The sequence below is a fragment of the Donghicola tyrosinivorans genome (genome assembly GCF_003003355.1).
GTDB classification, from domain to species: Bacteria; Pseudomonadota; Alphaproteobacteria; order Rhodobacterales; family Rhodobacteraceae; genus Donghicola; species Donghicola tyrosinivorans.
Genome location: NZ_PVTQ01000022.1, coordinates 1 through 48,168, shown reverse-complemented (window position 1 = coordinate 48,168; position 48,168 = coordinate 1). Strand labels below are relative to the sequence as shown.

Annotated in this window: 31 protein-coding genes, 2 pseudogenes and 1 CRISPR repeat array; of the genes and pseudogenes, 7 read left to right on the top strand and 26 right to left on the bottom strand. The window is 57.6% G+C overall.

Going from position 1 to position 48,168, the window contains the following annotated elements; genetic code table 11:
- The 4 genes from CLV74_RS22925 to CLV74_RS19865 all read left to right on the top strand — a co-directional run.
- Positions 1-398, top strand: a 398-nt coding sequence (locus tag CLV74_RS22925; protein ID WP_170108119.1) for a hypothetical protein, incomplete at its 5' end; no start/stop codon positions are given.
- A gap of 82 nt (positions 399-480) precedes the next feature.
- Positions 481-867: a plasmid mobilization protein gene (locus CLV74_RS19875; RefSeq protein ID WP_106268315.1), complete on the top strand. Its 387-nt coding sequence runs from the start codon at positions 481-483 to the stop codon at positions 865-867.
- Positions 864-3,518 (top strand): relaxase/mobilization nuclease domain-containing protein, encoded by a 2,655-nt coding sequence (locus CLV74_RS19870; RefSeq protein WP_106268313.1) that lies wholly within the window; start codon positions 864-866, stop codon positions 3,516-3,518. Before CLV74_RS19875 ends, CLV74_RS19870 begins: the two co-directional genes overlap by 4 nt.
- Positions 3,519-3,923: 405 nt before the next feature.
- The gene (locus tag CLV74_RS19865) at positions 3,924-5,621 is read left to right on the top strand and encodes a DUF927 domain-containing protein (protein WP_106268311.1); all 1,698 of its coding nucleotides are present in this window, start codon (positions 3,924-3,926) and stop codon (positions 5,619-5,621) included.
- 726 nt (positions 5,622-6,347) lie between these two features.
- Here CLV74_RS19865 and istB read toward each other — a convergent pair.
- The 12 genes from istB to cas3 form a co-directional block, all read right to left on the bottom strand.
- Positions 6,348-7,076 (bottom strand): IS21-like element ISPkr1 family helper ATPase IstB, encoded by a 729-nt coding sequence (istB, locus tag CLV74_RS19860; RefSeq protein WP_106268309.1) that lies wholly within the window; start codon positions 7,074-7,076, stop codon positions 6,348-6,350.
- On the bottom strand, positions 7,006-8,574 hold the full coding sequence (istA, locus tag CLV74_RS19855; RefSeq protein ID WP_106268307.1) for an IS21 family transposase: 1,569 nt from the start codon (positions 8,572-8,574) through the stop codon (positions 7,006-7,008). Before istA ends, istB begins: the two co-directional genes overlap by 71 nt.
- A 328-nt stretch (positions 8,575-8,902) precedes the next feature.
- A complete protein-coding gene (locus CLV74_RS19850) occupies positions 8,903-16,336 on the bottom strand; it encodes a LamG-like jellyroll fold domain-containing protein (RefSeq protein WP_106268305.1) in 7,434 nt (2,477 codons plus the stop codon).
- Between the two features lie 648 nt (positions 16,337-16,984).
- Positions 16,985-18,136 carry an IS30 family transposase gene (locus CLV74_RS19845; RefSeq protein ID WP_106268303.1) on the bottom strand — a complete coding sequence of 384 codons (1,152 nt, stop codon included), beginning with the start codon at positions 18,134-18,136 and terminating at the stop codon, positions 16,985-16,987.
- 78 nt (positions 18,137-18,214) lie between these two features.
- Positions 18,215-21,415: a CRISPR direct-repeat array (repeat unit 29 nt; unit sequence CGGTTCATCCCCGCGCATGCGGGGAACAG).
- A gap of 114 nt (positions 21,416-21,529) precedes the next feature.
- Positions 21,530-21,808 carry a type I-E CRISPR-associated endoribonuclease Cas2e gene (cas2e, locus tag CLV74_RS19840; RefSeq protein WP_106268301.1) on the bottom strand — a complete coding sequence of 93 codons (279 nt, stop codon included), beginning with the start codon at positions 21,806-21,808 and terminating at the stop codon, positions 21,530-21,532.
- On the bottom strand, positions 21,805-22,743 hold the full coding sequence (gene cas1e / locus CLV74_RS19835; protein WP_106268298.1) for a type I-E CRISPR-associated endonuclease Cas1e: 939 nt from the start codon (positions 22,741-22,743) through the stop codon (positions 21,805-21,807). Before cas1e ends, cas2e begins: the two co-directional genes overlap by 4 nt.
- Positions 22,740-23,402 (bottom strand): type I-E CRISPR-associated protein Cas6/Cse3/CasE, encoded by a 663-nt coding sequence (gene cas6e / locus CLV74_RS19830; protein WP_106268296.1) that lies wholly within the window; start codon positions 23,400-23,402, stop codon positions 22,740-22,742. The genes cas1e and cas6e overlap by 4 nt, the downstream gene beginning before the upstream one ends.
- A complete protein-coding gene (cas5e, locus tag CLV74_RS19825; RefSeq protein WP_106268294.1) occupies positions 23,402-24,100 on the bottom strand; it encodes a type I-E CRISPR-associated protein Cas5/CasD in 699 nt (232 codons plus the stop codon). Before cas5e ends, cas6e begins: the two co-directional genes overlap by 1 nt.
- A complete protein-coding gene (gene cas7e / locus CLV74_RS19820) occupies positions 24,097-25,164 on the bottom strand; it encodes a type I-E CRISPR-associated protein Cas7/Cse4/CasC (RefSeq protein WP_106268292.1) in 1,068 nt (355 codons plus the stop codon). The genes cas5e and cas7e overlap by 4 nt, the downstream gene beginning before the upstream one ends.
- Positions 25,161-25,637, bottom strand: coding sequence for a type I-E CRISPR-associated protein Cse2/CasB (gene casB / locus CLV74_RS19815; RefSeq protein WP_106268290.1), 477 nt, complete (start codon positions 25,635-25,637; stop codon positions 25,161-25,163). Before casB ends, cas7e begins: the two co-directional genes overlap by 4 nt.
- Positions 25,634-27,121: a type I-E CRISPR-associated protein Cse1/CasA gene (gene casA, locus CLV74_RS19810; RefSeq protein WP_106268288.1), complete on the bottom strand. Its 1,488-nt coding sequence runs from the start codon at positions 27,119-27,121 to the stop codon at positions 25,634-25,636. The genes casB and casA overlap by 4 nt, the downstream gene beginning before the upstream one ends.
- A 114-nt stretch (positions 27,122-27,235) precedes the next feature.
- Entirely contained in the window at positions 27,236-29,701 is a 2,466-nt protein-coding gene (cas3, locus tag CLV74_RS19805; protein WP_245888622.1) for a CRISPR-associated helicase Cas3', read from the bottom strand.
- Positions 29,702-30,128: 427 nt separating this feature from the next.
- Between cas3 and CLV74_RS19800 the strand changes: the two genes are divergently transcribed.
- Positions 30,129-30,359: a hypothetical protein gene (locus CLV74_RS19800; protein ID WP_106268284.1), complete on the top strand. Its 231-nt coding sequence runs from the start codon at positions 30,129-30,131 to the stop codon at positions 30,357-30,359.
- 290 nt (positions 30,360-30,649) lie between these two features.
- Here CLV74_RS19800 and CLV74_RS19795 read toward each other — a convergent pair whose 3' ends face one another.
- Both CLV74_RS19795 and CLV74_RS19790 read right to left on the bottom strand, forming a co-directional pair.
- Positions 30,650-31,633, bottom strand: a complete 984-nt coding sequence (locus tag CLV74_RS19795) for a DarT ssDNA thymidine ADP-ribosyltransferase family protein (protein WP_106268282.1) — start codon at positions 31,631-31,633, stop codon at positions 30,650-30,652.
- The gene (locus CLV74_RS19790; protein ID WP_146134992.1) at positions 31,624-32,523 is read right to left on the bottom strand and encodes a macro domain-containing protein; all 900 of its coding nucleotides are present in this window, start codon (positions 32,521-32,523) and stop codon (positions 31,624-31,626) included. The genes CLV74_RS19795 and CLV74_RS19790 overlap by 10 nt, the downstream gene beginning before the upstream one ends.
- Positions 32,524-32,890: 367 nt before the next feature.
- On the opposite strand from CLV74_RS19790, the pseudogene CLV74_RS19785 reads away from it, so the two are divergent.
- Positions 32,891-33,601: pseudogene (locus CLV74_RS19785) on the top strand (IS6 family transposase).
- Here the strand turns inward: CLV74_RS19785 and CLV74_RS19780 are convergent.
- The 7 genes from CLV74_RS19780 to CLV74_RS19750 form a co-directional block, all read right to left on the bottom strand.
- On the bottom strand, positions 33,561-34,145 hold the full coding sequence (locus tag CLV74_RS19780) for a TniB family NTP-binding protein (RefSeq protein WP_281260672.1): 585 nt from the start codon (positions 34,143-34,145) through the stop codon (positions 33,561-33,563). The pseudogene CLV74_RS19785 and the gene CLV74_RS19780 sit on opposite strands and share 41 nt — an antisense overlap.
- A gap of 16 nt (positions 34,146-34,161) precedes the next feature.
- Complete coding sequence (locus tag CLV74_RS19775; protein ID WP_146134991.1) at positions 34,162-35,508, bottom strand: hypothetical protein; 1,347 nt, start codon at positions 35,506-35,508, stop codon at positions 34,162-34,164.
- A gap of 594 nt (positions 35,509-36,102) precedes the next feature.
- A complete protein-coding gene (gene scpB / locus CLV74_RS19770; protein ID WP_106268274.1) occupies positions 36,103-36,705 on the bottom strand; it encodes an SMC-Scp complex subunit ScpB in 603 nt (200 codons plus the stop codon).
- A gap of 1 nt (position 36,706) precedes the next feature.
- Positions 36,707-37,591 carry a DUF1403 family protein gene (locus tag CLV74_RS19765; protein WP_106268324.1) on the bottom strand — a complete coding sequence of 295 codons (885 nt, stop codon included), beginning with the start codon at positions 37,589-37,591 and terminating at the stop codon, positions 36,707-36,709.
- A 145-nt stretch (positions 37,592-37,736) separates the two neighbouring features.
- A complete protein-coding gene (locus tag CLV74_RS19760) occupies positions 37,737-38,729 on the bottom strand; it encodes a TniQ family protein (RefSeq protein WP_245888623.1) in 993 nt (330 codons plus the stop codon).
- Positions 38,730-38,791: 62 nt separating this feature from the next.
- Positions 38,792-39,730 carry a TniB family NTP-binding protein gene (locus CLV74_RS19755; protein WP_106268272.1) on the bottom strand — a complete coding sequence of 313 codons (939 nt, stop codon included), beginning with the start codon at positions 39,728-39,730 and terminating at the stop codon, positions 38,792-38,794.
- On the bottom strand, positions 39,721-41,367 hold the full coding sequence (locus CLV74_RS19750; RefSeq protein WP_106268270.1) for a Mu transposase C-terminal domain-containing protein: 1,647 nt from the start codon (positions 41,365-41,367) through the stop codon (positions 39,721-39,723). Before CLV74_RS19750 ends, CLV74_RS19755 begins: the two co-directional genes overlap by 10 nt.
- A 149-nt stretch (positions 41,368-41,516) precedes the next feature.
- On the opposite strand from CLV74_RS19750, the gene CLV74_RS19745 reads away from it, so the two are divergent.
- The gene (locus CLV74_RS19745; protein ID WP_106268268.1) at positions 41,517-42,632 is read left to right on the top strand and encodes a tyrosine-type recombinase/integrase; all 1,116 of its coding nucleotides are present in this window, start codon (positions 41,517-41,519) and stop codon (positions 42,630-42,632) included.
- Positions 42,633-42,644: 12 nt separating this feature from the next.
- Here CLV74_RS19745 and repC read toward each other — a convergent pair whose 3' ends face one another.
- The 5 genes and pseudogenes from repC to CLV74_RS19715 all read right to left on the bottom strand — a co-directional run bounded on the left by repC (position 42,645) and on the right by CLV74_RS19715 (position 47,948).
- Positions 42,645-43,937, bottom strand: a complete 1,293-nt coding sequence (gene repC / locus CLV74_RS19740; RefSeq protein ID WP_106268319.1) for a plasmid replication protein RepC — start codon at positions 43,935-43,937, stop codon at positions 42,645-42,647.
- Between the two features lie 241 nt (positions 43,938-44,178).
- Positions 44,179-45,150 (bottom strand): plasmid partitioning protein RepB, encoded by a 972-nt coding sequence (repB, locus tag CLV74_RS19735; protein WP_106268266.1) that lies wholly within the window; start codon positions 45,148-45,150, stop codon positions 44,179-44,181.
- Positions 45,150-46,334, bottom strand: a complete 1,185-nt coding sequence (gene repA, locus CLV74_RS19730) for a plasmid partitioning protein RepA (protein WP_106268264.1) — start codon at positions 46,332-46,334, stop codon at positions 45,150-45,152. The genes repB and repA overlap by 1 nt, the downstream gene beginning before the upstream one ends.
- Before the next feature lie 199 nt (positions 46,335-46,533).
- Positions 46,534-46,872: a DUF736 family protein gene (locus CLV74_RS19725; RefSeq protein WP_106268261.1), complete on the bottom strand. Its 339-nt coding sequence runs from the start codon at positions 46,870-46,872 to the stop codon at positions 46,534-46,536.
- 366 nt (positions 46,873-47,238) lie between these two features.
- Positions 47,239-47,948 (bottom strand): annotated as a pseudogene (locus CLV74_RS19715) (IS6 family transposase).
- Positions 47,949-48,168 lie beyond the last annotated feature (220 nt).

Below are 48,168 nucleotides of genomic sequence, written 5' to 3'. Positions count from 1 at the left end.
TCGACAAATACTCCCAGACTTTCGAGTACGCAGGCGACTACGTTGTCAAAGAGGTTAGCAGCGAATTCAGTAAGTTCGAGCAGACCTTGAGGAAAGCATCGGCACTTGCTGACACGCAGGCCCGCAGGGCTGTGGCTGAGGCCATCTCTGAAAGCGCCGAGAAAATCGCTGCGATCTCCGAAGCCGCAATCCAGAGCCGGGCGGATGCGATCAGTAAACGCGCCATGCGGCGCGCGGCCTTTATGGGTGGGGCGCTGATGGTCTGCCTGATCGGTCTTACCGTAGCCGTGACCTACAGCGTTATGGCCCTGAACGGAATTTGCGAAAAACCCCCAATCAATAGCGCTCTAAGTGGCGCGCCTCTTTGCGAGGCGAAGCGCTTGCCCTTCTCGGCCTGATGGCCTCGGCGGGCGGCGGAGATGGGCCATAGGGGAGAAGAAGACAGAAGGGAGCGGCCCGAGAAAGGCGGATCCTCCGGACATGAAGGAAGCAGAGAAGATGGCAAAAGCAGGGGATAAAAAGCCCAGATCAGAACGGCGGCGCGCCGCCAAAATCGTTCAGAAACGTGTCACCGAGGCACAGCACGCGGCCTTTGCGCAACGTGCTGCGGCGGCAGGTTATGAAACACCGAAGGACTATCTGGAGGCCTTCGTCTTGGGCAACGTCGCCATCAGGCGCCGCGAACGGCGGGATCAACTCAAGCTCTTTGCCGAGTTGTCAAAGCAAGGGTCCAACCTCAACCAGATCGCCCGTGCCATCAACACAGGGCGTGTTGCGCAGCTCTCGCAACCGGACATGGAGGTTTTTGAAACCACCCAAGCGCTCCATGGGGCGCTGATCAAGCGGCTGGGAAAAGCGCTGTCATGATTGTCGAGATCATCAGAAAACCCGGTGAAAAGGGGTCAGGTGGCACGGCAGAGGCGTTTCTGCCCGGGGTCCGTTATATCTGGCAAAAGGCTGCCCATGTGGAGACCCGCAACCTCGCCGCCACCGAATGGCGCGGGGCCGCCACAGAAATGCGGCTTGTCTCGGAACTGAACAGCCGCGTGCAAAAGCCCTATTACCATTTGGCCGCCAGCTGGCACGCACAAGAGCAGCCGACAGACGCACACCAAATGGCAGCGGCCGCGCATCTAATTAAGGCCCTAGGACTTGAGGACCATCAGGCCGTCATTGCCCTTCATCGGGACAAGGCGCAGGCGCATTTCCATATTGTTGTGAACACGGTTCATCCCGTCACAGGGAAGGTCTGGTCCAAATCCAACGACCATATGCGGGTCGAGAAGGCCTGCCGCGAGATTGAGGTCCTGCAAGGGTGGAGCCATGATCGCGGCCAGTTCGACTTTGACATCACCCCCGACGGCTCGGTGCGCCTGAAACCATCCCCTGATGCCTATGAGCGGAAGAAAGCGGCACGGGCAAAGGGAAGACGCCCCAAAACCAGCGGTGATCGCAAGTTTGAGAAATCCACCGGCTTTGAGACCTTCGAGCATTCCCTGACAGATGCCCTGCGAGATCGCTTTGCCGCGGCTGTGGCGACAAGTCCGGATTGGCCGAGCCTGCACAATGCGCTTTTGGCAATGGGTCTGCGCTATGACAAGCACGGCTCGGGCGCGCGGGTCTTACTTTTGGGCAGCGGAGAGCATCTGAAAGCCTCGGCCTTCGGGGCAAAGTTCTCGATCTCGAAGCTGCAAAAGCGCTTTGGCCCTTATGAGGCGCCGCCCCCAGTGCAGGAGGCCCCGTTGCCCACGCCCCCTGCCCCCATCGCGGGCATGTCCGGCCTCATTGCGGAGAAGGATCGCAAATACACCTCTGCCTCCTCGTTCAAGCTAACGCTCCTGCGCCGCATCTACTGCGGGATCCATGTTGATCCCCTTGTTGCAGAGGCGATCAAGTTCGTCGGCTTTGCCGAAGTGCCCCCTCGGATCACTCTGCGGGACACGACAACCATTCTGGATCATGGGGAGAAGGTCACGACCTCTGGCGATACCAAAGAGGCGCGGGCCATCATGATTGCGATGGCAAAGGCCAAGGGCTGGTCTTCTGTACGGTTCAGAGGTCCACCGGATTTTGTCCGTGCCGCATCGCTTGAAGCGGCGCAGGCCGGACTGCCTGTCTTTGGCGTCCCCGAAGACCTTCAAGCCAAGTGTGATGCCATCCTTGCGCGTCTGAGGGCGCAGGAAACCAGCATCGAGGACATCGCCGAAGGGGTTCAACTCGCGGCGCTAGAGGCAGTCGCAGACCATGATGCAGCGCGCGCTAAGAGCGCTCAGGCACGGGCTGCGCGAGACGCTGAGAAGGCCACAAACCTCAAAGAGGTAGAAGACGTTCTCCACGCCCTGAAGCCCGACAAAGACCCTGTCTCACGGGCCATAAAGCGCGTTGCGCGAGATGAGAAGCGCAGTATCACCGCGGCCTTTCGCAATGAACGTGACCGCACACGCGCCCTTCCTCCGAGAGACACTGAAAAACTGGCAGGCTCTGCCAAGGGACGACGGATCGTGCGGACATTCCTTGATCATGACGAGACCGAATTGGCCCGCATGAAGGAAGTATCCATCGATGCGATCGCCAGCCTTTGCGGCTGGACCTTCACGCCGCGCCACAAAGACGGGCACAATGACCCCAGCGGGCACAAGCTGCGCACCTATACGCGGGGGGCCGAGACCATCAAGGCAACCCGCAAAGGCCCCTACTGGGTCTGGACGAACAACAAGACGGGGAAGAGCGGCTCGGTGATCGATCTGTGGCAGGCAGATAACCCCGGCAGTACACTGGGTGATGCCCGCAAGGCATTCCGCCAGATCATGGGGACTGAAGTGCCCGCGCCCCTGCCAGCCCGCGACGGGTCCTATGAGGCGCCACGGGATCACACCCAAGCCCGCAGACGCTGGGAAGAGGCCCCCTATATCGAGGATCGCCGCACCTACGCAGAAGACCGGGGCATTGCAAAGGCAACCCTGCAGCGGTTCCGCAAAAGCGTCCGTGCGGGCGTTTACGGCGGCATCTACTTTGCGCATAGGCATCCCGAGACCGGCGATATCTTGGGGTTTGAGCAGGCGTGGGAAAAACATGGCACCCGCAACACCGCGCGCTTTGCCAAAGACGGGGTGAAGACCGTCTCGGTTCTTGGCGACCCCAAGACCGCCACGCGGATGGTGGTGTTTGAAGGCGGGCTCGACGCCTTGGCCCTTGCAGAGCTAGAGGCGCGGTTTGATACGATCTACGTCAGCACCGGCGGCGGCTTCGGTCAGAGGACAGAGCTGGCCCTGAAAACCTTGGCGATAGGTCGTCAGGTATGCTCGGGCTTTGACAACGACCGCGCTGGAGAGGCTCTGCACGCGCAGCTGAAGCAATTACTTCCCATCGTTGAACGCCACGCGCCGCACAAACGCATCGAAGGGGCCACCCGCCCCTGCAAGGACTGGCTCGATGTCCTCAATGCCATGGCAGAGCGAGGTAAGGTGAAACCAGCCTGCGATGTGGATGCGCCACCAGAGGAATGGGCCACTCCGTGAAAGGGGGGCTGGTGGGGATCGGAGCTTGTCGCACAGGAGGAATGGCATGCCGCCGTCCTGCGTGCATTGGAACATACAGCAGAGATCCTCTCGGCGCTCCTCAACGGCAAAAGCCACTGGCGTGTCGCGACACTTCCAAGAACCGCGATGTTCAGGACCGCGTGCACTCCGAACTCAATCCGCGTTGGGGCAACGCGGTTCTCTGGCCATCAGCGTGACCGAAACCTCCGCCAAAAATTCAGAAGTTCTGTCTGGACCTGACTTAAATTGCAAATTACCAGTCCGCAAAATTCCAGCGCTGTATCCTATGAGCTCATGCCAATATTCCGGAGAGCACCCTGGCAGCGAAATGTGCATTGATCGTTTCAATATTTTTCAATCAACTCCACTTATGATGCGACAATCATGGCCCATATCGATTCATTTCTCAAAGAAATCGAAAGCGAGTTAAAAGAAATAAACTCGAAAAATCGGACCAAATACGAGCTAAAAGAGCAATGTATTCTTGCATTTGGAGTCAAGCTTTGCACCCCGTTTCGCGTGAAGGCGCGCGCCTACGATCGTAATCGTGCGAACATGTCGTTCCTCATCGAGGTTCTGACGACTGATGGTCACATCGTCGAGGTTCTGGTCCGCAACGATCTGTTGATCAGCGCTCCCCCGAAAGCGCTCGGAGTGATGGGCAATAGGGGGTGGATAGTCTTCGGAGAGAAAAAAGTTGTTGCCGAGTTAATCTCCCTCTGGCCGGTAAAAGAGCATCACAAGATTGCCACGACCCTGGGTTGGAACAATGAAGACTATTTTGCCCTCACCAATGGGCAGGTTCTGAAAGCGCCGGGATTTACCTCAGAGGTCGTCATAGAACCTCAAACGACCAACAAAACAAAAGGAACCTTGGAAGGCTGGCGCAGGAAAATAGGACAGAAAGCGCGGGGAAATCCCTATCTCATGTTCGCCTGCTCGGCCGCCCTGACGGGGCCCCTCTTGCCGTTTGCCCCGACTGTGAAAAGCTTCGCTGTCCATTTTTACCACCACACCAGTACCGGCAAATCAACGCTTCTGCGCGTCGCCGAAGGCCTCTGGCCCCGCCCTGAAAACCCCAATCTTAAAACGTGGCGTGCCACGGGGAATGCACTGGAGGGATGGCTGGTCAAAGCCAACAACACTGTTCTGTGCGTTGACGAGTTGCCGAAAGAGCAAGCCAAACGGGCCTTTGCGGACGACATTTACATGTTCGGGAATGAAAAAGGAAAGGGCCGCGCGGATAAGGACGGGACGACAAAGACAACCAACAACTGGCAAGTCATCTTGCTTTCCGCAGGCGAACTCAGCGGCGCGCAAATGCTCAAAGCCAGCGGTGAGAAGAACAGTGGCGGTCAGGAAGTGCGCTGGCTCGATATTCCCGTCAGCGCCCCCCACGGGGTGTTCCACGTCTTGCATGGGGCGGACCATGGACGCAGTTTTGTGGATGCTCTATCGCAGCAGTCAAACGAAGAGTTCGGCAAGGTTGGGCCAGCATTTGTAGAACGCCTTATGAATGACCCTTTTCTTCGGGCAGGATTCGAGGCCGAACTTGACGGCTATTTCCTGAAGTTGAACCAAGCCCTGAATATCAGTGAGGCCCTCCAGGGAGAGATCCCCCGGATCATCCGCCAATTTGCCCTTATCGTTCTTGCGGGCGAGCACGCCTCTTCCATGGGGATCACCGGGTGGCAGTCAGGAGACGCCCTCGAAGCCGTGAAGCATGTCGCGCGACAATGGTACGACGCCCAGGATCGGTCGATCTCCGCAACACTGCGCATCCACCTTGACGAGATCTCGAAATATCTCAGCCGACTTTCCCCTGAACAGAAATGTTCACACAAAGCTGGCAAGGACCACCTCAAACCCGAAGTGGTGAAGGTCTGGTACACAGATAAAGTATATGACTTCACGAAAGACGCTTTAAATGAAGTGAGTAACGGCAGCGCCGTCGAGTGGGCAAAATTCCTGGATAGCCAAAACATCTTGATCCGGGCGAAAAGCGGCAGCCTCCAAAACCGGCTGAGTTTCGGTCCCCGTAATTGGGTCTATCGCATGTCTCGGAGTGCCATAGATCGATAGGCTGCGCAGAGATGCGTTACCAACCGACATGAAACCGCTCATCACATTTAAAAGCGGCACCAACCGCATGTTGCCGTCCCGTGGCAAGCCGGTCCTTGGACAAATATCGCAGAATGTCCGATCTCGTCCAAGGTCTGTCCAACTTATGTCCGATTTGTTTCCAAGGATAAAGATAGATAATATCTATATAAATCAATAATTTAATAGATAATGTCCAAAATATCTTTATTTCTAGGAGAAAATATTCGTGCGCACACGCACTTACACACATATTTCCGGGAAAACCTGTACCGCTGTACCGCTTGCATTTTTTCCATTCCTGACAATAGGTTACGCGGTACAAGAAGCGGTACGCGTCTGTACCACCTTGTACCGCTTTTGCCTGATGGACTACAATCGTGAGCCGGGGCGCGGTCCTTTCAAAGCGTCCTTGTTTGTCAGTTCACCTCGGTGCATGCAGGGCGCAGACAGAAAAGCGGGTCCGCGCTCCGCACGGTCAGCGGTTGTCCCCGCGCATGCGAGGAACAGGCGCGCCGCGCCCGGAACGCACCATATCCGCCCGGTTCATCCCCGCGCATGCGGGGAACAGACCACCTGTGTCAATCGGCATCGAATTTTAACCCCCCAATCGGCATTCAAAAGTGACCCCCTGATGCTCGACGGCAGCTGGCCCGATGCGGTGTAGCCTCCATATAGCGTAGCCGCGTCGGGCCAGCTGCGTTTTGACTATTCGCGGGTCTTGAAGCGCCAGCTCTCGTTTCCGGTTTCTACGATGTCACAGTGGTGCGTGAGACGGTCCAGAAGTGCTGTGGTCATCTTTGCATCGCCGAAGACGGAGGGCCACTCACCAAAGTCGAGGTTGGTTGTGACGATGATCGAAGTCCGTTCGTAAAGACGGCTGATGAGATGGAACAGAAGCTGGCCGCCAGTTTGCGCGAACGGCAGATAGGCTAGTTCGTCGAGGATCAGGAAGTCGAGGCGGCATAACAGATCGGCGGTACGGCCTTGGCGGTCAGCGCGGGCTTCGGCATCAAGCTTGTTCACGAGGTCAACCACGTTGAAGAACCGACCCCGCTTACCCCGTCTGATGCAGGATCGTGCGATACTTACCGCGAGATGCGACTTGCCAGTTCCGGTACCGCCGATCAGCACGACATTGCGCTGCTGGTCGAGGAAGTCGCCGAGTGCCAGATCGCGGACCAGCGTCTCGTTCACCGGCGTGTCCTCGAAGGTAAACTCGTCGACCTCCTTGGCCAGCGGAAGGCGGGCGATGGTCAGTTGATACTTGATTGAACGCGCCTGCTTCTCGCTTATCTCGGCGTTCAAAAGGTCACCAACAATCTGCTGTGGTTCGTGCTGCCGCTTCACAGCTGTGGCGATGATCTCATCGTATGCGGCCTTCATTCCGTAGAGCTTTAGCTGGCCCATCGCGTCCAGCACCTGTGATCTTTCCATGATCGGGTCTCCTCAGGGTGTCATAGCGTTTGCAATCGGCCACTGGCTCGCAGGTCAGTCGCAAGGCATCGGGTGTGGCAATCGTGAGTGGCGGTGGAGGTTCGCGGTGTCGGGCTAGAATGTTCAGAACGACGGCCGCTGCAGGTGCGCCTTCTTTCAATGCCTCGGCACACGCAGCTTCCACGGCATCCAGTCCGTCTGTCGGGATCATGCTCAGGATCTGAACCATCTGGCGGTCGCCGTTCGGCACCTTCCCCAACTTGCGCTGCACGCGTTTGATGGCAACCGGCAACTCCCAGTCCTTGAAGGGGGCACCATTACGCAGGGCGCCAGGTTTACGAGCCAGAACAGGGATATAGTGCAGCGGGTCATAGATCTCCCTGTTGCGCCCGAAAGCGCGATCGTGCTGCCCCACGACCTTACCGTCCTGCCAAAACTCGATGCGCGCGGCATAGGCACGGATCTCGACCGGGCGCCCGACGGCGCGGGCATCTACCGAATACCGGTTGTTGTCGAACCGCACGAGGCACGTCTTAGACACAGAAGCAGGCACCGCATGGAAGCCGTCAAAAGATCCGACATACGGAACAAGGCTCTCGCGCTCCGCTTGGAACACGTCCCAAGTCGTTCGATCCTTGCGTTCTGGATGGGGATTGGCCTTGGCCCACGCCACGCAGCGGTCCTCGAGCCACGCATTGAGTTCGGCGTAACTTTTGAATCTGGGCCGCGGCACAAAGAACCTCCGCCGCACGACGCCGACCTGGTTCTCGACCTGCCCCTTCTCCCAGCCCGAAGCGGGCGTACAGGCGACCGGATCTACAAGATAGTGCCCGCACATCTGCTGGAAGCGCCGATTGTAGGCTCGGTCACGTCCGACGAAGATCGTGTCCACCGCCGTCTTCATATTGTCGTAGATACCCCGCGTGCAGGTGCCGCCAAAAAAGGCGAAAGCCTTGTCGTGCGCGTCGAAGACCATCTCTTGTGTCTCGCGAGGGTAGGCGCGGACGAACAGCATCCGGCTGTGACAGAGGCGAACGTGAGCTACCTTCACGGTCGTCGTGACCCCGTCAATGAGAACGATCTCATGGCTCCAATCGAACTGGTAGGCCTCACCTGGATCGAAGGTCAACGGGACGTACGCCGCGACTGAAGCAGATCGTTCTTCCTTGCTCCATGATGCCGCATATCGCCGGACGGCGTCATACCCACCGCTATAGCCGCGGACACGCAACTCTTCGAAAATCCTGATCAGGGTCAACCGCTCTCGCTTCCCCTTTCGGGCGTTCGCCGCGAGCATCTCGTCTAGTTCATCGGTCCAAGGCCCGATCTTCGGCAACGGCTGGACAGTGCGCTCGTAGGTAAGTTCGGTGGCCCCGGACCTAATCACCTTACGCACAGTGTTCCGCGAGACCCGGAACTCGCGACAGATCTCTTTGATCTTCTTCTTATCCTGAAAATATGCCCGCCGGATCTTCGCAATCGTCTCCACAACCAACATCCCACACTGTGCTCCCCGATAACCTCGGGGGCATGATGAACATCAGCGTAAGGGGGGTCATATTTGGATGCCGATCACCCCGCTACAGGGTCAAAATTGCATGCTGGTTCACATGAACCCACCATATCTGAATTTCATCTGACCAAAGACCTCCGCTAGAATAAACGCCCCACCCTATCAGAACAAAATAAGAACATCCAGAAAAACAAAACCGCCCGGCAATCCCTCGCCGAGCGGCCCTGATTTCATCTTGGCAAAAATACCTAAAACACAACGCCTGCCACGTAGACGGCCCCTTCCGCAAACAGAACAGAAAGAGCCAAGAGCCTTAGACCAGATCAGGCAGTTCAGTGAACAGGAAAGTGTCGTCCAGAACCCCGTTGTCCATCTCGACCTTCAGCACCTGCGCGCCGCCATTCTCGAAGTAATCGATGTCGATGGCGTAATAGCCGGTCTCGGCGAACATTACCTCGGCACGGGTGGTCGCCGTTCCGCGCAGACCTGCGAATTCGGACACGACCACACCGCCAATGCTTAACGAGAAACCGTCGTCGCTCTCGATGTCAAAGGTGTGACTGCCCGCCTCGGCAAAGATGAACCCGTCAAGGCTCAGACCAAAGGTATCGGCTTTCGCGCTGCCATCGCCGATGTAGCTGGCGGCGCCGCTGGCAACAAAGGCCTCTTGCGTGCCAGAGCTGGCCGATTTGAACTGCAGCACATCCGTGGTGAAGGTCATGTCCGCCGCAACGCCATCGGTTTGCGCCCGATAGGACCCGATCGAGCCTATAGTGCCGTCCACATCAAACAGCGCACCATTCAGACCATCGCCCACGCCTGCGGTCTCTGCCGCCAGCGCCACAGCGCCCGCCTGCACCCGCAGATCCAGCCCGCCAGAGTTGTCCAGTGCCGCGATCTGCCCGTTTTCCAGCGCAGTGTCATAGACCGCGACCGAGGCGATCTGCCCGTCAAACACATGCCACGGATAGACCTGACCGGCCGAGCCCATGCTGAACGAGCCCCCAAGCATCAGTTCCGCATCCATCGCGGCAAAGTCGACACCGGGGTTCAAGAAGGCCAGCACTTTGGTGCCGTTCAGATAGACGCTGACGGTGTCATCATCAAAGGTCATCGCGACAGAGTACTCGGTCCCTGCCTCCAGTTCCGGCGCATCGCCCTTGGCGTAATAGGACGCAGACCCTTGCCGCAGGTCCAGCCGCAGATCACCATTGACCACATAGACGCGGAAATACCCTTCGGCATCCCCATTGGCCGCCCGTTCAAACAGGGTATAGCGCGTGTTGGTGTTCATGGTGTCAAGCGTGAAAGTGGTCAGGATCGACCCTTCAGCCGTCGCATCCACATAGCGCAGTTCTGCCGTGCTGTTCCCGTCAACGGTCAGACCGGTGCGGGTCATGACCGGCGTTTCCTCGACCGAGGGCAACACGCCAACCAAAGAACCGTCTGCCAGTTCTGCCTCAAGCAGATCAGACAGCCACAGGGCCGCCTCATGCAACTTGACGTCATAGCCACCGGTCTCGGTCATGACGTAATCGTATTTGTAGCCAAAGCCCAGATTGTAGAAGGCATCCATCACACCGCTCACGGCCCGTTCGCCATAAAGCGCTGTTCGGGCATCCATCGCCAACGAGAAGCCACTGCTGCTGTCACCGTTCAGGGCCGCCCATTCCTCGGCGTAGTTCTGACCAAGCCAGACCGAGATGTCCTTGAGGTCCGACGCTGTGAAAGCGCCATCGCGGGCCACATCGGTGGCCGTGATCGCCTCAAGCAGCAGGGTGTTCAGGGCATCGGCGGCGCTGGCGGCCTCGGCGATCTGGGTGACGGTCAGCGTGTCATGCAGGCGCTGATCATCGACGATCAGATCCACCAACGCATCAAGACCGGTGCCGGTGGTCCCTGTTACATAGGGATTGCTTGATGCCTCAGTCACCAATGCGCCGCTGGTCAATTCCACCGCAAGGGCAGCCTCTAGCCAGTAGGCCACATCCACTAGCGTCTGGTTCTGGGCCCCATCCTCATTGATCAGACGGCCACGGCTGTTGTAGCCAAAGCCCAGATGATAGACCCCGTCCAGAACGGCGTTGACCAGATTTTCCCCGTACATGCGGGCGCTGGCACCGTCATTCTGGACCAGATGGAAACCGGTTTCTTCGTTGTTTTCATCATCGCCATGGGCAATCGCAAAGGCCGAGGTCGCGTCACCGCCATAGTAATTCGCCGCGATATAGTCCGACAGGGTGCGAATATCGGCGGCACTAAAGCTGCCATTGCGGGCGATACCCGTGGCGATCACCCCGTCCACGATCATGGTGTTGATCTGATCGGCGTAATAGGCCCCTTGGGTAATATCGGTGATCGAGACGTTCTGGTTCAGGCCAATGTCTTCCATGATCAGCGTCACCCACTGATCCAGCCCTGTTCCGGTGGTGCCCGTAAAGGTTTGCACATCACTGTTCACCAGCGAGGCCATGTCATCGGCCAGCAAGGTGTTCAGCCAATCGGCGATATCCGTGATGGTCTGGTTGTTGTTGCCGTCCTCGTTGATCAGACGGTTGCCGCGATAGCCAAAGCCCAGATGGTAGATGCCATCAGCCACGGTGTTCACAAGATTTTCGTTGAAAATCCGAGAGGTCGCGCCGTCGTTCTGAACCAGATGGAAGCCGGTCTCTTCATCGTTTTCATCATCCCCGTGATAAACCAGCCACGGGCTGTCCGCGCCAACGGCGTAGTTTGCGGCGATGTATTCGGCCAGTCCGCGCACCTCGCTTTCGGCAAGGGTGCCGTCATTGGCATAGCCAAGGGTCTGGATCGACTGCACGATGATGTGGTTCATCTGGTCGGCAGCCTCAGCGCCCGTGGCAATCTCTGCCATCGAGATACGGGCCTGCAATCCGCTATCGGCCCAAATTCGATCCACCAGCAGATCAAGACCGGTGCCCGTAGTGCCCTGCACCACCTCTGCATCAGGGTTGACCAGATCGGCCAGATCATTGGCCAGCAGTTGGGTCAGGTTATCGGCCACAGTGCTAAGCGCGGCGTTCTGGTTGCCGTCCTCATTCAGCAGGCGACCGCCGGTGTAGCCGAAGGGCATATGATACAGCCCGTCAGCCACGGTGTTGATGGTGTTGGCATCGAACATGACAGCATCGGCCACCGTGCCTTGCACAATGTGGAAACCGGTCCGCACGCCGCCTTCCTCATCGCCATGGGCCTCGATGAATGTCGCAAGACGCGCGGCATCCGCCTGCACCCAATCGGACAGCCCCGCGATCTCTGCGGCAGAGATGACACCGTCGTTGGCATAGCCAAGGGTGTGGATACCCTCAAGGATCAGGCTGTTCATCACGTTCATGGCCTGCGCCGCCTGAACAAGGCGGGATTCCGAGTTGAAAAGGTTCAGATCCTGATCGGTCGCCAGAACCTGCGTCAAGTGATCCAGCCCCGTGCCAGTCGTGGCCGTGACCGCCACGTCATTCCCCGAGGTCAAAGAGCCTGCGGCCAGATCATCGGCAAGGATGTGGTTCAGCCAATCGGCCACCTCTTCGACACGCACGTTCTGGGCGCCGTCTTCATTGATCAGGCGGCGGTTGCCGTTATAGCCAAAGCCTAGGTGATAGAGGCCGTCAGCCACCGTGTTGATGGCATTCTCGCCATAGATGATGGTGGTTGCACCGTCGTTCTGGGCCAGATGGAAACCGGTCTCTTCGCCGTTTTCATCATCCCCGTGATACAGCACCCAATCGTCATAGCGGTTCTGGTTGATCCAGTCGGCCAAGTCATAGACCTCGGCCACGCTGAGGGTGCCGTCATCGGCGGCGCCGATGGCTTTGATCGCCTCAACGATGATCTGGTTCATGCCTTTTGCGGCCTCGATCGCCTCGGCCTGATCGGTGGCAAGGGTGCGCAACTCCAACCCGCCATCGCTGGCGATCCAGTCTACGATCTGATCCAGTCCGGTGCCGGTCAGAGCAATCGTATCCATGGCCGGATCATAGGCCACGGCCTCCTGATAGGACTGAATGCTGGTATAAAGCTGCGAAGGCTTCAGCGCCGCGCCATCCAGTGTCAATTCCAGTGCCTGCGAGCCGCCGTTCTCATAGTAGTAAACGTCAATCTGATAGAGACCCGCCGCGAAATCCGCGCTGGCAGAGGTCGCCGCCTGCGGGCGCGGGGTGGAATAGCGCATCATCTCTGCCTCGCCCACGAACAGGGCAAACCCGTCGTCCGAGCGGACGGTAAAGCTATGCGCCCCCGCATCCAGCCAGATATAGCCGGTGAAATGCATGCCCATGGTGGTCATCGCGACCGAGCCGTCGCCGTCGGTCACAGCCCCCGCATCGCCAAGGAAATCCGACAGGCTTTGGGTGCCGTGGCCTTGGAAGGCAAGGGTATCAACAGAGGCCGCGTGGGTCGCGGTCAAGCTACCGTCAGCCACACCGTTGATCAGTTGATCAATGGTTACAAAGCTGCCTGCGACATCAAAGATCGCCGCCGAAAGCTCCGCACCCACGGTCTGCACACTGCCCGAAGGCAGGGCAACGGCCTGCGGCGTGGCCTGTTCCGGCTGGGTGTCCAGCGTAAGAACCTCTTGGGCGGTCAGGTTGCGGTTATAGATCCGCACGACGCTGATCTCACCGTCAAAGAGACCGTAATTGGTCAGACTGTCATTGCGGGCCCACTGGCGGCTTTCACCAATTGCGATAGGGCTGTCGTTCAGCGCCCAAGTGATTGCGGCGTCAGCGTTTTCCGCCACCAAAGCACCATCCACATACATCTGCGCCCCGTCCGTGCCGAAGTTCAGCACCAGATCGGTCGCCGCCCCCGTCACCAGAACATCCTTGGGTGAGGAAAGCGTATAGGTAGTGTCACCGGACTGCATCGTCGCCTCGATCCGGCCCCCGCGGACAGTGATGGTCAGATGACCGCCATCCCCGTAAGAGCGGTAGTCCTTGGACAGCAGCGTACGCCGGTCCCAGCCCTCGGTCGTGTCGGAGGTAAAGGTGATGGCAATCGCGCCTTGGTCCACCTCTTGGGCGGCGTCATGGGCGATCTGCACCGCCTGCTGCCCATCCCCCAGCACCAGCGGTGTGGTCATTTCGGCGATCAGCGCATCGTCAAAGCTGCCTTCGGCGGCGGCCACGATATCGCTGTTCACCAGCGCGCCGCTGTCCAGATCATCGGCCAGCAACTGGTTCAGATAGGTGGCCGCGTCCTCGACCCGTCCCACATAGCGGTTGGTTTGATCGTACAGCGCCACATCGTAGCGGATGTCATGCCCAAGCCCGTAAAGGGTCCGCGCCATGCGGTCGATCAGGTTGTCCCCGTCGAACGAAGAGGTCGCCCCTTCATATTGCACCTTGCCGAAACCGTCGCTGTCTGTGCTGTCGGCACCCCACAGCGCATCCCACTGATCCAGCGCGTTGTCTGCAATCCAGGCGCTGATCAGGCGCACGTCGTTTTCATCAAAAACGCCGTCATTGGCAGCGCCGGTCTGGTGGATGGCCTGCAACAGAATATCGTTCAACCCATCCGCCGCCGTCGCCGCTTGCGCCAGTTCCGAGGTGGTGAACTTGCGGGTCAGAACATCGTCCGAGAACAGCGCCTGCGTGATCACATCCAGACCGGTGCCGGTGGTCGCCACGTCATAGGGGTCTACCGCCCCAACCAGCGAGCCATCGGCCAGATCATCGGCCAGCAGATCGTTCAACCAGTAAGACACATCGGTCAATGTGACGTTGGCGTTGCCATCCTCATTGATCAGACGATTGCGATCATAACCGAAGCCCAGATGATAGATGCCATCGGCCACCGTATTCACGGCATTATCCCCATAAAGACGGGTATTTGCCCCATCGTTCTGGACCAGATGGAAGCCGGTCTCTTCGCCCGCCTCATCGTCTCCATGCAGGCGCAGCCAGTCCTCATAGCGGTTAGCGTTGATCCAGTCGGAAATCTCGCGCACATCCGCGACCGAGATTTCGCCGTTCGCCGCCACGCCTGTGGCCTTGATCGCCTCGATGATGATGTCGTTCATGCCTTGGGCGGTGGCCATGCCGTCAAGCACTTCGGTCAGGGGGATGCGTTGAGCCAAGATCGGGTCCGCACCGATGATTGCCACCAGTCGATCAAGGCCGGTTCCCAGCACGGTTTCGCCATTGCCCGCCGCCGCACGCCAATCGCTAAGATCCTCGGCCAGCAGGGCGTTCAGCCAGTAGGACACCTGCCCGATCGAGACATTCAGGTTGCCGTCCTCATTCACAAGGCGGCCGCGGCTGTAGCCGAAGACAAGGTGATAGATGCCATCGGCCACCGTATTCACCGCGTTCTGGTTGAAGATGCGGCCAGTGGACCCGTCGTTCTGCACCAGATGAAAACCGGTCTCTTCCGCCCCTTCGTCATCCCCGTGGGCGGCGACAAAGGCTTCATAACGGTTTGCGGCGATCCAGTCCGACAAAGACATCACGTCCCCACGCGACAAGGTACCGTCATCGCCTAGGCCCAAAGCCTCGATCCCTTCGATGATGATGGCGTTCATGGTGTTGGCGGCCTCGGCCCCGTCACGGATATCCGCGTCCGAGGCGCGGGTGCGCAGTCCTTCGTCATGAGCGATCAGCGAGATCAGGCGATCAAGACCGGTGGATGTGGTGCCCTCGACATACTCGGCCACATCCCCGTTGGCCAAAGCGGCCATATCATCGGCCAGCAGACGGTTTAGCCAGTCGGCCACATCCTCGGTGTTGGCGTTGCGGTTGCCGTCCTCGTTGATCAGATTGGTGCCGGTATAGCCAAAGACCAGATGGTAGATGCCATCGGCCACGGTATTAACGCCATTCTCACCGAAAAGCCGCGTGTTGGCCCCGTCGTTTTGCACCAGATGGAAACCGGTCTCTTCGCTGCCCTCATCATCCCCGTGGGCCGCGACAAAGGCGTCAAAGTGGTTCGCGCGGATCCAGTCGGCCAAAGCCGTCACATTCGCCGGATCAAAGGTGCCATCATTGGCCAGACCCAGCGCCTTGATGCCCTCTATGATGATGGTGTTCATGGTGTTGGCCGCTTCGGCACCGGCGCGCAGCTCTTCCAGCGGCAGGCGCTGGTTCAAGCCCTCATCGGTCAGGACCATAGCAACCAGCGCGTCCAGCCCCGTGCCAGTAGTGGCAATCGGCGCGGGCGCGGTGTCCCCTGCAAAAACCCCCGCCGCGATATCCCGCGCCAGAAGGGCGTTCAGCCAGAACGCCGCATCATCCACCTGCACATTTCGGTTACCGTCTTCATTGATCAGATGGTTTCCAGTGTAGCCAAACCCCAGATGATAGAGGCCATCAATCACCGTATTGATCGCATTGCTTCCGAAAAGCTGGGTGTTGGCCCCGTCATTCTGCACCAGATGAAAGCCGGTCTCCTCGCCTGCCTCATCATCCCCGTGGGCCAGCGCCCACGCGTCCGCATAGTTGGCGGTGATATGGGTAGACAGCTGGAACAGATCAGGGGTCGATATCTCTCCGTCCGCCGCAATCCCCGTCTCATGGATCGCTTGCACAATGATGGCATTAAGTTCGGCCATTGCGGATAGGGCAGTCTGGATATCGAAAGGGGTGACAAAAAGGTTCAGCGCCTGATCCTGCGCCACCAGCGACAAAAGCCCGTCCAGACCGGTGCCGGTCCGCGACACGCCCGCCGGTACATTCGTTGTATCAGCTATCGTATCAAGATTTCGGGAAAAGTCGGTATGCGTGGCGAGCGTCATAGCTGGCTAAGTCCTATAATTGATTTTTGCGTGGCAATTGCCAATGGATTGCAACAATTAGCCCCCTCTCAAGACGTATTCGCAATAGAACATGTACGGAAATTAAATGGTGACGATTTGAAAAATATTAACCAAAATTGAAGGTTGCAAATATGCGCCAAATCCAAATGGATAGATTGGCTTAAAATTCATGGGCAGCTCTCCGAAATACGCCATGGATTCGCGTAACTTACTAGATTTCTTGGGAAAGTTGTGTAATTTCAGATGCGATATGCCGCGCCACCTTAAGGCAGAACGGATGGCGCGCTCGGGTTAGTGCGAACTGAAAAAATCTTCTCGCGCCCGAAGTCCGCCAGATCTCCCATGCAATCAAGAATTGAAACGCAAATGATTTAAGCCATTCTTAATTGAAGAAAGATTCCCGCGACGGATCCAATTCCTTTTCCCGTATCAATGATGCTCAAGCAGTCGGGCCCATATCCGGACGCGGACCGTGCAACCAATCCGCAATCAGAACCGGCATGAATTGATAGCTGAAGCAACGATTTGACAGTACCCCTACCGCAATAAGCCAAAAGAAAGACCCACTTCCTGCGAAATCCGGCAACGCCCCTTGCCCCTTGGTCGCATAAGGAAGACGGGGTGGGTTCAACCGGTCAGCGCAACGTTTCGCTTCATGGTATCCTCAGGAGTTTGGTAGCCAAGGCTTTTGCGTGGCCTCGTGTTCAAGCGGTGCGCCACTTCATCTAAGTCTCGCTGTGAATATGCAGACAGATCAGTCCCTTTCGGGAAATACTGGCGCAGCAACCCATTGGTGTTTTCGTTACTCCCACGCTGCCAAGGGCTTTGAGGATCACAGAAATAGACGTTAACCGAAGTCGCTGCCGTGAATTTGGCATGATACGCGAGTTCGGTGCCGCGATCCCACGTCAAAGATGCCATCATGCCTTTGGGCAGGCGACGCACGCGCGCCTTCAGGGCGCGGATGACGCTGTTGCTGTCTTTTCCCCTCAACTTGACGAGCATCACAAAACGGGAACTACGTTCGACCAGTGTCGCGATATGACTGTTTTTCGAGCCGTTTAACAGATCCCCTTCCCAGTGCCTGGGCTGTGTCCGATCCTCGATCTCGGCAGGTCTATCGTGGATCGAGACCGCGTCGATAATCTGGCCACGCGTTTGGCCTGCAGTTGTCGCGGTACGCCCTCTACGCATGATCCTGCGGCTGCGCAAATGTGATAGAACTGCCTTATCCAGCACGCCACGTGATTGAATGAAAAGGCTTTTGTAGATTGTCTCATGGGATATGGTCGCAGCGTGACCTTCCGCTTTCAACCATCCCGCAATCTGCTGCGGGGACCATTGCTCAGACAGTTTGGCAGCAACCAAGGCGCAGAGTTCGGGGTTGCGCGCCAATGCGCATGGCTTGGGTCTACGGGCGCGCGCCCACGCCTGATCGTCGGCCCGAGATGCTCGATATACTAAACGTCCCCCGTTTCGCGAAACCTCACGGCTAATCGTGGAGGGGGCTCGTCCAAGATCACGACCGATTTGCCGCACAGACCGCCCCGAACTCAGGGAGCGCGAAATTTCCTCTCGCTCTGCAAAGGTAAGCGCTCCCACCTTACGCCTGCGCGCCACAGGCGCGAAGCCACCACGCGCAACGAGGATAGCAAAGACAGAGGCCGCGTGTTTACCCAGGGCGCGACCAATCTCGCTCAGTGTGTCGCCATTCTTCCAGCGTTGCCAGAGTTCCGCCTTCTGTTCTTGCGAAAATCCAATACGTGCAGATTGCGCCATGCTCAGTCCTTTCACACTATCTCATATCAAAGATGTTGCGTTGACCGGTTGAACCCACCGCACGCAGTTGCAGCGACACGGTTCATCCCCGCGCATGCGGGGAACAGTAAGCCTCGGCCACTAGATACCCGTCTGCGGTCGGTTCATCCCCGCGCATGCGGGGAACAGGTGACCGGAAGCTATGGCGCGGCGCGTCTGGCCGGTTCATCCCCGCGCATGCGGGGAACAGCGCTGCATCTGGTCCATGTACTCGGTCAACTGCGGTTCATCCCCGCGCATGCGGGGAACAGGCCGCATTTGCCGAAGTCCTCCGCCGCCGTGGCGGTTCATCCCCGCGCATGCGGGGAACAGTGCGTCTGACGGGCTGAGGGGAAACCTTCGGCCGGTTCATCCCCGCGCATGCGGGGAACAGTCTGATTTGTATGTGTGTGTCATTGGTTTCTCCGGTTCATCCCCGCGCATGCGGGGAACAGCAGGGTATGGCAAGACGGCGGTGCAGAACCTGCGGTTCATCCCCGCGCATGCGGGGAACAGTCAATTTCGAGCGTTCTATCGTCTCGAAAAAACGGTTCATCCCCGCGCATGCGGGGAACAGTGCAGGGGTCACGTCGTAAACCTGATCGACCTCGGTTCATCCCCGCGCATGCGGGGAACAGGTGGCGGTATCTGTAGCCCGGTCTGCTAGCGCCGGTTCATCCCCGCGCATGCGGGGAACAGGAAACCAGTTCAAGCTGGATATCCGACTGCGGCGGTTCATCCCCGCGCATGCGGGGAACAGAACGTCAATTAGGGCCTTCTCTAACCGATCAACGGTTCATCCCCGCGCATGCGGGGAACAGACTTTCAGCAATACGGAGCAGCAGGATCTGCACGGTTCATCCCCGCGCATGCGGGGAACAGCTCGTGTTGCCGCTAACGTTAATCGACAGTTCCGGTTCATCCCCGCGCATGCGGGGAACAGACAGCCTGCGCCTTGACGAACGCCCACGCATCCGGTTCATCCCCGCGCATGCGGGGAACAGACGGCACTCTCAACGTACATGTACATTTTAGGCGGTTCATCCCCGCGCATGCGGGGAACAGGTTCTGATCGCGGGAATGCCAGCGTGACGCTACGGTTCATCCCCGCGCATGCGGGGAACAGTCAGGGGCCAGCATGGTTGCGGCGTAACTTGTCGGTTCATCCCCGCGCATGCGGGGAACAGTAGTTTAAAGATGGACTGTCACCGTCTACGCCCGGTTCATCCCCGCGCATGCGGGGAACAGCGCGCAGCCGCGAAGTCCGCGTTCAGGCGGTCCGGTTCATCCCCGCGCATGCGGGGAACAGACGTTTTTTAGCGTCCGACCTACCCTGTCCATCGGTTCATCCCCGCGCATGCGGGGAACAGGTTAGTGATGTCATGATGTCATGGGCCTCTGTCGGTTCATCCCCGCGCATGCGGGGAACAGTGCGCCTTGGCATTCTCGAACTGGTCTTTATTCGGTTCATCCCCGCGCATGCGGGGAACAGTGTTCCATAAACATGGCTCGGTCGTGGTCGAACGGTTCATCCCCGCGCATGCGGGGAACAGTGTATTAGCCTCAGAAAATGATATACGGTCCGCGGTTCATCCCCGCGCATGCGGGGAACAGGGGTGATTAGGCTGTTCTCGTCCATCGGGCACCGGTTCATCCCCGCGCATGCGGGGAACAGTATTCAAGGTGACACCAGACCAAAAGGCCGACCGGTTCATCCCCGCGCATGCGGGGAACAGACGGTGGTAACGGGCGGGGTGTATTCCTCGATCGGTTCATCCCCGCGCATGCGGGGAACAGTTAATTTGGAACTCAGGGTCTGCATCGCGTTTCGGTTCATCCCCGCGCATGCGGGGAACAGCGCCGCCCAGTCGTCAAGTTCAGCTAGGCGATCGGTTCATCCCCGCGCATGCGGGGAACAGAAAGGCTCGGAGCGTCCCCTTACCCTGTACCGCGGTTCATCCCCGCGCATGCGGGGAACAGACGTGCTTGGGGTCCAGCTTGCCGGAAAGGCTCGGTTCATCCCCGCGCATGCGGGGAACAGGAATATCGACCGTTCAAACCAGCTTTCTGTAACGGTTCATCCCCGCGCATGCGGGGAACAGGGTCTGGATACCCGACCAAACGCCGGATGCAACGGTTCATCCCCGCGCATGCGGGGAACAGTCCATGGTTCTCAAGGCCCCAACCAGCGCGCGCGGTTCATCCCCGCGCATGCGGGGAACAGTCCATGGTTCTCAGGGTCCCAACCAGCGTGCGCGGTTCATCCCCGCGCATGCGGGGAACAGTGGCGTCCGACTTCCTGAATATGATTGCGGACCGGTTCATCCCCGCGCATGCGGGGAACAGGCCCCGATCATCAAATCATGGCGGGAAATGGGCGGTTCATCCCCGCGCATGCGGGGAACAGGTCGGGTTACACGTCCATCCTCCCTGCTCAGGCGGTTCATCCCCGCGCATGCGGGGAACAGCAAGCAACTTCGGTTGCTGATTTTCCTGCGTTCGGTTCATCCCCGCGCATGCGGGGAACAGCCGAACGAACGGGCGGACGGAGCACTACTACCCGGTTCATCCCCGCGCATGCGGGGAACAGTCGAGCTCGGCACCGAGCCCGATCACATCCGCCGGTTCATCCCCGCGCATGCGGGGAACAGGCACCAATGCGCGGTTCTACCCATGCGTAGAACGGTTCATCCCCGCGCATGCGGGGAACAGGTACGCGCGGCGTAGGGCCTGAGTTTGACCGGCGGTTCATCCCCGCGCATGCGGGGAACAGTATCCGCTGATATTGTAGCCAAGCCGCGCCACCGGTTCATCCCCGCGCATGCGGGGAACAGGGCAACCTGCGCCGCGAGCTCCTCGATCAGGGCGGTTCATCCCCGCGCATGCGGGGAACAGTGCGTCAATATGTGCTTGGTAGGCGTCCCGCGCGGTTCATCCCCGCGCATGCGGGGAACAGCAGAGACAATCGCACGTCAACAGATTGCACCGCGGTTCATCCCCGCGCATGCGGGGAACAGTGTATTCAGCTATTTCATTCGGGCTTAGCATGCGGTTCATCCCCGCGCATGCGGGGAACAGATTGCCCAGTTACGCCGTACGACCTGCCAATACGGTTCATCCCCGCGCATGCGGGGAACAGGAGCGGGAATGTGTTAATACCAGAAGAAGCGCCGGTTCATCCCCGCGCATGCGGGGAACAGTCAACCATTTCGTCAAATGTCAACCCGCTATCCGGTTCATCCCCGCGCATGCGGGGAACAGACTTCCTGTAGATGACTGATCTACAATAATTTTTCAATTGTCAAAGAACGTACCGAACAATCCGGCAATTAGGAGTACGCAAAAACCCAGAAAATCTGCGGGCCTGAGCTGACCTTATTTGGGAAAGAAGCTCACCAATTTCAGGCCGTCAAAATCCACCGGCATGCGCCGGTTTCGACCAACAGTCAGGAATTCATAGCCTTGATCAGTTGGAGCCTTCCAAATCATGACACCATCTCCATCCTCGATGCCGATCTCGATTTGCTCCCAGATCATTTGCCGCGTTCTGGCGCTGTAGTTCCCGACGAACACACCCGCCCTGACCTCAACGAGCCAAGCGGCCAACCGACCCCGCAGCCTTGGTGGCGCGCTGGAGACAACAACGACCATCATCTGTGCCCGTCATCTCCACTTTGCGCCGGATCATCAAATGCTGGCCCCAAAGCCTCGGGTGCCGCATCAGGTTTTGGCAAATCACCTGCCGACAGAACTTCCTCAATCCGAGGAATGATGTCTGAAAGCAGACCCGTCTTGCGAAACATGTCGCGACACGCCAATCGCACGGCACGGTCTGGTGACATCTCCAACTTGCCCTTCGCAGCTTGCCCGGCAATGCGGAAAGCCTCGGGAACAACGGTGGTCAGTTTATAAAGATCAGCAACGTCGTAGACAAAGGACAGCGGCTTTCCCGTGTGCAAGAAGCCAATCGCAGGTGCATACCCAGCGGCGAGTACAGCGGCCTCGGCCAACCCATGCAAACATGCCGTTGCCGCAGAAAGACATCTGTTGGGAATATCTCCTGCGTCCCAATCACTGACATCGTAATTCCTGCGCTTCCAATTCACCCCATATTGCTGTGCCAATAGCGCATAGGTTTCTCGGACACGGACGCCTTCAATGCCACGTAACTGGTTGATCGACCGGCGCGATGGAGCATCCTCGCCAAACCGCAGGGCATACATTTTCCTGACAACACGAAGCCGTGCCGCATCATCGAGCGCAATCGACGCCTGCCAAAGCAACTTATCTGATCGCGCGCCGCCTGGTTGCCCTGCTGAATAGAGCCTCACACCACCCTCGCCGACCCACGTGACAAGCGTACCCACCCGCGCCGCTAATGAGATCGCGGCGTGAGAAATTCGGGCGCCTGGCTCCAACATTAGACCGGCCAAGCCGCCGACTGGGATCTGGGTTCTTGTACCGTCCGCATTTACAGCAACGAACGCGCCATCAGAAACATCCAGTTGTGCACGTTCGACGAAGACGAGTTGCGCCCGATCCTTTAGCGGGATCGGACGCGGAGGTGCCATTCCCGGCAGATTGCTCATGACGCCCGTCGAAGCAGCATCAAGCCGCAGCCAAAGGCCTTGGCTCGGCCAAACCCCTTGCCAACTGCCGAGACAAATGCGGCTGGATCTGTGATCTGAAGTTCTCCCTCAAGATCTAGGATGCCGAACTGAGGCTGCTTGTCACGAGGACCGCGATATGCCGGCAAGGCATGCACGGAATAGTCGCTGGCGACACAAGCAAGGACGCTGAACCCATGCTGTGCACCCTGCCGCTGCATCCACGCGTAACCTTCACTTGTCGCGACATCCATGCGCCGCTCCGCTCGCTCTGCTGCCGGTAGGGCATAGAGAGCGTCCATAACAACATCGACGCGTTTCTTATCCTTGGAGCGCGTCGCATTCGCCCGAAGTGCAAAACGCAGCCTATCTCCCTGCCCCAGATCCGGGTCAAAGGGCTTACTGTCCACACTGGCAAACAGTTCCGACGGGGCCGGAGGACGTTCAGACAAAATCAGAAAGGACCCTTTGCCCTCTTCCCGCCACAGGAAATCCCGCGCCCGGTCTTCCCGATCCGCAAATAATGTCCATAGCAGACGGTGATGGGCGTCGGTGCGGTTTCCTGCCTCAGACGGCATTAGGAGTTTATCCAACGCCTTGACGGATGGCGCCCGCGACAAAGAGGCTTTGGTTAAGTACATCACTCACCTCCTGCCCTGATTTCGACCGTACGAAATGCCACGCTTCGAGACCCAAAGTGCCACAGATTGCGATCCAAAGGACGATCATGTCTGGTCTCAATATGGGCATCCCCGTCCTCGGCATCAGCAATCAATCTGCGAGCCGTACATTTGCCCCGCCAATACGGGATCTGGACCATGGCCAATGCCTCTTCCGGTGTTTGCGCAACGACGATGCGCGGGCAAACAGGAGCAGACAGAGGGCAAGACTTACGACCAAAATAAAGCGTAAACACCGGAGTAAGGAGAGCCTTCTCAAGCTTTTCTAGATCACTCCCCCAGACCGCCACACCGAACAATGGCCCGGTCCGATAATCGCGCAGAGTGATTGTGGTGTTTGTCTCCCGCCCGGCAGTGCGCAATGCCTCCGGGCGGGAGTTGGGCTTTTTAGCCTTGGCAGACGGGACTGTCTCCACGGTGTGATAGTCCCGAAAATCAGCTTCATGATTTTCCGTATCAGAAGCAAATGCCGTAACAGCCATACCGAGGCGATCTAGCCCAGAAAAATCGCCATCGCGGCGAACTCCCAGTGCCGCCCCAAGAAGCCCTGTCACTGCTGATCGTCCGGGCCAAAGCTGCGTTCCCCGCCGCTCGTGACCGGCCAGATCACCCATCGCACCGATGGTGGCCGAAAGAGTAAAGACCAGATAGTCCGTCATTCTGCCGCTGCCGCCCCGGCAAACGCGGCGATCCCGTCAAGAGTGCCCTCCCCCGCAGGAACATTCATGATCTGCTCAGCCGCGTATGCAGCACCATAGGCACGATCGATTTTCTCGACGGCGTTTTCCAACGCCTTGACTGAGGTTTCTTCCCACGGCTGCGCCTTTACTGGGGCAAAGAACGCTCCGGTCAGATCACGGGGCTGCTGGCTACCCTTCTCCGCGCGGATGTAATAGGCCCGCGGGCGATGTGCGAAGCTATTCTGTTTGCCGGTAGGTGTTGCGGTTGCCGCCGCACGAACTAGTGCTTCGATACCCTTTGCGGCCAGCTCCCGATCTCCTTTGAGGTTCTCAATCAGTAGATCGACGTTGACGCAGATATACTGGTAGTAAATGCCCGACCCGAAACCACTTTCGCCCAAGTGACCTGCGCCGCTATCCTCGGCTTTGTTCAGATCGTCGACTGCGGAATACCAGTCATCTTCGGTGACGGCTTGGTGCGTAGTGATGGCGTGCGCAACCTGAACTGCGGCATCGCGATTGAAATCGGCATCGTCGGCCAACATGCGCCCGAACATTGCAATATCGATGGCCCCGTCCGCCTTGCGAAGAACCAGTTTCTTCAGATCTTTGTCTTTGGGCAGATCCTCGCCGTTCAGAACTTTCGACGCAAGATCCTCGGCCAATGCCCACTCTTCAGGGGAGATGAAAGCCAAGGTTGTGCCACGTTTTACCTCAGGGACCTTTTTATCCGGCGTTTCGATTTTTCCGAAAATCTTGGCGACTTCTTCCGCCGCTTGAACGGCCGCTTTCAACTCTGCCCCGTTCTCGACAAGCTTGTCCCGGAGGTTTTCAAACAGACGTTTGGTCCGTGTGCCTTGATGGTCCTTCAGGTCTAATGCGAAAAATGCACTCTCCCGAATAGCGCGCTTGATTGACTGAGACGACAGACGCAGACGCGGTGCACCGCCCACATTCGCCTGCTTGGGGCGCCCCTGATCATCACGGTTGGGGTTCGAGGGACCGTATTTGGTCAGCAGGTGCAGTTGTACAAAGGTTGTCATTCTATGGTCTCCTCGGAAATCGAGCGGGGTGCCTCGGCACCGAAATAATCAAAGCACCAACGGGTGCGGGTTTTCTCGCCCCAGAACAGCAAGTCCTGTCCAAGAGCAGCAACGTTGCAGCGATAGCCAACCAAGGGCAGCGCTCTGCGCAGGCCTGTGGCGATCTCGTCGTTGGAGGCGCGCATCAGCTTCTGAAACCGCAGATGCGACAGCGCGGGGTCATTGCCCCCGAGCGCCTTTGCCAAGGCCACACTGTCGTCGTTACGGACCTCGGCCAAAACCTGAACGAGGCGCACCAGCCGTTCGGCATCGCGGATCTCTAGCTCTTGGGCCAGCGCATGCACTTCGGGTTCACACAGAACCGAAACCCCATCGCCACGGCGTAGCTTTGCAGCCAATGCCCGCCCTCTGGCTGTTTCCCGATCCAGAGACCGTCTCCACCAGGCGCGGATTTTCTGTCCATGATCACTCATGCGGCTTTTCCTTGTTTCTTGGAACTGGCAGGCGGTGCCATACCCAAAGCGGTGAAAACATCTGCCCCCATTTTCCCATAGCCAGCGAGCGTCAGCCCCAGCTGTTTTCGCGCCCCGACGATGGCTTGAATGTCCTGAGCATTACGCTGATCCATTCCAGGCAAGGCATGCTGGTCGAATTGGCCTAATGCCTGCGCGCGCAAGACCTTCATCCATTCAGGCCCGACCTCCGCATCCGCGCCATCGGTCATTTTCTGAACCAGTTCCAGAAATGCAGGCTCGGTTTCGCGGAAGAACACTTCTCGTTCTGCCTCCCGAGCCTCGCCTTCCGACAATAAGGTCGCCAAAGAACTTCTAAGCGCCACCGCGACCTTATCCGCAGCCTCCACCATGCCAGAGAGGATAAGCGCCCCATTTTCTGACAACTTCAAGAAAGGGTGCACCGAGTGAATGAAATCCCGGGGCTTCATATTGTCCATGGACCAACCAGCAACAATCACGTCTGCCTTTTTGCCCTGACTGAATCCGCGCTCTTCCCAGTCAGCGACACATGCAGCCAACATCGCGAGTTCCGAGTCTTTCGATTGCGCTACAATTCCTAAAAACTGCCGATAACCAAAAGACCCAGCGCGGGGGTGGACCGGCAAAGCTTGCTCACCAGCTTTCACCCGATAATATGGACTTAGGGGATGCATCCAGATCCCATAGTTGTTGCCATTCTTCTTCTGAACGACACCGGTGATCATGCCAGCTTCACACACCAACCGCAGACGACGCGGCATCCCGAAGAAGGCCTCTACATCGAACTTGGCACCCTGCGGCGGCTCTACCGTTTTGCTTGGGTGATCAGAAACACGAGTGGGCTTCATCCAAGGCAGATCATTTAGCTTGCCAAGCTCTCCGCAGGGCACGTTCGCCCAAACCAGCGACCACAATCCGTCTTTAGGATCAATAAGTGTCACCATAGGGCCGCCACCGCGCATCGAGGTTCGGTTCCCCGCCCCTCCGGCAGGAGCATGCGCTTGGAAAGTGAATAGAGCCATCGCAGCGAGCGAAAGGTCCAATCCATGATACCGATCCCTGTGGACCATCAGATCGGCATTGTTCTTCGCCGTATTTCCGCCGGAACTATCAATAAACAGCATATCGGGCGATTTCGCGTCGCTGCCCAGATCTTCAAAATCCTGGAGGAACAGAGGTCCATCCCCAATCAGATTAAACGCAGGGGCAAAACTCTGAAGCTGACCGCGCAGACGCTCCGGATCAGGCTCTTGCCGATCTTCCCAATCATCAATGTCTTCCGGCGGATCGGCCAGAAACATCAAACCAATCAGAAATTCAAGACAAGCGATATTTAGATCAGCCCGAGGCCAATCGGGGCGCAAAATATTTCTGTCAGCCATTTGCCACGGCGCAATAATGCGACGGGTTCCGTCGAAATCGACGATAGGAATCCATTCATCTTCAATGAGGTTTAAAGGCACGTCGAAATATTCTCAAATTTTATTTATGATCGTGAGAACAACCCAATTTTAATTTGCCCGCAAGGACTTTACGCAAACCTGCGGAAAACCGTACCCACCCCAAACTAAGACTTGTTAATAGAACATCAATCCAGAAGAAGCTTCATATCCCAGCCCATCAGCGACCTTACCTTCGGAAAGTGGACATAAAATATGGCTGCTTTGCTTCCATTGAGGCCAATCACTGAGTCCCGCTGCTTCCAAAGTTTCAGGATTATTTGTAAGTTCAATTTTCTCAACACGAGAGCGCGAAACGCTCACCTCTGACATGGCCCAACCATCTGGGCCATCAAATAGCGGCACCAGTCTATTGCCCTGAGCCTTACACAATACCAGCGTCACCTGCTCGGGACCTAATCGAGTCGGGTAAGACGCATCGTCATTCGCTTGCCCGCCAGATCGATAGCCTGCTTTCAAGTCCACAACATTTTGCCAAGCCAAGGAGGCATGACTAGCGCTTTTACCAAGCCGCTCTAGCTCAAATTTTTCTAACACCGCAGGAACCGCAATCGCTTCGTCCTCGCTCGCTTCGATCAGCGCCCGAATACCTGATGGAGCAACGATCTGCCCAACTTGGAACAAATGCCGTGCCGTGCGCCACATGATGTCAGCGGAATAGACCCAAGCCCCTCGATCAAGCACATCATGCAACCAACGGTCTGATCGCACCTCATCAGGATCAGGGGAAACCACATAGAGAACCGGTTCAGCAACAGGTCGCCCTGCGGCAGGCCGCAAGTCCATGTGACGCCACAGGCGCCCCACTCTCTGAACAAGCCCCGCCATCGGCGCGAGATCCGATACCATCACATCGAAATCGAGATCCAACGAGGATTCCAGTACCTGCGTGCCAACCAACACCCCGCCGGCACGGCCTTCTCCGGTCTTGCCAAATCGTTTGCGAATGTCTGCCTCGATCCGCTTGCGATCCCCAAGAGCGTAACGCGCGTGAAGCAGGTCTGCACTTACCCCCCGAGCACGCAACGCCTCCACAGCGGCGATAGCATCATCAACAGCGTTTCGCACCCAGACACAGGCCGCACCGTCCTGTGCAGACTTTGCGATCAAATCGAGTGCAGCCTCCGCTGTTGCCAAACGTTCCACACGCACTGGCCCTTTGGAGCTCGTATCCTGCGGAAAGGCACGACACTCAGCGCCCGCAGCTATTGTCAGCGCAGGATAGGCCGGATTGCCGTCGTCCACTCCATTGTACGTAGCCAGCAATTTGCGACGCAGGTGTAATGGCAACGTTGCGGTCAACAGAATGGCAGAACCGCCTGCCGCCCGATGGGCTGTCAACAATTGCACAAGCGTCTCAGCAACATATGCCTCACCCATCTCGTGGACCTCATCCACAATCAGGATTTTCGAAGACAAACCATAGTGACGCAATGTCTGGAATTTAACGGGAAGAACAGACAGCAGCGCCTGATCAATTGTTCCAACCCCCACAGTCGCCAGGAGCGCCCTGCGCCGACTGTCGTTGAGCCACTCTGTACACCCGACATCTTCCGGCGCATTTGGAGCCCCAAGCACAATATCACGATAGTCAGCCGACAACGATGCGCGGCCATGAGCCAAAGTTATCGTGGGCTCTGAGCTGAAAATGCGACCGATTGAATTCGACACCCTAGTGAACATCGCATCCGCAGTCGCCATGGTCGGCAATGCAAAAAAGAGCCCCGCCCCCTTCTGAGCTTCGAGCATGCGCTGCGCGAGCATAAGGGCTGCCTCTGTTTTGCCTGCCCCAGTTTCATCCTCAATCAATGCGAGAACGGGCCCCTCCTGCAGAGCAACCGACTGACAAGCGGCCTGCATCGGTCGCAACTCCGGCCAATCAAAGACCGAAACACCCGAGAGTGCGGGTACCATTAAGCCCGCCTCCTTCACCGCGCGTTGAGCCTTTTCGCGTGCAATCTGCATATAGTCAGAAACTGAGGGCCCTGCAGTCATAGGTTCGAACCAATGGGTATTCGACCCGATCCAATCCGCAGTCGTAACAAGACCAGAAAGCCACCAGGAAAGGCGCTTGAGATCGCGATCTTTCAGATGAACGAGAGACGCATCTGGCCAAAGTTCGGCAAAGGCCTCTATCACCAAACGCGCATCATCTTTTGCCTGCGGACCCATTAAGGTCCCTGCACGCGCACGCTGGTCACTTGTTAATTTCGACGGACGCCCATGATGCCCCGCCGAGGCCCCAAAGAGGGGAAGCAACCGACCGGGGCGATAAGGTTTCAAAATCTCATTCAAAGAACCTTCGTTCGCATCCAAATGGATCTCAGTTAACTCCCAGTGCCGGTATGCCTGTCTTTGCCCATCTCTCAGCATATCCCGAAAACTGTCAGATAATTTTCCCAAATCATGAACGGCCGTTAGAAAGACCAGCGCTTGCTTTTCGGCAGGAAGCAAGTCCACATCGCTCAATAAGCGCTCCGCAACTGCCGCGACATCGAGCATGTGATAAATTGCGGGATGCTCCGGCCCCACATCATTGGCACTTTTCCCAGGCCAGCGCGCGATAATCTCTGTGTTTAACACATTGCTCTCTTTGAAATGAAATATGGAGGCACTCTAGCGACAAAGAAACAAAAGGCTCAAGCTTGCTTGCACCCCATTCGCACACGTGGAAACACTCTACGCGGTAAAACTGCCGAATTAACTGCGCCTGAGCGATAACTTAAACTCTCTTTTCTCCTTCACACAGAGAATTCGCATCGTCATTCCACAAACTCGAAGCGCCAGATCTGTCTCAAAAGTCTTCATGGCAGCAAATGTCCGCAGCCAAATGAAAAATGATAACGCCAGACACCAAACTTCAGTGAGATGAATTTTCCCGTCAACTCACTCAGGCGCGGTATTTCATCAAGCAAATTGGCAAGATCTTGGCAGAAGTAACAGCGACGAGATTGACACTCACGCTATGGTGAAACAAAGTGAAACTCCTTTGTCAAAACAAAGGATTTCAATGTATATTATTGCGACCTTTGTCGGCATCGGAGCCTTTATCGGGTTCATATCTCTCGTAGGCTCCCCTTCTGAAGTTGAGACGATCATCGGCCTAATCATTGGTGCAATTGCATTTCTAGGCACGCTAATCGCTGTCTGGAGATTTCGATTGAATTCCCACGAAAACGCTCAGAGTGAAAAGATTGCGGCATTGGAGCGCGAGATCGAAGCGCTCAAAGCCCAGAAGTAACACTACGCCACGCACATTGCGTGTGAACTAAAGCGTTCAAACACACGACAGGATCGTTGCCTTTAAGAACTACCTTTCACAGCATCGGTGCTTTCGGCCCAGAGTCGACCTCCATGCTAGACGCAGCAGATGATCGTCCCTGCCCAATATGGACGTTCATCTCAAAAAGACACCTCACCCTTCCTGTGTCGAGCCGAAGGCGAGATGGATCTCCTTAGGGCAGAGGGCCAAGCGTTCCAATTTTTACGCTTCACGTAAAAATCGCAACCCGCAGTTCGGGAGGATGGTACCTAGAATAAGCTATCATCCAAGCGCATCGTTGCTTCGTAAGCTTCGTGGTTCTCGAGTTGAACTTTCACCAAGTATGTGCCCGGCTCCAATTTAGATTTATATATCCATCGCCCTTGCGAATTATTGAAAGTCGCATGCGCATTATTTCTAAAGTCTACGCATATCGTATTTTGAGAATCGATGATCTGGATGGCTACAGCGACTACCCCTAAATCATGCCGATGATTGAGACGAAAAATGACACCTTCCGTAGATAGAGCTATATCCGCGACGAAAGTAAAGCGCTTATCAAAAACCTTAAGTTCTTCAGACACTGAGCAAAAATCACGCCACTGGCTAGCTTCTGGTCCGAGTTTGTAAAGAAATGTGTCTCGTTCGGGTTCGGATCGAAACCAAATTCCCGACAGTACATCTTGCAAGGGAAGCGGTGAGATAGGTAGAACCTCAGCACATCGGTGCTCGATAATTGAATAGTCACCGCCTATGCCGCCTTCGTGAAAAACTGACGCGAACGGTATGCTTTCAAAAAAAGCTTCATCGTTTCCAGATTGCGCATTATGCCTCTGCATATTCCGGTCTGAAAAGGCAACATCATGTTGGGTAAGAACACGTTTGGCGTCTAGTACGAACATTACCAAGATCGGCGCATGAACATTGGGCCCATATTGGCAATCAGCATCTTTCCTGATGCCTTCGATGTGGAATTGCGTCGGGTTGCGCGGCCGAAAGTAGAGCCGCACACGCTCATGCGCGTCCTGACGATTGTCAATCACGCCGCCAGCAGCCACGTCCCGCAATTGTTGGCGTTGAGGGTCGTTTCTAGACCTCAAGTGCCCATCGGCAATGATGGCCAATGCGGTTTCGAGAGGTGCGTGATGAAAAAGCCTCGCTGGCCAATGCTTGCGATAAGAGTAGTAGCTAGAACCGAGTTTCTCACTCCAATGAGTAATGTGCCGATCCACAAATCCTTCATTCAATGCCATGGGAGTTCAGCCTGGGCACTTGAACTTTTTGTCTCGTAGGAAGCTTCCGCTTCTGGTCGCAGCTCAACTGCCACTTCCGGTTCTGGCCGGCCGTGCCGATGGATTTGTACCGCTCGTACATTAGGCAAGAACTGCATCATCACCAATATGGGTTCAGCCGCATCCCTTGCAGTCCATCCGGCTTTCTCCTTGGTCACAAGGCCATTCAAGAGGCTAAGCCATATACCTCTTAGATCATCCTCTTCAAATACCCAGTCATGGCTTCTCGATTGTATTTCAAGCACGCCATCGTTGAATTTTAGTTCAAACTCTTTAGTTTCGTCGATGCGTAACGTTGGAGCCACTTCCGTTATTTTTTCCAATGCAGTCATGAAGTTTGGAAACGACAAGTTCTCTATCGAAGTTCGGACTTGACTTGCCAAGTGCTCGAGATGTTCAGGAAGCCCAACATCCACTGTGAAATCGTGAATAAATACCGGTATCGGCAATTCCGAAAGGTAGTACTCCATAAGTGGCTTCACATTTGACCACTCCAAGTTGCCATTTCCACAACCAAGTTTTGGAAAGGAGATATCAGTCACCCCTTGGTCTTTATAAGTCGATACAAATTTTTGCAGCCCGGATTCGATCCAATCTATCCGCGACGGACTGCGCCAGTGATTTTTTGTGGGAAAATTTAGTATCCACTGCTCAGAACCGCGCCAGAGCCAAAGCTTTCCTGGCTCCAGCAATTTTCGATCACATATATCTTTGTATGCTGTGAACATGCTCGGTTCACGTTGCTTGAAAGCTTTCGCTATGCCTTTTCCCATGACCCCGACGCAGTTTACGGTATTAACCAAAGTCTGCGTATTGGCTTCGAAAAGGCTGGTTCTCTTGTACGTCAGCATTTCGTCCACCCCTAATCTTTAGCTCACGAAGGACATATTTACGTCTCCTATGCAATGGAACATAGTGTGAACCGAAATGAAAATCACGTTTTTTGTAGACTTCCGCCTTCGCTCGGCGTGGCTGTGCGCCCGGATGGCTCCTTGCTGCTTCTGCTCGGTCTCCAAGCTGAACAGGATATCAGGAGGTAGCTAACACGACACACGGTCCACGAAGTGCTCCGATAACCCGCTTGTAAGCTAAAAGATTCCGTCTGCAGACTCAGCATGCCACATGACCGCTTCGTTGCAAACAACCGCGTTTATGTAGGGTGCGGCGAAGGGGCTGTGTCAGGTTGCAGACAGCCCGATCGCCGGATGGCGAAGGGCCATGCTGAATCTATCCGACCTGTCCTGTATCAAGGGCTTACGATTTCCGCGCTCCGTGATCGGCTACGCCGTCTGGGCCTATCATCGGTTTGCTCTCAGCCTCCGGGACGTCGAAGATCTGCTTGCCTCACGTGGGATCCGGGTTTCCTACGAGATCGTGCGGGACTAGGTCGCGCGCTTTGGCGGGCAGATCGCTGCTCGGATCCGTCGCGAGCGCCCCGCTCCGGCGGACAAATGGCATCTCAACGAAATCGTCATCTAGTTCAAGGGCAAGAAGCACTGGCTCCGGAGGGCGGTCGACGCCAATGGCGATGTGCTGGATATCCTGGTTCAGTCGCGTCGGCACACGAGCGCAGCCAAACGCTTCTTTCGAAAGCTGTTCAGGTGCTGGGGCCAGCCGCGCGGGCTGGTCACGGACAAGCTCGGCTCCTACGCGGCGGCCAAAGCCGAGATCGCTCCCGGGATCGAACATCGCCAGCACAAGGGGTTGAACAATCGAGCGAAGCTTCGCATCGGCACACCCGTTGACGAGAGAAGATCATGGGACGCTTCAAGTCCCCGGGGTCAGGTGCAGCGAATCCTCTCAGCCCACAACCAGATCGCCACTTTGTTCCGCCCGAAACGCCATCGCCTCTCCGCCCGGTCATACCGCCATGCGAGGTCCGACGCGTTCAGCCTTTGGGCCGACTACGCCGCAGATCTGGTCGCCTGAAAACCGTGTTGGCAGATCGTAGCACCCAAGGCCAGGCAAACTGACAAAGCCGTTCGAGCGCCATCGCGGCAATCAGTGTCTGGATTAGCCGGGAGAACTCCACATCATCCTCCCAAAGCGGAAGATAGTGTTCGTCCAGACGTCGGGCCAAATGGTCATCTCCTCGAACCGCATCTAGGGCTTCGTTCACACCAAAGACGACGAGTGAGACACAGAGATCGTTGGCGAGGAACCGGAGCATGATCAGAAAGCGGCGTTGCTCCCGATAGCTGCCAGCAAGCAGATTGTGCACCTCGTCGATCATCAACATCCTAAGGTCCATGTCCCGAAGATGACTGAGCGCGCGCACCTCGAGTTCGGATACGGCATGACGGCCCCACATCAGCGCCCCGATCGTTGCCAAGATGTGCTGATAGAACCGGCTTTCATCCGGAGCGGGCGGAGCCTGAACCGGCAGTATGGGTGTCTTCGTGGCACCCAGTTCAGCATTGTACTGTGCCGGATATTTGCTCGCCATGCGCTTGGCGATCATTGTCTTGCCTATACCGGAAGCGCGCCATCTATCTCAACTCCGCCCTCACAAGCCCGGCAAATCCGCCCTCCTTGAAATTACCAGTTCTAGCCAGACTTGGAAAATCTGGCAGCCGTTCCAGTTCAACCGAGGGCAGGAATACTGTCGCGGAACAGGCTGCCAACTTCGCGCATCTCGCCTCAAAGTACATTTTGGATAGTGCGCGTGCCACGGCATAGGCACCTGCCAAGTCGATTTTGGAAACACGGGTTCGGTTAATCGGCATCAAACTACCCTTTTGAACAGTAGGTCCGACTTCGAAATAGATCAGTTGGCCAACCACCCCGAGACGGATAACGTTGCACCTGTTCCCTCGTGAAATCGAGACCATCGGTACGAGATCACGCAGCCAAACCTTGTTCTGATCGCACCACTCCAGGGCTCGTTTCAGCATCAGTACACCGCCAATCTGCTCCTTCCAGATTGGGCAAAGGTGCTGAAACCCCGCGAACCGAACACATGGATCGTCTCTCGCATCGTTCGGAACTAGGTCACCTTCGTCTGTCACCCAAGGAGACCACAAAGCCTCTTCGAGCCGAGGGGCATCCTCCATGCCGATGTGGAGGCCTTCCACAGAGACCTTCGTCATAGGGGCCATCTCCCGATAGCGCGCTTTCATGAGGCTAACCGGCGGAAGCTCTCGTGTGGTCTGCTCGAAGAGAGATGGCGCGTTGGGCCTGAAGGTGGTCTCAGCAACGTCGCGCGCTGCGTCCATGTCGATATCGTGATCAACCAGCCAGCGGAACGGAATCCCAAGCTCCATAGGATCATCACGCATCAGCGATAGGTACGGCAAACCTTTCTTGAGCACGGCCCGGATCTCGCGAGTGTCCTGCAGCTCAGCCCCCATGACCAGTCCCATCACCGTCTGGCGATCATGGTCGCTTTGGCGTGTCCGTAACCCAGCTTCTATGCGCTCACGTTCTTCCACTGGCAATTGGCGTCGGTGAAAGTTGATGGAAACATCGACATCACCGTAGTCGTCCCGCTCCTCCAAGGCGCTGCCAAATAACTTCAAGGTGATACGTTGCAGACGATCAGGGTCCGAATTGATGATCTTCGCACGCCTAATCAGCTCTAAGACAGTAGCATTGACCTTTTCAGGATCGATACGTTTTCGCTTCTTTTCCAAGGCCAGCCGATTGCCATTTGGCGTAAGTGTCCAGGATAGGAGCTGTCCTCGGACATCCGATGGTTCGATGTAGCCAGCCACGGCCAACGCCCGTAGAATCTCATCAGCATGAAGCGCGTCGCAGTCGAACGTGCGAATGACTTCTTCCAGACCAATTCCACCACCAGGCGTCGCGGACCGAAGAACCGAGCGAGCGTCGTCCAAAGAGACACCTTCGATCGGATCATGCTTTGGATTTTCCGCGGCCTCAACTCTCAAAACAAACTACCTTCCAGACCCAAAAGATATACCCGAACCATTGTAGGTTAAAAGGACCGTCACGTCATTGCCCACCCAACAAATCCGCAATGAAATCCTCCTGCTGTTCGAGCGCTGCGTCCCATTCCTTCGGCACGGCTGCTTCCCGCTTGAGCGCCTCGAGCTTAAACTGTCCGCGCGCGGCCTCGACCGTTCCCTAATCAATCAGACTCTGCGGATTTATCGCGTTTAAGGACAATTTTACACCCTTAATTACAGTATTTCCAAATACTGCTTCGCTGGCGGTCACTCAACATTACACGCCTCGAATAAAGGCAAACTTCATAGAAGAGCGACAAATGTGGAGCGTCTTGCCCACAGGTTCGACCTGTCTGGCAACTAAGGGTGCAATACTACAATTAAAGGCACAATGCGAAAACTTAGCACAGCTTTGTTGTCTTGGCCGAGCCTTCACTTGGTCACAAGCACGTGGCAGTGCTTGCCCACGGCATAGTACATTTTCAGGATCTCAAGGTTTCGGCAGCCCTCACTATTCGCCCGCTATCCCAATGCCCCGCCATCAAAACCAGCATCCATCAGCTGCTCCCGATCGGGCAAATCTTGCAATGTCTCCAAATCGAACACCGCGAGGAACTTCTCCGTGGTTACATAGGTGTATGGCGCACCGCGACGCGGGGACCGTGGCCCCGTCCCGATCAGGTTCTGCGCGTGCAGCCGGCCAATCAGGTCCCGGCTGATTTCCTTGCCGAAGATATCTTTGAGCCCGTCACGGGTGATTGGTTGATGGTAGGCGATCGCCCCGAGAACCGCGACTTCGAATTCACTCAGATCCAAAACCTGCACGCCAACATCCGCTGCAGCGCGAATGGCAGGCGCATAGACCGGCCGCGTCCGAAACATCCAACCGCCGGCGACCTGCGCAACTTCAAACGCCCGCCCCTCCAGATCGGCCCTGAGGTCCTCGACCAGCAGGTCGACTGAAGCCCCCTGCCCCACAATCCGGGCAAGATCCTCGCGCGGCACTGGCGAAGCAGAGGCAAAGAGCACCGCCTCAATTCGGCGCATCCATTCCCGCCAGCGCAAATCGGGCGGCAGTTCAGAAAGCTCGCGATCCAACGGCTCCTCAGGTTTGCTCTTCGTCATGTTACACCCCGTAGAGTCGGAAGGTCTCACGGCCGGTGAGTTCCCGAATAGCACCAAGATCGACCAACCGGTCACACAGCCGCCGCGCGGCGCGATCCGGCATCGGCAAATTGGCCGGTGCCACCGCATCGCGGGTCAGAAACATCTCAACCGCCTCCCCCGCTGCTTTAGCCCTGAGTTTCGGGGCAACGGATTTTAGGTGCGTGGCCCGTCGCATGACCTCCCCAGCCAGCCAGACGGCCTCTATGGTCGACGCCACCACCGCGCGATGACAGGCCAGGCGCAGGTCCTCACCTTGCTTCCTCAGATCGGCGCGTTTCAGGCCGGAAGCAAGCAGGGGCACGAGATGACCCCAGCCAAGGGCCTGCGACAGGGCCGCATCGGCGAGGATCAGCGCTGGCACCTCAGCCCGCGGCGCGTCTGTTAGTACGGCCTCCAGCACCATCGCAGCCCGTGTCACCGGTGCGCCCTGTCCCGCATCCAGCCACGGGGCGATCTGGTCTGGGTCTGTTGCTGTCAAAGCCCGTTTCAAGGCTTTGACCGATACGGGCCGCTCCACCGCGCGGCGCCAGGCAAGGTAGGTTTCACCCGCGGGTCCTGGCAAATCTCCTGGCCGTATAAGATGGATCGCATCGCGCAAATCTCCTGCCCGCTCCGGACGTCCGGAAAAGACCACACAGGCCTCCGCCGCGCGCAAAGCCAGACGATCCCCCAAGAGAGCTTGGGGCACGTCAGCGCGTCCCAGCGCACGCTGTAAGTGACTCAACGCGGCGCCGGAAAGAAATGCCGCATCTTCAAGGGTTTCCGCACGCGCAGAGATCACCCAGGTCGGCAGTCTGGGGAGCAAATCTGGGTCACTGAGAAGATCAGAGCGAGGGTAAGGCATAGATAAACCGTAACTCATGGCGGCGCTTTATACTAGAAATATAGACGATAAGCGCCCCTTCTTGCAAAGATCGTTTATGTCCAATAAGTTTGCATTATCGGACATAATGGGGTCTGATGCCGGAGGGGGCAGTGTCGTTTTAGTTTCATGGGTGGATTCGGCCGAAATCGCCTCTCTCGTCGAGGAAATTTCCATTTGACCGGTGGACGGGCCTCTTGCTCAATCTGTGGACTCGTTCCGCTCCAGCGTCAATCGTGCGCTTTCCTTTGCCTTTCCTTAGATCCTGCCCATCCGTGAGCCACGGCAATGGGGCGGCACGCCGGAACAGGACGAGGGCAGCCTCCGGCAGGACCGCACCGGGCACCAGATCTGCTCCAAAGAGATCATGCAGTATCACCAGCGTCAGAGCCCGCCAGCGCACTGATAGGTGCTGAAGAGGTGCGGACCGACCGACGGCCGCACGGGCCTCGTAGGGACAATTCCAACCCGGTTCGTCGTACCAGAGCGCGAGGACGGGCCGGGCCGCCCCGTCGCGGTCGAGCGGCGCCCACAGAGTGCGAATTGCATACTCGAGTCGATCGAGATGGCCGGTGTCCCCTCTGACGATTTCGCTGATCTGGCGTTGGAGATCGAGGACACCTGCGGCAAAATCCAACTTCAAAGGGTCCTCTGCCTCCCCTCCCCCACCAGTCAGAACGGCGTCGCACTTGCGGCAGAAGGGACGCAGCAGGCCATTCAACATGCGAAGGGAAAGCCTCAGGTGACCGCGACAAGTGGGGCAGCGATCCAGGAGCATGGTTCGGTGTACCGGGCAAACCACCTGCTCCGTCAATCGCCAATGCCCTCGCAGATAGGCATCGCGACCGGCAGCAACATCCGCATCGAAGCAGGCAAGGCAGACCGGCACAGTCTCGGTCAGACACCAATCCCGCGGCTGAGCAGGATATCGGGACGCCAGCGACCTGCGACGAAGCCGTTCCGGATCGATCCTGCAGGCCTTCGTCCAAAGCATGAGCAGCCCCATATCCGGCGCCACATCGTCAACCTGCCGCGCGCCTGCGTCCCTACCCCCCTGCCCCGCCAGGTACACCATCAGCTCAAGGGGCTCCGCCCCGTAGCGCGCGGCAACCCGCGCCATCCAGGACGAGAGCAGTTCGTCCCGGAACGGACGCGGCGCGACGGGCAGTCGGGCCGAAACCATCATGCCCCGACCCGTTGTTGCACGGGCTTGCCCCGCCGCCGAGCAGTCTGGGTCATCGAAACCAGCGGCAGCACCAGATTGTCGCCGAAACTTTCCGCGTCGAGGCGCTCCTTGCCCGACCGGACCGCATCTTCCGCCGCCGTCTCGATCAGGCGGAAGATGCGCGCCGTCACGCCGGAGGTCAGCTTGTGAATCCGCTCTCGGGCCTCTCCGCTGATCAGATCGGAGGGCTCGCGCAAGGGCAGGATGCGTTCGAAGCTTTTCAGGAGCCCCGCGAAGGCGACATCGTTCTGCCAGGGCTTGAGATGGAGCGCCTCGAAGCGCTCGGCCAGTTGTGCATCGGTCAGCAGTGCCTGCCGTGCCAGATCCGTGCCGGCACACACCAGTGGAATTCGAAGGTCATTGGCCAAAAACCGGATCGCATTGAGAAAAATCCGCTGTTGCCGGAAGGTGCCGGCCAGCATGCCGTTCACCTCGTCAAGAATGATCATCTTCGCCCCCACGGTTCGCAGCAGCGACCGGCAGATATCCTTCTCACGGGCGAGCGTGCCGCCTGTCATCGCCGGTGCGCCCATGCTGGCCAGAAGTTCGCGGTAAAGATCGCGCTCGATGGGTTCGGATGGCACCTGCGCGACAACTACCGGGCGGTGGTCAACGCCGGTGATCTGGCTGAACTTCGGCGGGTGGTCACGTTCAAACTTGCGGACAATCTTGGTTTTACCCATGCCGGTGTCACCGTAGATCAGCAGGCATGGCATCCGGTCACGCGGTGGATAGGTCAGCAGGTTCTCCAGACGTGCCAGAGCGGCCCCTGACTGATCGAAACCGATCCAGCGGTCAGCGCGGATCCAGGCGATGCGCTCATCATCAGGCAGCGCCGCGAACCGGCGGTAGGCCTGATCGACATGTGCAAATGCGCTGTCCACAGTCACGACCATTCCTCAACTTCGAACCCCGGGTGGTCCCGGAGCACATTCTCGCTTTCCTTAGGCTCGGGGTCGGCATCCTCAGTCTCGTAGGCTCCTACCCCATCAAGCGCTCGGTCCCGTCGCTCGGAAAACCGCCTGGCTTCCCGTGTCCTTAAGCTGGCCGCATCAACAAGGGCGCGCTGTTCCTCGATCACCGCGAATATGAGGTCTTCGTCCTCGAGCGCGCGCCCACGCTCGCGCAAGATCGCCTGCGCACGACGATGCTCCGCAAGGGTGATCGACGGATGGCGAAGGTCCGCAAACCGCACAGCATAGCGCTGACCCTGAGGGCTCCGGACAAAGACCGTGGAGAGGTCGCGAGGATCGTAGGAAACGCGCAATTGCCGGTCCTGCCTACCAGCCCAGAGGCTCAGGACATCGTCCCAATACCGCAGGCCGAAGAGATGGATGCCATCGCGGCGTACCATGCGTTCCGTGCTCGGCAGGAAGTCGATCCGGAACCCCTCGGGATCGTAAGGCCGGCGCAATGGTGCCTCGCGCCGCCTATAGGCCTCGTTCCAGGCCGCGACTGGCGGAATGCCGAGCGAGCGGTGCCGTTCGGCATGATAACGGGTGATTTCCAGCGCCAACCAGTGCTCCAGCTCGTCGAGCGTCATCGCCGACTTGCCCACGGAATCATAGTCGCCGCGGTCCTTGATGCTGCTGAAGGTCGATCCCGGCAGCAGGTGGACCGCCCCCATCATCGTGCCGATCAGCCGCTCGATGTGACCGCCGTAATGTGGCGCCCCTATCGGCCGATACTGCAACGAAATCCCGTGCTCCTCGGCGCCCCGCTTCATCGCTTTTGAGCGGAACTCCTTGGCATTGTCGACGTGAATGGTCTCCGGCAATCCCTCGGCGGGCCAGTCTGCGTCGATCCCCAAGCTCTCCAGCCAGTCGAATTTGGGCTGCACCAAGTGCTGAATGGCCAGTGCAACCGACAAGGCTGATGGCGGCTCCAGCGTCAGATAGAACCCTGCCACCATGCGGCTGGCGACGTCGATAGCAAGGGTCAGCCAGGGCCGTTGCAAAGGCTTCCGATGAACCCGGTCCACGACGATGACATCCACCAACGTGTGGTCGATCTGAACCACCTCATAGGCCCGTTCGACATGATAGCTGCCTGACACCGGGTGATGGCGCTGGCGAGAGGCTTTAGCGCCCTCACGCGCCGCCATGAGTTCCGCCGGATCTATCGCCGCCACACGGTCCCGCAGCGTGGTCCAGCACGGGGGACGCAAACCCCTCTGACTGCACCGCCTGCGCACCTCCTTTTGCAGGGCGTTGATGCTCGGCTTCTGGAGGGACTTGTAGAACTCCTCGATCGCCCCCGAAATCACCGCTTCAATCTCGTCAGGCAGCCGACGGCGACCCGTCGGTGTCCCAACCTGAGCCGCCAGCAACGAACTGGCGACCGGGCGCGCCTTGTACGCTGAGATCAATTCGTACAGGCGAGAGCGCTTGAGACCAAGATCGCGGCAGGCCTTTAGGAATTCGGCACGATTAGGTGGCGCCTTGCTTGCAAGGCGGCGGATCACAGCTTCCCGCGCAACCGCCTGTTCCCACGCAGCATCGTCGACGACGTTGATATCTGCTCGATCCACCATGGCCAAACCCGGAAAATAGGTGTCTTATGTCCGATAATGAAACTATAATCCGGGAATGAAACAAGAACATGAACGTAATGATATCAATACGTTAGTGTCCACTCATGGAACAAGAACGACATTTATTTCATCGCAGGATTTAGTGGAAAATGCCCTCAGAGACCGAGAAATCAACGTCAGCGCCCTCTGATGAGCTGGTTGATGCTCGCGCGGGCGAGAAAGATCAAGAGAAAAGCGATGACATCGCCCTGCCCTCTCATGTCGCGGGGTCCGGCACACTCGATCGCTTGATCGACACTGCACGCGACTATGCGCGTGCAGCTGCCTCTGACAACACGTTGAAGGCCTATACCAAGGATTGGGCGCATTTTGCACGATGGTGCCGGATAAAGGGTGCTGAGCCTCTGCCACCTTCACCCGAGATGATCGGACTCTATCTCGCGGACCTGGCGTCCGGGTCGGGCCCCTCCCCTTCGCAGTCGGCGTCCCGACCCCTCTCCGTCTCAACCATCGATCGCCGCCTCTCTGGCCTCGCTTGGAACTACACCCAGCGGGGGTTCACACTGGATCGCAAAGACCGCCACATTGCCTCCATCCTTTCGGGGATCAAGCGAAAGCATGCACGACCGCCGGTTCAGAAGGAAGCGATCCTGGCGGAAGACATCCTCGCGATGGTGGCCACTTTGCCCTATGATCTGCGCGGGTTGCGGGATCGGGCAATCCTGCTGCTCGGCTACGCCGGGGGTCTGCGCCGGTCCGAGATTGTGAGCTTGGACGTGCACAAGGACGATACGCCAGATTCGGGCGGCTGGATCGAGATTTTCGACAAAGGCGCCCTCCTGACGCTCAATGCAAAGACCGGTTGGCGTGAAGTCGAGATCGGCCGCGGCTCCAAGGATCAGACCTGCCCCGTGCATGCGCTGGAGCAGTGGCTGCACTTCGCGAAGATCGACTTCGGTCCGGTCTTCGTCGGCACTTCGCGCGATGGCAAAAGGGCATCCGAAACGCGGCTCAACAACAAGCATGTCGCCCGGCTGATCAAGCGCACCGTCCTGGACGCCGGCATTAGATCCGACCTGCCCGAGAAAGAACGACTGGCTCTGTTCTCTGGACACTCGCTGCGTGCCGGCCTCGCCAGTTCGGCGGAAGTCGACGAACGCTACGTCCAGAAACATCTCGGACATGCCTCGGCCGAAATGACCCGCCGTTACCAGCGCCGGCGCGACCGGTTCCGGGTAAACCTGACCAAAGCCGCCGGTCTCTGACCCCCTGCCCGATCACGCCGCCTGCCCACTGAGCCTGCCATAGAAACTGCGCTCGAGATGCAGCTCCCCTGCCCCGGCCTTCTCGACCATGCCGCGCAGATAGCCGCCCGGCGAGGACACTTCGCCTGCGCAATGTTTCTCGAAGACAAGGGCCAGCGCTGCTGTCGCCACCTGTTTGCCCAAACGCTCCTGCGCCACGTTCCAGGCATGCTCGGACACCCCGATCATCGGCCTGAGCTGCCCTGCAACCCGGTGCAGATCGCCCCAATCCTTCAGGAACCCGCCCATATTGCGCGCCCAGGATGCGAATTCGGGACAAGCCTGCATGACGGTGGGCAGATCCAGCGCAGCGCGCTTCTTGCGCACCTCGGCAACCCACTCTTCAAGCTCCCTATCAACCTGATCTTCGGGTTGAGCATTGGGCACCACGGCCGCGACTTCCTCACTTTCTGAGGAATTACGAGTTACAGGATTAAGTTGGTTTGTAATTAGTATATGAGGTTCAGAAATGACCTCCCTGGGGTTCATTTCTTGAGTCTTCTTAGTAACTTGCTCCTTGGTTTCCGGCGTGTTTTCCACGGATTGAAAGACCTCGATTGCCTTGAGGTAGGCCTTCTCAACGCGCTCCTGAAGCTCCTTGAACCAAGTTAGCAGCCGCACAAGCTGGTCTGAGGCTTCGTGGCGGCGAGGAAGTCGGTCCAGAAGCTCCTCGAAAAGGCCTGTGAATTGCGTCCATGGCCCGCGCAGCGCGTTGCTGACGGCCGCCTCGATCCGCGCGCGGATCATACGGCGTGCCACCGTGATCTGACGCTTCAGGCGTTGGCAGAGCTCGCGCTCGGCCTGCAAATCGGTATGAAGCTCCTCGAACTCATCGACACGGGCTGAAAGCGGCGACAGATCGAAGCCATAGGCCTCGACGATGCGTCCCTCGGCGTCCCGACGGCCCCACCGCTTGCCGTTCGGGCTGTCCTGAAAGGAAATCACCCCGGCCTCGGCCAGACGCCGGGCGTGTCGCTTGAGCGCGGAAAGCGAGAACCCCGTCTGTTCCATCAGATAGGCGTTCGAGGCCCAGACGATCGGGCGCTGCCCCTCCTCCCAGTCCTGAGCCTGGGTAAAGGCCCCGAGCGTGTCGAGAAGCATCATGTCTCCGGCCTTGAGGCCAATGTAGGCCCCCACCCGCTTCACCGCCACGAAGGCTCGTGATTTAGGTACATCTACCCGTTCACCGGCTTGGGCAAGCTGCTCTGCAATGCCAAGACCCGGTGTCGGCTTGCGCCAGCCTGAGGGCTGCCACACGATGGGCATATCTCTCTCGTGCTGAGGCATACCTGCTTCAGTCACTCCAGACGGAGCATCACTGAATTTTTCCATGTTTTATCAGCAGACAAAGAAATCCCGTTCGCTCGGAAGCGTTTTCTCTTGTGTGGCGATTCGGTGGCTGCTAGATTCTAGGTGTCTAATCTAAGAATTGCGCTCTGCGCAGCAGCCCTCGAAGCTTCGGTTTCGGGGGCTTTCTTTGTTTACCTTTCCTCCTTTCTGCTCGTCCTCACTTGTCATCCTCCGAGTTTACATCTGTAAATTCGGCGTAGGATCTCTTGATGATGTCCGCGAGATTGCTCTCAAGCCAGTTTGCGAACTCAGCACTTGTGCCGGACTTCTTCACCGAAAGAGATACGCTCCCTCGGCCTGCTTTGATGACGACACCGTCTATCGGCGTAATCTCACGAGGACCGCTGGACGCTTTCGTTCCGCGCTTGCTTGCATGCTTGATCAGCGCTTCCAACCGCTCATCAGACGTCGATGAGGCGCTGATCTTGGTCAGCAGGTCGAGTGCGACTTTCTCGGTGAGCTTCCGTTCGAGGAATAGCTCGGCAAGGTCTGTCCACCTCGGCCTGCCGGATTTGGGTGCTGCACCTATCAGGTCGCCCACTCGGGGCGGGACATTCTGCGTTACCTTCGTAAGGTGCGAATGCCCTGAGGCTGAAAGATTCAAAACCTGGCGCACTGTCGTACTTTCGTGACCCGCAGCTTGGATCGCTTCTGCAAAGCGCGCCTTCTCATAGAACGAAAGGTTGCGGCGTGCCGCATTTTCCAGCCCTTTGGCCAACAAGGCCGTTGCATCATCGACATCCTGAACGTTTGCACGCACCTTGATGCCGAGCTCCCGGCACGCCTTCAGACGGCGGCGGCCATAGATCGCTTCGAAGCGCCCGTCTTCAGCCTTGGAGCGCCGAACGAGGATTGGGACCTGCTGACCGCCATCGCGGATGCTATTCTTGAGCGCCTCGAAACCCTCATCGTCATCCTCGGCGTTTACAGCTGTAAATTCATCCAATCGATCCTTCGGCCCCCAATCATCGATCAGACCGGGATCAATCTCACGAATAGACGCCAGTGACCCCTGAAGAGCTCCAAATGCTGGTGCACTTGTCTTGGGAGTCTTCTCAGTCGAAGTGCTGCTGGAACGCGCGATGGTGTTCGCGATCCCCGACATATCTCGAAGTGACTTCCTTGCCATTACTTACGTCCCCATGACTGGTGGATCATGACTTCCACTTCGTGGCCAACGGCATCCATTGAACCTTTTGCGCGATCGTACGTCGCGCGTGTCATCTCAGAGCGCACGACTTCATAGATGGATTGTTTGAGCATGGTCGCATCACTGATTGCTGTGCTCTTGAGAGCGGTCGCCGACATGACGCGATCCTGGAACAGCGCACGCATAAACGAGGTCAGCTGTTGTGACGGCACATCCGTTGGCTCGTCCCGCGTGATCAGGAACTTGAAGTGATCATACTGTAGAGTCGCGCCGGCGTCCTCGATCACCCCCATGTAGGCACCGGCAAGTTCGAGGAACTGTGCGGTCGAGGAAACATCCAACATCGAAGGCGTCAACGGGACGATCAGCGAACTTGCCGCGGCCATTCCAGCAATGGTCAAAAAGCCCAGCTGAGGTGGGCTGTCCATCAGGACGAGATCGAAATCACCTTCGACCTGGGACAATGCGTTTCGGATGCGCGTAAAGAACGGCTGATCGGGGTTCGAATGGACGGCAGATTCAGTTTCGAATTCTGACAACATGAGGCGCGACGGAGCAATCGAAAGCCCGGGGAAGTAGGTGGGAACGACGACATCGGCCATGCTTACTGGACCGTCGTAACGGATCGCGTCATAGACAGTCAGCCCATCAAACTCGATTTCAGGGCTGATGCCGCACATGGATGTGAGAGACCCCTGGGGATCCAGATCAACGACCAACACACGGTAGCCGCGAAGCGCAAAATAATGCGCAAGATGAATACTCGTAGTGCTCTTGCTCGACCCGCCTTTGAAGTTCATCAACTGCCAAACTTGCAGTTTCTCGTCACCAGACCGTCGAGGCAGATAGCGCCCTTTCTTCCGTGACGACCTCTCTAGAATCTCGCGCGCATCCCATACCTCTTGCGCCGTGTAAAAGCGCCGCCCTCCACGAACATCTTCGGGCTCTGGGATGGTTCCTTCTGAGTGCAGCTTTCGCATAAACTGACCGGAGACCCCGAGGAGTTCTGCGGCCTCAGGTGCGGAAAAAGACCGTAGCGTTTTTGTGCTATCTGGGGCAAAAGCTGAAAGAAGATGCTCCCGGATGGCAGCATTCAACCGCTCGGAAATATCTGTCGCGAGCGCTGAAGGCTTCTCGTTTGCCAGTGGTGTCACAGGAATCATCTAGTTGCCCCAAAATCGAAAATATGGCCCTTTTCGCGCCACTTGGGGGTAAAAGCCGTGATTCACAGCGCTAAGTCAAGATTTTTCCTCTATATAGTGCCTATTGAGGCGGGAAGAGACTATATGCGCGGACGGCGCTTGCTTCAGAATTTACAGCTGTAAACGGGCTGGCAGGGGAAAACCTCTGCCAGCCTCTGCCTTAGGCGGCGTCTCTCGGACCCCAAGGGATGACGGCCTGCAAGGACAGATCGTCCTGCTTGGCGGCCTTGCCCAGGTTGCCGTTGAAGCCGTGGTCGCGGATGGTCAGCGTGTAGTAATAGGCGCCGTTCGCCTTGTTCTGCTTCTTCCAGATGACGCCGCACTCGACCAGCTTGCCGCGCGGGGAGCGACCGAGGACGCGGTGCGTGGGGGCCATCGGGTTCGCGCTCGCGACAGGATCAACCGTGATGTCGAGGTCGAAGGTCAGGGTCGAGATGGAGCCGCCGCCCTTGGCGGTTTCGATGTCGGCGCTGGTGAATTTGATGCAGTTCGTGGTCATTGCTCTTCTCCTTGTTTGCGTTGCAATGATGGTCAGCTTGCAGCGGGCCAAGGCTCGGCCACACCAAAGGCGGAGCGTAGCGGAGAGGGGCAGGCGCCGGTGTTTTTGCCTCGCGAGGAATGGCCCGAAGGGCCAGGGGAAAAAGATCGGCGACAACCTTTGTGGACGGGACGACAGCAGCGACCAGCAGGTCATGCAACTCAGAAAAAGGGAGAAGCACGGTGGCCGCGAAGGATGATCAGACAACAGCCAACGCCAAGAATGCCGAAGGCGCCTCGCCAGACACGGCTGATCTTTCGACACAGACTACGACGGCATTGTCAGGTTGTTATTGATGGCACTCAAGAACGGGGCTGCGCGTAAATTTCAAGCGATCAACTCGCGTGCATACTCAGCCCAAATTTCGAAGGCATCGGCTCTGGCGTGGCGGTAGGAACGGGCTGAAAGTCGGTGCCGTTTAGGGCGAAACAGGGCGGCGGTTTGATCGTGGACCGACAAGAACCGTTGTGCCTGACCGGGCGACCTGAACCGGCCCATGATTTTCTCCCGCCGCCGCGTGTGTCTGTGTGAAGCCTCGACACGATTGTTCAGCCCTTTGTGTTGGTGATGTTTGATGCCAGGAGCCAGGTCCGCCTTCGCCGCGCGTATGACCGCAGCTTGTCGGTGATGATCACGCGCGGTTGACCCCAAACCTTGAACAGTTTTCTGAAGAAGCGCAGCGCCGCCGCCTTGTTTCGGCGGGTTTGGACCAAAATGTCCAGAACGTCACCATTGGCATCAACAGCTCGCCAAAGCCAATGCTTGCGGTCCTTGATCGGCACCACGACCTCGTCGAGATGCCATTTGTCGGCCGGGCGAGGTCTATCCCGGCGCACCTTCGCGGCAAACTGGGTGCCAAAACGCGCCACCCAATCACGCACAGTTTCATAGGAAACAGTGATCCCGCGAGAGGCCAACAGATCCTCAACATCACGCAAACTGAGTGCAAAGCGATGGTACGCCCAAACCGCGTAGCCAATGACCGAGCGCGGGAAACGGAAACCTTTCAGGCGCGAAAGATCAGACAGATTCAACATGGCATCGCGCTACAACGACAAGTCGCTGGCAACAACCTGACAATGCCGCTGCAGGTCACGAGGGCCTCTCAGTCCACCTCAGTTTGCGCCGCTGCTGACATTGTCTGACTTTGAAGGAACCGACCGGCATTGCCAACTTGCTGAAGCACCTGAGGGCGTCTAGCGTTTTGGCATGATGATACCAGCTGAGATGCCGCGCCTGAAAGGCTATCGTTTCCCA

Excerpts from the sequence above, each read along its gene's own strand:
- CLV74_RS19875 (WP_106268315.1), top strand. The coding sequence starts at position 481 with ATGAAGGAAGCAGAGAAGATGGCAAAAGCAGGGGATAAAAAGCCCAGA.
- CLV74_RS19870 (WP_106268313.1), top strand. The coding sequence starts at position 864 with ATGATTGTCGAGATCATCAGAAAACCCGGTGAAAAGGGGTCAGGTGGC.
- CLV74_RS19865 (WP_106268311.1), top strand. The coding sequence starts at position 3,924 with ATGGCCCATATCGATTCATTTCTCAAAGAAATCGAAAGCGAGTTAAAA.
- istB (WP_106268309.1), bottom strand. The coding sequence starts at position 7,076 with ATGGAAAGATCACAGGTGCTGGACGCGATGGGCCAGCTAAAGCTCTAC.
- istA (WP_106268307.1), bottom strand. The coding sequence starts at position 8,574 with ATGTTGGTTGTGGAGACGATTGCGAAGATCCGGCGGGCATATTTTCAG.
- CLV74_RS19850 (WP_106268305.1), bottom strand. The coding sequence starts at position 16,336 with ATGACGCTCGCCACGCATACCGACTTTTCCCGAAATCTTGATACGATA.
- CLV74_RS19845 (WP_106268303.1), bottom strand. The coding sequence starts at position 18,136 with ATGGCGCAATCTGCACGTATTGGATTTTCGCAAGAACAGAAGGCGGAA.
- cas2e (WP_106268301.1), bottom strand. The coding sequence starts at position 21,808 with ATGATGGTCGTTGTTGTCTCCAGCGCGCCACCAAGGCTGCGGGGTCGG.
- cas1e (WP_106268298.1), bottom strand. The coding sequence starts at position 22,743 with ATGAGCAATCTGCCGGGAATGGCACCTCCGCGTCCGATCCCGCTAAAG.
- cas6e (WP_106268296.1), bottom strand. The coding sequence starts at position 23,402 with ATGTACTTAACCAAAGCCTCTTTGTCGCGGGCGCCATCCGTCAAGGCG.
- cas5e (WP_106268294.1), bottom strand. The coding sequence starts at position 24,100 with ATGACGGACTATCTGGTCTTTACTCTTTCGGCCACCATCGGTGCGATG.
- cas7e (WP_106268292.1), bottom strand. The coding sequence starts at position 25,164 with ATGACAACCTTTGTACAACTGCACCTGCTGACCAAATACGGTCCCTCG.
- casB (WP_106268290.1), bottom strand. The coding sequence starts at position 25,637 with ATGAGTGATCATGGACAGAAAATCCGCGCCTGGTGGAGACGGTCTCTG.
- CLV74_RS19800 (WP_106268284.1), top strand. The coding sequence starts at position 30,129 with ATGTATATTATTGCGACCTTTGTCGGCATCGGAGCCTTTATCGGGTTC.
- CLV74_RS19795 (WP_106268282.1), bottom strand. The coding sequence starts at position 31,633 with ATGGCATTGAATGAAGGATTTGTGGATCGGCACATTACTCATTGGAGT.
- CLV74_RS19790 (WP_146134992.1), bottom strand. The coding sequence starts at position 32,523 with ATGCTGACGTACAAGAGAACCAGCCTTTTCGAAGCCAATACGCAGACT.
- scpB (WP_106268274.1), bottom strand. The coding sequence starts at position 36,705 with ATGACGAAGAGCAAACCTGAGGAGCCGTTGGATCGCGAGCTTTCTGAA.
- CLV74_RS19765 (WP_106268324.1), bottom strand. The coding sequence starts at position 37,591 with ATGCCTTACCCTCGCTCTGATCTTCTCAGTGACCCAGATTTGCTCCCC.
- CLV74_RS19760 (WP_245888623.1), bottom strand. The coding sequence starts at position 38,729 with ATGGCGCGGGTTGCCGCGCGCTACGGGGCGGAGCCCCTTGAGCTGATG.
- CLV74_RS19755 (WP_106268272.1), bottom strand. The coding sequence starts at position 39,730 with ATGGTCGTGACTGTGGACAGCGCATTTGCACATGTCGATCAGGCCTAC.
- CLV74_RS19750 (WP_106268270.1), bottom strand. The coding sequence starts at position 41,367 with ATGGTGGATCGAGCAGATATCAACGTCGTCGACGATGCTGCGTGGGAA.
- CLV74_RS19745 (WP_106268268.1), top strand. The coding sequence starts at position 41,517 with ATGCCCTCAGAGACCGAGAAATCAACGTCAGCGCCCTCTGATGAGCTG.
- repC (WP_106268319.1), bottom strand. The coding sequence starts at position 43,937 with ATGCCCATCGTGTGGCAGCCCTCAGGCTGGCGCAAGCCGACACCGGGT.
- repB (WP_106268266.1), bottom strand. The coding sequence starts at position 45,150 with ATGGCAAGGAAGTCACTTCGAGATATGTCGGGGATCGCGAACACCATC.
- repA (WP_106268264.1), bottom strand. The coding sequence starts at position 46,334 with ATGATTCCTGTGACACCACTGGCAAACGAGAAGCCTTCAGCGCTCGCG.
- CLV74_RS19725 (WP_106268261.1), bottom strand. The coding sequence starts at position 46,872 with ATGACCACGAACTGCATCAAATTCACCAGCGCCGACATCGAAACCGCC.